Origin of the sequence: Lysinibacillus sp. NPDC093692 (assembly GCF_050280125.1) — a bacterium.
Classification (GTDB): domain Bacteria; phylum Bacillota; class Bacilli; order Bacillales_A; family Planococcaceae; genus Lysinibacillus.
In genome coordinates this window covers 56,663-114,333 of the sequence record NZ_JBNNUW010000010.1, presented here as the reverse complement: position 1 = coordinate 114,333, position 57,671 = coordinate 56,663, and the positions used below count along the sequence as shown (strand labels likewise).

Annotated in this window: 57 protein-coding genes (2 of these 57 running past the window's edge); 42 read left to right on the top strand and 15 right to left on the bottom strand. The window is 37.3% G+C overall.

What is annotated here, in order from left to right:
* Together ACQKN4_RS12990 and ACQKN4_RS12985 are read left to right on the top strand one after the other, a co-directional pair.
* Nucleotides 1–735, top strand: the 3' end of a protein-coding gene (locus tag ACQKN4_RS12990; protein ID WP_427483861.1) for an ATP-binding protein. 2,007 nt of this gene lie to the left of the window's left edge; the window shows 735 of its 2,742 coding nt (coding positions 2,008–2,742); its start codon lies off the left edge, out of view; its stop codon occupies nt 733–735.
* 4 nt (nt 736–739) lie between these two features.
* Nucleotides 740–1,579 carry a CheR family methyltransferase gene (locus ACQKN4_RS12985; protein ID WP_079562440.1) on the top strand — a complete coding sequence of 280 codons (840 nt, stop codon included), beginning with the start codon at nt 740–742 and terminating at the stop codon, nt 1,577–1,579.
* Between the two features lie 70 nt (nt 1,580–1,649).
* Here the strand turns inward: ACQKN4_RS12985 and ACQKN4_RS12980 are convergent, their stop codons facing one another.
* Nucleotides 1,650–2,786, bottom strand: coding sequence for a SpoIIE family protein phosphatase (locus ACQKN4_RS12980; RefSeq protein WP_427483860.1), 1,137 nt, complete (start codon nt 2,784–2,786; stop codon nt 1,650–1,652).
* A gap of 163 nt (nt 2,787–2,949) precedes the next feature.
* Nucleotides 2,950–3,960 (bottom strand): HAAS signaling domain-containing protein, encoded by a 1,011-nt coding sequence (locus ACQKN4_RS12975; RefSeq protein WP_427483859.1) that lies wholly within the window; start codon nt 3,958–3,960, stop codon nt 2,950–2,952.
* Nucleotides 3,961–4,317: 357 nt separating this feature from the next.
* Between ACQKN4_RS12975 and ACQKN4_RS12970 the strand changes: the two genes are divergently transcribed.
* On the top strand, nt 4,318–4,458 hold the full coding sequence (locus ACQKN4_RS12970; protein ID WP_427483858.1) for a hypothetical protein: 141 nt from the start codon (nt 4,318–4,320) through the stop codon (nt 4,456–4,458).
* 95 nt (nt 4,459–4,553) lie between these two features.
* On the opposite strand, the gene psiE is transcribed toward ACQKN4_RS12970, so the two are convergent.
* Entirely contained in the window at nt 4,554–5,009 is a 456-nt protein-coding gene (gene psiE / locus ACQKN4_RS12965) for a phosphate-starvation-inducible protein PsiE (RefSeq protein WP_079562438.1), read from the bottom strand.
* A gap of 237 nt (nt 5,010–5,246) precedes the next feature.
* Between psiE and ACQKN4_RS12960 the strand changes: the two genes are divergently transcribed.
* The gene (locus tag ACQKN4_RS12960; RefSeq protein ID WP_068985751.1) at nt 5,247–5,468 is read left to right on the top strand and encodes a phosphate-starvation-inducible protein PsiE; all 222 of its coding nucleotides are present in this window, start codon (nt 5,247–5,249) and stop codon (nt 5,466–5,468) included.
* Nucleotides 5,469–5,705: 237 nt separating this feature from the next.
* On the opposite strand, the gene guaC is transcribed toward ACQKN4_RS12960, so the two are convergent.
* Entirely contained in the window at nt 5,706–6,689 is a 984-nt protein-coding gene (gene guaC / locus ACQKN4_RS12955; protein WP_079562437.1) for a GMP reductase, read from the bottom strand.
* A gap of 377 nt (nt 6,690–7,066) precedes the next feature.
* On the opposite strand from guaC, the gene ACQKN4_RS12950 reads away from it, so the two are divergent.
* A complete protein-coding gene (locus ACQKN4_RS12950; RefSeq protein WP_079562436.1) occupies nt 7,067–7,486 on the top strand; it encodes a VOC family protein in 420 nt (139 codons plus the stop codon).
* A 61-nt stretch (nt 7,487–7,547) separates the two neighbouring features.
* Here the strand turns inward: ACQKN4_RS12950 and ACQKN4_RS12945 are convergent, their stop codons facing one another.
* Nucleotides 7,548–9,497, bottom strand: coding sequence for a methyl-accepting chemotaxis protein (locus ACQKN4_RS12945; protein ID WP_427483857.1), 1,950 nt, complete (start codon nt 9,495–9,497; stop codon nt 7,548–7,550).
* 302 nt (nt 9,498–9,799) lie between these two features.
* Between ACQKN4_RS12945 and ACQKN4_RS12940 the strand changes: the two genes are divergently transcribed.
* On the top strand, nt 9,800–10,174 hold the full coding sequence (locus tag ACQKN4_RS12940; RefSeq protein WP_079562434.1) for a VOC family protein: 375 nt from the start codon (nt 9,800–9,802) through the stop codon (nt 10,172–10,174).
* A 95-nt stretch (nt 10,175–10,269) separates the two neighbouring features.
* Here the strand turns inward: ACQKN4_RS12940 and ACQKN4_RS12935 are convergent, their stop codons facing one another.
* Nucleotides 10,270–11,016 (bottom strand): hypothetical protein, encoded by a 747-nt coding sequence (locus ACQKN4_RS12935; protein ID WP_079562433.1) that lies wholly within the window; start codon nt 11,014–11,016, stop codon nt 10,270–10,272.
* Between the two features lie 269 nt (nt 11,017–11,285).
* On the opposite strand from ACQKN4_RS12935, the gene ACQKN4_RS12930 reads away from it, so the two are divergent.
* The 6 genes from ACQKN4_RS12930 (at nt 11,286) to ACQKN4_RS12905 (ending at nt 16,000) form a co-directional block, all read left to right on the top strand.
* Nucleotides 11,286–12,473, top strand: coding sequence for an acyl-CoA dehydrogenase family protein (locus ACQKN4_RS12930; protein WP_427483856.1), 1,188 nt, complete (start codon nt 11,286–11,288; stop codon nt 12,471–12,473).
* A 13-nt stretch (nt 12,474–12,486) separates the two neighbouring features.
* Nucleotides 12,487–13,356: a transporter substrate-binding domain-containing protein gene (locus ACQKN4_RS12925; protein WP_427483855.1), complete on the top strand. Its 870-nt coding sequence runs from the start codon at nt 12,487–12,489 to the stop codon at nt 13,354–13,356.
* A gap of 104 nt (nt 13,357–13,460) precedes the next feature.
* Nucleotides 13,461–14,168 (top strand): amino acid ABC transporter permease, encoded by a 708-nt coding sequence (locus ACQKN4_RS12920; protein ID WP_079562430.1) that lies wholly within the window; start codon nt 13,461–13,463, stop codon nt 14,166–14,168.
* A 12-nt stretch (nt 14,169–14,180) separates the two neighbouring features.
* Entirely contained in the window at nt 14,181–14,882 is a 702-nt protein-coding gene (locus tag ACQKN4_RS12915; RefSeq protein ID WP_079562429.1) for an amino acid ABC transporter permease, read from the top strand.
* Nucleotides 14,883–14,895: 13 nt separating this feature from the next.
* Nucleotides 14,896–15,651: an amino acid ABC transporter ATP-binding protein gene (locus ACQKN4_RS12910; protein ID WP_079562428.1), complete on the top strand. Its 756-nt coding sequence runs from the start codon at nt 14,896–14,898 to the stop codon at nt 15,649–15,651.
* A gap of 97 nt (nt 15,652–15,748) precedes the next feature.
* The gene (locus tag ACQKN4_RS12905; protein ID WP_427483854.1) at nt 15,749–16,000 is read left to right on the top strand and encodes a hypothetical protein; all 252 of its coding nucleotides are present in this window, start codon (nt 15,749–15,751) and stop codon (nt 15,998–16,000) included.
* 47 nt (nt 16,001–16,047) lie between these two features.
* Here the strand turns inward: ACQKN4_RS12905 and helD are convergent, their stop codons facing one another.
* Together helD and ACQKN4_RS12895 are read right to left on the bottom strand one after the other, a co-directional pair.
* Complete coding sequence (helD, locus tag ACQKN4_RS12900) at nt 16,048–18,354, bottom strand: RNA polymerase recycling motor HelD (protein WP_427483853.1); 2,307 nt, start codon at nt 18,352–18,354, stop codon at nt 16,048–16,050.
* 1,375 nt (nt 18,355–19,729) lie between these two features.
* On the bottom strand, nt 19,730–20,920 hold the full coding sequence (locus tag ACQKN4_RS12895) for a coenzyme F420-0:L-glutamate ligase (RefSeq protein ID WP_079562426.1): 1,191 nt from the start codon (nt 20,918–20,920) through the stop codon (nt 19,730–19,732).
* A 224-nt stretch (nt 20,921–21,144) separates the two neighbouring features.
* Between ACQKN4_RS12895 and ACQKN4_RS12890 the strand changes: the two genes are divergently transcribed.
* On the top strand, nt 21,145–22,065 hold the full coding sequence (locus ACQKN4_RS12890; protein WP_079562425.1) for a LysR family transcriptional regulator: 921 nt from the start codon (nt 21,145–21,147) through the stop codon (nt 22,063–22,065).
* Nucleotides 22,066–22,138: 73 nt separating this feature from the next.
* Here the strand turns inward: ACQKN4_RS12890 and ACQKN4_RS12885 are convergent, their stop codons facing one another.
* Nucleotides 22,139–23,020, bottom strand: coding sequence for a LysR family transcriptional regulator (locus ACQKN4_RS12885; RefSeq protein ID WP_079562424.1), 882 nt, complete (start codon nt 23,018–23,020; stop codon nt 22,139–22,141).
* Between the two features lie 113 nt (nt 23,021–23,133).
* Between ACQKN4_RS12885 and ACQKN4_RS12880 the strand changes: the two genes are divergently transcribed.
* Nucleotides 23,134–24,153 carry a YeiH family protein gene (locus tag ACQKN4_RS12880; RefSeq protein WP_079562423.1) on the top strand — a complete coding sequence of 340 codons (1,020 nt, stop codon included), beginning with the start codon at nt 23,134–23,136 and terminating at the stop codon, nt 24,151–24,153.
* A 118-nt stretch (nt 24,154–24,271) separates the two neighbouring features.
* Here the strand turns inward: ACQKN4_RS12880 and ACQKN4_RS12875 are convergent, their stop codons facing one another.
* Nucleotides 24,272–24,607 carry a heme oxygenase gene (locus ACQKN4_RS12875; protein WP_079562422.1) on the bottom strand — a complete coding sequence of 112 codons (336 nt, stop codon included), beginning with the start codon at nt 24,605–24,607 and terminating at the stop codon, nt 24,272–24,274.
* A 268-nt stretch (nt 24,608–24,875) separates the two neighbouring features.
* Between ACQKN4_RS12875 and ACQKN4_RS12870 the strand changes: the two genes are divergently transcribed.
* From ACQKN4_RS12870 to ACQKN4_RS12810, 13 genes are all read left to right on the top strand, one after another.
* Nucleotides 24,876–25,562: a response regulator transcription factor gene (locus tag ACQKN4_RS12870; protein WP_079562421.1), complete on the top strand. Its 687-nt coding sequence runs from the start codon at nt 24,876–24,878 to the stop codon at nt 25,560–25,562.
* A complete protein-coding gene (locus tag ACQKN4_RS12865; RefSeq protein ID WP_079562420.1) occupies nt 25,546–26,973 on the top strand; it encodes a sensor histidine kinase in 1,428 nt (475 codons plus the stop codon). The genes ACQKN4_RS12870 and ACQKN4_RS12865 overlap by 17 nt, the downstream gene beginning before the upstream one ends.
* A 128-nt stretch (nt 26,974–27,101) precedes the next feature.
* Nucleotides 27,102–27,965 (top strand): foldase protein PrsA, encoded by an 864-nt coding sequence (locus ACQKN4_RS12860; protein WP_427483852.1) that lies wholly within the window; start codon nt 27,102–27,104, stop codon nt 27,963–27,965.
* A gap of 12 nt (nt 27,966–27,977) precedes the next feature.
* Complete coding sequence (locus ACQKN4_RS12855; protein ID WP_079562418.1) at nt 27,978–28,679, top strand: polyphosphate polymerase domain-containing protein; 702 nt, start codon at nt 27,978–27,980, stop codon at nt 28,677–28,679.
* A gap of 17 nt (nt 28,680–28,696) precedes the next feature.
* Complete coding sequence (locus ACQKN4_RS12850) at nt 28,697–29,380, top strand: DUF4956 domain-containing protein (RefSeq protein ID WP_079562417.1); 684 nt, start codon at nt 28,697–28,699, stop codon at nt 29,378–29,380.
* A 32-nt stretch (nt 29,381–29,412) separates the two neighbouring features.
* Nucleotides 29,413–31,206, top strand: coding sequence for a CotH kinase family protein (locus ACQKN4_RS12845; RefSeq protein WP_427483851.1), 1,794 nt, complete (start codon nt 29,413–29,415; stop codon nt 31,204–31,206).
* Between the two features lie 86 nt (nt 31,207–31,292).
* Nucleotides 31,293–31,895 (top strand): class I SAM-dependent methyltransferase, encoded by a 603-nt coding sequence (locus tag ACQKN4_RS12840; protein WP_427483850.1) that lies wholly within the window; start codon nt 31,293–31,295, stop codon nt 31,893–31,895.
* Nucleotides 31,896–32,412: 517 nt separating this feature from the next.
* A complete protein-coding gene (locus tag ACQKN4_RS12835) occupies nt 32,413–33,630 on the top strand; it encodes an ABC transporter substrate-binding protein (RefSeq protein WP_427483849.1) in 1,218 nt (405 codons plus the stop codon).
* A 261-nt stretch (nt 33,631–33,891) separates the two neighbouring features.
* Nucleotides 33,892–34,767 carry a branched-chain amino acid ABC transporter permease gene (locus tag ACQKN4_RS12830; RefSeq protein WP_079562413.1) on the top strand — a complete coding sequence of 292 codons (876 nt, stop codon included), beginning with the start codon at nt 33,892–33,894 and terminating at the stop codon, nt 34,765–34,767.
* 13 nt (nt 34,768–34,780) lie between these two features.
* Nucleotides 34,781–35,716, top strand: a complete 936-nt coding sequence (locus ACQKN4_RS12825; protein ID WP_079562454.1) for a branched-chain amino acid ABC transporter permease — start codon at nt 34,781–34,783, stop codon at nt 35,714–35,716.
* Nucleotides 35,716–36,495 carry an ABC transporter ATP-binding protein gene (locus tag ACQKN4_RS12820; protein ID WP_079562412.1) on the top strand — a complete coding sequence of 260 codons (780 nt, stop codon included), beginning with the start codon at nt 35,716–35,718 and terminating at the stop codon, nt 36,493–36,495. The genes ACQKN4_RS12825 and ACQKN4_RS12820 overlap by 1 nt, the downstream gene beginning before the upstream one ends.
* Nucleotides 36,495–37,202 carry an ABC transporter ATP-binding protein gene (locus ACQKN4_RS12815; protein ID WP_079562411.1) on the top strand — a complete coding sequence of 236 codons (708 nt, stop codon included), beginning with the start codon at nt 36,495–36,497 and terminating at the stop codon, nt 37,200–37,202. Before ACQKN4_RS12820 ends, ACQKN4_RS12815 begins: the two co-directional genes overlap by 1 nt.
* 311 nt (nt 37,203–37,513) lie before the next feature.
* Nucleotides 37,514–38,008: a cupin domain-containing protein gene (locus ACQKN4_RS12810; RefSeq protein WP_427483848.1), complete on the top strand. Its 495-nt coding sequence runs from the start codon at nt 37,514–37,516 to the stop codon at nt 38,006–38,008.
* 45 nt (nt 38,009–38,053) lie between these two features.
* Here the strand turns inward: ACQKN4_RS12810 and ACQKN4_RS12805 are convergent, their stop codons facing one another.
* Both ACQKN4_RS12805 and rluF read right to left on the bottom strand, forming a co-directional pair.
* Complete coding sequence (locus ACQKN4_RS12805) at nt 38,054–38,773, bottom strand: DUF6904 family protein (RefSeq protein WP_427483847.1); 720 nt, start codon at nt 38,771–38,773, stop codon at nt 38,054–38,056.
* Nucleotides 38,774–38,796: 23 nt separating this feature from the next.
* Nucleotides 38,797–39,498 (bottom strand): 23S rRNA pseudouridine(2604) synthase RluF, encoded by a 702-nt coding sequence (gene rluF / locus ACQKN4_RS12800; RefSeq protein WP_427483846.1) that lies wholly within the window; start codon nt 39,496–39,498, stop codon nt 38,797–38,799.
* A 323-nt stretch (nt 39,499–39,821) separates the two neighbouring features.
* Here rluF and adh point away from each other — a divergent pair, with 323 nt between their 5' ends.
* The 5 genes from adh (at nt 39,822) to ACQKN4_RS12775 (ending at nt 44,879) form a co-directional block, all read left to right on the top strand.
* Nucleotides 39,822–41,342, top strand: coding sequence for an aldehyde dehydrogenase (adh, locus tag ACQKN4_RS12795; protein WP_079562406.1), 1,521 nt, complete (start codon nt 39,822–39,824; stop codon nt 41,340–41,342).
* Nucleotides 41,343–41,363: 21 nt separating this feature from the next.
* Nucleotides 41,364–41,723, top strand: a complete 360-nt coding sequence (locus tag ACQKN4_RS12790; protein ID WP_079562405.1) for a DUF779 domain-containing protein — start codon at nt 41,364–41,366, stop codon at nt 41,721–41,723.
* A gap of 176 nt (nt 41,724–41,899) precedes the next feature.
* Entirely contained in the window at nt 41,900–42,862 is a 963-nt protein-coding gene (locus tag ACQKN4_RS12785) for a DUF4003 family protein (RefSeq protein ID WP_079562404.1), read from the top strand.
* Between the two features lie 42 nt (nt 42,863–42,904).
* Nucleotides 42,905–44,332: an aldehyde dehydrogenase family protein gene (locus ACQKN4_RS12780; protein WP_427483845.1), complete on the top strand. Its 1,428-nt coding sequence runs from the start codon at nt 42,905–42,907 to the stop codon at nt 44,330–44,332.
* Between the two features lie 67 nt (nt 44,333–44,399).
* Nucleotides 44,400–44,879, top strand: coding sequence for an acyl-CoA thioesterase (locus tag ACQKN4_RS12775; protein WP_079562402.1), 480 nt, complete (start codon nt 44,400–44,402; stop codon nt 44,877–44,879).
* Nucleotides 44,880–44,927: 48 nt separating this feature from the next.
* Here the strand turns inward: ACQKN4_RS12775 and ACQKN4_RS12770 are convergent, their stop codons facing one another.
* On the bottom strand, nt 44,928–46,238 hold the full coding sequence (locus tag ACQKN4_RS12770) for a globin-coupled sensor protein (RefSeq protein ID WP_079562401.1): 1,311 nt from the start codon (nt 46,236–46,238) through the stop codon (nt 44,928–44,930).
* 306 nt (nt 46,239–46,544) lie between these two features.
* Between ACQKN4_RS12770 and ACQKN4_RS12765 the strand changes: the two genes are divergently transcribed.
* Nucleotides 46,545–46,754 (top strand): hypothetical protein, encoded by a 210-nt coding sequence (locus ACQKN4_RS12765; RefSeq protein WP_079562400.1) that lies wholly within the window; start codon nt 46,545–46,547, stop codon nt 46,752–46,754.
* Nucleotides 46,755–46,826: 72 nt separating this feature from the next.
* Here ACQKN4_RS12765 and corA read toward each other — a convergent pair whose 3' ends face one another.
* The gene (gene corA / locus ACQKN4_RS12760; protein ID WP_079562399.1) at nt 46,827–47,786 is read right to left on the bottom strand and encodes a magnesium/cobalt transporter CorA; all 960 of its coding nucleotides are present in this window, start codon (nt 47,784–47,786) and stop codon (nt 46,827–46,829) included.
* Nucleotides 47,787–47,850: 64 nt separating this feature from the next.
* Nucleotides 47,851–48,534: a class I SAM-dependent methyltransferase gene (locus tag ACQKN4_RS12755; RefSeq protein WP_427483844.1), complete on the bottom strand. Its 684-nt coding sequence runs from the start codon at nt 48,532–48,534 to the stop codon at nt 47,851–47,853.
* Between the two features lie 121 nt (nt 48,535–48,655).
* Between ACQKN4_RS12755 and ACQKN4_RS12750 the strand changes: the two genes are divergently transcribed.
* The 9 genes from ACQKN4_RS12750 to ispF form a co-directional block, all read left to right on the top strand.
* The gene (locus tag ACQKN4_RS12750; protein ID WP_079562397.1) at nt 48,656–48,961 is read left to right on the top strand and encodes a DUF4870 domain-containing protein; all 306 of its coding nucleotides are present in this window, start codon (nt 48,656–48,658) and stop codon (nt 48,959–48,961) included.
* Nucleotides 48,962–49,163: 202 nt separating this feature from the next.
* Complete coding sequence (locus ACQKN4_RS12745) at nt 49,164–49,634, top strand: CtsR family transcriptional regulator (protein WP_079562396.1); 471 nt, start codon at nt 49,164–49,166, stop codon at nt 49,632–49,634.
* Between the two features lie 14 nt (nt 49,635–49,648).
* Nucleotides 49,649–50,197 carry a UvrB/UvrC motif-containing protein gene (locus tag ACQKN4_RS12740; RefSeq protein WP_079562395.1) on the top strand — a complete coding sequence of 183 codons (549 nt, stop codon included), beginning with the start codon at nt 49,649–49,651 and terminating at the stop codon, nt 50,195–50,197.
* Nucleotides 50,194–51,303 (top strand): protein arginine kinase, encoded by a 1,110-nt coding sequence (locus tag ACQKN4_RS12735; RefSeq protein WP_079562394.1) that lies wholly within the window; start codon nt 50,194–50,196, stop codon nt 51,301–51,303. The genes ACQKN4_RS12740 and ACQKN4_RS12735 overlap by 4 nt, the downstream gene beginning before the upstream one ends.
* Nucleotides 51,293–53,737: an ATP-dependent Clp protease ATP-binding subunit gene (locus ACQKN4_RS12730; RefSeq protein WP_079562393.1), complete on the top strand. Its 2,445-nt coding sequence runs from the start codon at nt 51,293–51,295 to the stop codon at nt 53,735–53,737. Before ACQKN4_RS12735 ends, ACQKN4_RS12730 begins: the two co-directional genes overlap by 11 nt.
* A gap of 96 nt (nt 53,738–53,833) precedes the next feature.
* Nucleotides 53,834–55,210, top strand: a complete 1,377-nt coding sequence (gene radA / locus ACQKN4_RS12725; protein ID WP_427483843.1) for a DNA repair protein RadA — start codon at nt 53,834–53,836, stop codon at nt 55,208–55,210.
* Between the two features lie 342 nt (nt 55,211–55,552).
* Nucleotides 55,553–56,638 (top strand): PIN/TRAM domain-containing protein, encoded by a 1,086-nt coding sequence (locus ACQKN4_RS12720; RefSeq protein WP_079562391.1) that lies wholly within the window; start codon nt 55,553–55,555, stop codon nt 56,636–56,638.
* Nucleotides 56,639–56,650: 12 nt separating this feature from the next.
* Nucleotides 56,651–57,343, top strand: coding sequence for a 2-C-methyl-D-erythritol 4-phosphate cytidylyltransferase (gene ispD, locus ACQKN4_RS12715; RefSeq protein ID WP_079562453.1), 693 nt, complete (start codon nt 56,651–56,653; stop codon nt 57,341–57,343).
* A gap of 273 nt (nt 57,344–57,616) precedes the next feature.
* Nucleotides 57,617–57,671, top strand: the 5' end (the start) of a protein-coding gene (gene ispF / locus ACQKN4_RS12710) for a 2-C-methyl-D-erythritol 2,4-cyclodiphosphate synthase (protein ID WP_053482833.1). 422 nt of this gene lie beyond the right edge of the window; the window shows 55 of its 477 coding nt (coding positions 1–55); it begins with the start codon at nt 57,617–57,619; its stop codon lies beyond the right edge, outside the window.

Genomic DNA, 57,671 nt, shown 5'->3' with positions numbered 1-57,671 from the left:
ATCAGAGTTTCCGATACAGGTATAGGGATTCCGAAGGACAAGCATCAGCTTATTTTTGAATCATTCCAACAGGCTGATGGTGCTACGATACGTAAATACGGTGGAACAGGTCTTGGCTTATCCATTTGTAAAGAACTTGCGAGATTACTTGGCGGCTGGATTTCATTACAAAGTAATGAAGGGCAAGGTAGTACATTCACACTAACCATCCCAAGCTTGCCAAATGGCATTGAGGAGCAAGAATATCTTGAACTTGCTATTCATGAGGTAGGGGCTACCAAGGAATTAGAAGAGCTAATGGAAGAACAGCTATTGGAAGCTCACGATTTCTCTCAACAAGAGGTAGAAGTTTTTCAAGGGAAAAATATTTTAATTGTAGACGATGATTACCGTAATATTTATGCATTAAAAAATGCACTCGAAAAGCGAGGTATGAATATCTTAGTTGCTAAAGATGGGATCGAGTGTTTAGATATTATGCAAGTTAATGATGAAATTGACCTTATTTTGATGGATATTATGATGCCGAATTTGGATGGCTATGAAACGATGTCGATTATACGTAAACAAATGAAGATTATGGATTTACCGATTATTGCTTTAACAGCGAAGGCTATGAAAAATGATCGAGATAAAACATTAGAGGCGGGTGCTTCAGATTATATAAGTAAGCCGTTAAATTTAGATCAATTAGTATCTGTTTTAAGAGTATGGCTAGTTTCTAAAGGGAGTTAATAAAATGGAACGATTTCCTTTGCTGCAAAAAATGCATACAGAATTAGAAATTGATTTATTACTAGAGGCTATATATCGTTTGTCGGGCTTTGATTTCCGACAATACAATCGTTCTTCTATATCACGAAGGATTTATAGTAGGATGAGGATGAGTAATATCCCAACGATTTCTCGTGTACTTGAAAAAGTAATACATGAAGGTGGGTTTTTAGAGCAATTATTGAATGATTTTTCGATAAATGTTACTGAGATGTTCCGTAACCCTAGTTTTTTTAAGGCTTTTCGCGAAGAGGTTGTACCTTTTTTAAGAGATTACCCTGAAATTCGGATATGGCATGCAGGATGTTCTACAGGTGAGGAAGTATACTCCATGGCTATTTTGCTACAGGAAGAAGGGTTAATGGATAAAGCGGTTATTTATGCTACGGATATGAATGAACAAGTATTGGAAAAGGCAAAAAAAGGAGTATTCCCGATTAATAAAATGCAGGCATATACGAAAAATTATATACTTGCTGGAGGCACCCATGCTTTTTCTGAATACTATAAAACAGATTATCAATATGCTTATTTCCATCCGGCACTGTTAAAAAACATTATATTTGCACAGCATAATTTAGTAACAGATCAATCGTTTAATGAATTTCATGTCATTATGTGCCGAAATGTTTTGATTTATTTTTCACCTGAGTTACAAAATCAGGTTCATCATTTGTTTTCCGAAAGTCTAAGTGAAAATGGATTTTTATGCTTAGGGGATAAAGAGACACTACGATTTGAAGATATTATTTCAAAATATAAAGAAATCGTAGGAAATGAAAAAATATATCAGAAGATAAAGTAATATAAAAAATAGGCTGTTGTCCAAGTTTCTCCATAGTAGAGACTTAGGCAACAGCCACTTTTTATGTAGTTTAATGTACTTGTATCATTAATACACACATATCATCTGGTTGATTCCCTTGTTTCTCCTTAGGCAGTATATGGTCGATCAGACGTCGAGAATGATCCCATTTCGTAGATATTAGCGTTTGTAAATGCTTCTCGGATTCCATTTCACATGGTCCCATTGCCTCCAACACTCCGTCCGTATATAAAATAATTTGCACATCCTCATTGTATTGGATGAATTGCTTTTGCACGTCAATCTCATCAAAAAAGCCGACTGCGCAGCTTCCTCGATTTAAATGTACGAGCGTTTTATCATCAACTAGAGCATAGCCTGAAGGATGACCGGCATTTACATATTCAATGGTTTTTTGTTCAGTATCAATCACTAAATAAATAGCTGTGAAATAAAAAAGATTGTCCTCTTTTCCATTTCGTAAAATTGTCATATAACGGTTTAACTCTTTTATAACTAATTCGGGATCTTCTAATTGTTTCACAGCTTCTCTTAGGACAGAGGAGATAAACATACAAACAAGTGCTGCAGAGATACCATGTCCCATCATATCAAGCAAAATGCAGGCGTATCGGTGATCATTTATTTTATGCCAATAATACATATCACCTGCTAAATTAGAAGAAGGACGATAAGAGACCTCTATTTGAATATTCTTCTCGTTTAAAGGGGCGCTCAAAAGGCTTCTTTGTACATGTGTAGCTAAATCTAATTCGTATTGTATTTTTTTTTCTTGCTGAGTATGCCAATCTAATTCTGCTTTCAATCGTAAAGCAACCCGAATTCTAGCAAGTAGCTCGGTTTTATTTATTGGCTTTGTAATATAATCTACTCCACCGATATCAAGTGCTTCCGCAAGCGCGTTTTTATCTTCTAGAGCGGTGACAAAGATAATTTGAATATCCTTTAATCGTTCATTTTGCTTAATGCGTTTGCAAGCTTCGATACCATCTACTTCAGGCATCATAATATCTAATAAAATTAAATCCACTGAATTTCCTGTTGGATTTGGTGCATCTAACTGTAAATAATCAAAAAGCTCATAGGCAGATGTTAGAGAAACACAGTTATCATAACCTGCATTTTTTAATATTTTTTCAATTACAAATAGATTGACTTGATTGTCATCTACAAGAAGAATGGTCATAATTATTTCCCCTTATTCTGTCTGAATTAGTGCGAATTATTTAATAACTCTCAACTTTATTATACAAAACATTAGAGAATAACGGTATTTTGATCGATTGGGTGAGCTTTTAAATAAGTGTAGGGCCAACAAGAAAGAGTCAGCCCCAAAACGTATTTTCATTTCAAATTTTAGCCTTTTTAAAGCCACTATAAATATCAAATGCATTTGCGACGATGGTGATAGCTATGCTGACGAACAATATTCGATCTATAGCTACCAAAATCTTAGCTGAGGTCGTTTCCGTAATCGCAGCGATATAAGGTACAGCGGGACTGTGTATGAAATCAGGGTGAATAGCCATGAGGATAAAAACAATGATTCCTGTACATTGAAGAAGAGCATTAACTACGGCAATTAACATTGTCCATTGGCCTTCCTTCAATTTCCATAATGTTAAAGCTGCACTTAATACGATACAACTTAAAATAATCGGTGCAAAGGAGAGTAAGACTTCCTGATTGAATATAGGCATAATAAATTTAAAGCCACCTTTATTGTGAGAAGTATAGATTCCTATAAGGTGATGAGCATTGAAATAGACAAAGGAGAAGATAGCAATACCTAAGAAACTAAAAATATTATCATTAAGCGAAATTGTTTTTTCTTTAGGAATTATTTTAACTTTAGTTAAATCATCAGGTGTCCAATCTGGATGGTCCTTTATAAGGGGTATTCGAATGTTACTTTCTCCAGATCGTTCTATGACAATGAAAGTAACTGTAATCCAGAAGAGTACGTAAATGATTACTGAGATAATATGAGCGATAGTTAAAGAAATAGTTTGAATAATAGCAGACAGAAGAGCGCCACCTTCTTCATTATAAAGCACAATACTGTCTATCATCTGTACAATAACTGTAATAATTATTGCCCAAGGAATAACTAATTTTATTGTCCTAATATAAGTATCAAACACTTTTGGACCGATTAATAATCGAGGTGTGTTTTGATAGCTGGATGCAACTTCTACAGGACTTCCTAGCTTCTTAAGCACTTCCTTAATATCTGATTCTGAATAATCTTCAGGTAACATATTTTCAATAGTAGATCTTAACTCTAGACTGGTTTCATCGCGCTTTTCTTTGCGGATTCTTCTAGTTACTTCATGAATATATACATCAATCAGATTCATTCTTTCCGTCTCCCTCCAATAATTCATGCTGTCCTAAATTCATAGCTGTACATTCCTTTTCGAGCTGAGCTATATGTGCTCAACCCATCCTATTTCTGAGTTATTTATAAGCACTTCCTAATGCTCTAATCGACGAAGTAACGAGTATAGTGTAATCAGTTCATAGTTACTTCTGAATGGCTTGAATAGGGGGCTAGCCGTTAAACGATTTATGTAGTTGATCTAAAAAAGCACTAATAGTCCACCTCGGGTTTTTTGGGTGGTAATATATGTTATTATTAAAAACTAAAATTAATGTGAAAAAAAATGTTGAAAAGAGCGTGTTTAAAATAAATTCAGTGTAGGGTGGGGATGTATATGAGAATCGTTGGAAAATTATTAAAGGGAGAAGGCTGTATACATCGGGAAGGTTTACTGAACAAAAGAGACCTTTTATACACAATCAAAACAATGAGCATTATTTTCAGTATTATAGGTTATGCAACTCCATCATTTTGAAATGAACCTTAATTCCAATGAGGGAAAAGAAAAGGTCGCCAACGAATACAAAGCTCATTGTCTAAGCTTCAAGGGTTTTGATTACTGTAATAAAGCTATTGTTCTTTTTTCATAAAGAGTGACGAGCGTACAGGTCGTTCCAGTGGTGTAATATTAATAATAAAATAGCTAATAATTAATATTAAAATAATAAGTGAATAAATTAATGTATTAATGGGATGGTCATGCTCTACGATAATTAATCGAATCATGGCTGTAATCCCTATATATATAAAGTACCTTAGTGGAAAATGATAACTCTCTTTAAAATATTTAATAATCATCGTGATAAATTCAAAATACAAAAAGAAAATAAGAATGTTAGCGAGAAAAAGCTTATAGTCTCCGCCATCATTGTTGAATAATAAAATTTTAAGGAATTGAATGAGTTCTTTGCAAAGTAGGAAAGATAAAATGAGCGCTAAAAGTACAAGGCAAACATTTAGAAACAATTGTAAAGATTTCGGTACAGCCTTTATTAATTGTAAGTAAGTCGAGTTCTTTTGGTTCACAGAATTCCTCCAATCTTGTAAATCGTCCTAAGTGAAAATGAAAGATTAAATAGAGAACACATAATCATATGGTTGAGCGTCATCATTTTATGATTTGAATATAACAAATTATCGTAAATGTATAGGTGTTTATTTGTAAAGTTTTGGTATATGTTAATGAAAGAAAGTTTTCAAAATAAATTAGCTGTATGCTAAAATAGATGTGCATGAATATAAAATTTAAAAGGGGTTTTTAAAATGGCTAAAGCAGCAAAAACAGGAAAAATCACACCAGAGCGTTTAGAGGAAGCATTAAACGTACGTGATCGTCTTATTATCGAGTTACTAGTACAAGTACTTGATGAAAAGCTTGTAATTGAACGTCCAGTATTACGTGAGCGTGTAGCAAACCTTGTAGACCTTTCTGATCATGATGAAGAATTAAAAGAAACGATCCACGCTGTTATTAACAAACTATAATTTTAAGGAAAATGCTACACGTAATCGGTAGCATTTTTTCTTTTGTTGAAAAGGTTCGTTTTCAATAAAAGAATCGGTCAGTCAAGAGTCGAGAATGCTCAAGTAGCCTGAAAAACTAATCGAGTAACAGGCTAACCAAGAACCACAATTGCTCATTATTTGACCATAGGAGAAACGGAATCCAACAAAAAACCCAAACAAGAATGGAATAAATTCTTGTTTGGGTTCTTCTAGTTTTTAGTATACTTTATCTCCATTAAAAATAGAGTTTTTCACAATTACGTAATCTACATTTCGAATGGCATCTAGTTTATTGCCACCTGCATAAGAAATAGACGATTGAAGATCTTGCTGCATTTCAATTAAAGTATCTTTGATGCTGCCTTTATGTTCAACAAACATCTTTTTACCTTCAACATTTTTACGTTCGCCTTTTTGGAATTCTGAAGCAGATCCGAAGTATTCCTTCACAGTTTTACCGTCGATTTCGATTGTTTCACCAGGTGACTCCTCGTGACCTGCAAATAATGAGCCAACCATCACCATTGAAGCACCAAAGCGGACCGATTTTGCAATATCACCATGTGTACGAATACCACCATCAGCGATAATTGGCTTTGTAGCAGCTTTTGCACACCAGCGTAGTGCAGCTAGCTGCCAACCACCTGTACCAAAACCAGTTTTGATTTTAGTAATACATACTTTACCAGGTCCAATACCCACTTTTGTTGCATCTGCACCAGCATTTTCAAGTTCACGAACTGCCTCAGGTGTGCCCACATTACCAGCAATCACAAAGCTAGTTGGTAGATGTTTTTTAATATGCTGAATCATACGAATAACAGCATTTGAATGACCATGTGCAATATCGATTGTCATAAAATCAGGCACTACATTAGCAGCTGCTAATTCTTCAATAAATGTGTATTCTTCATCTTTTACACCAACACTAATTGATGCGATTAAGCCACGAGCTTGCATACCTTTGATGAAATCAATACGAGTTTCTGGATTAAAACGGTGCATGATATAAAAGTAACCGTTTTCAGCAAGCTTCACAGCAAGGCTTTCGTCGATAATTGTTTGCATGTTTGCTGGTACAACAGGAAGCTTGAATGTATGACCGCCTAAAGTAACAGAAGTATCACATTCTGAGCGACTTTCTACAATACATTTTGCGGGAATTAGCTGAATATCCTCATAGTCAAATACGTTATCCATTATAAACACTCCTAAAATACGAATATTTTTTAAGTTTTGATTTAAATCGTTCGTCATTTGGTAATTTACATTATTTTCGAGTAAATGTCAAAGCTTTTATCTAAATTAATAAAAAATTAGCAGGAAAGAACAGGAATTAAGCGAAATATATAGTTACATCTCTTTTTGTTAGAGTGAGGAGGCGGTGTAAATTTATTTTATTCAAAGGTTAAAAGTAGTTAGAGGAAATCCTGAGCTTTTGTAGGGAAGTAAGCTGTTAGTATCGTTTGTCAAAAGAAGGAAAGTAATTTTTTGACTGCTTCGTCTAAGATTTGAACTATTAGTTATTAACCGTGTAAAATAAAATTGTTTCGAAAATGACAAAGGGAGTGTTGGAAATGGCAGTAGAGGTTTACTTAAATTTTAATGGGAATTGTCGAGAGGCTGTAACTTTTTATGAGACAGTTTTTAATACAAACAAGCCTGAAATTATGACGTTTGGAGATTCACCACAGAATCCAAGTTATCCATTACCAGAGGAGGCAAAAGATCTTGTCATGCATACGCGACTTTCGATTTTTGGTAGCACTGTAATGTTCTCAGATACATTTCCAGGACACCCATTCACGATTGGAAACAATGTAACATTAGCCGTTGTCTCAGGCGATGAGGCCCAGATGAGAAAAGCTTTTGATGGCCTTAAAGAAGGTGGCAAAGTTACGATGGAGCTACAAGAAACGTTTTGGAGTAAATGTTATGGCTCCCTTACTGATAAATTTGGTGTTGAATGGCAATTTAGTCATGAGGATAATAGATAAAATTACTTTTAAAAAGCACAATGTTTTTGGAAAATTCACCATTAACATCGTGCTTTTCTTTTTAGTATTTAAAACGATTCACATAACTTTGTAATTCATCAGCCATATCGAGAAGTGCTTTTGAGGCTACAGCCATTTCCTGTATCGAAGACAATGTTTGTTCAGTAGAAGCGGCAACTTCCTCTGACGCTGCAGCATTTATTTTAGCATGATCTGTTAGCTCTATAGCTGTTGCAGAAACTTCTTCAACTACTGCTGACATCTCCTGAGCAGATGCAGATATATCCTCCATTTTCGGAGCAATTTCGTGGAGACGCTTAATGATACTTGCAAACTTTTTACTTGTATCTTCTGTTAGCTGTAAACCATCCTGGACATCGGCTGAAGTCTTCATCATTGTTTGAACAGACTTAGCCGTATCTTGCTGAATGCCAGTAATTAGTGCAGAAATCTGCTCTGCCGATTGATGAGATTGCTCTGCTAACTTCCGCACTTCATCGGCGACTACTGCAAAGCCTTTCCCGTGTTCTCCAGCTCGCGCTGCTTCAATAGCAGCATTAAGGGCAAGCAGATTTGTTTGCTCTGAAATAGCGCTAATAATTTCTAAAATAGAACCAATTTCTTTTGTTCGATCATAGAGAGATTTAATCATCGTATCCGATTGTGTCACAGATTCATGAATCGAGACCATTTGATTAACAGTTTGTTCTACTGCTTGTCCGCCTTCATCGGCCAATTGTATAGCACGGCTCGATAAATCGGAAACCTGCATTGAGCTATCAGCGATCTCGACGACTCCTTTTGCGATTTCCTCAATAGAAACAGCATTTTGGTCAATGCTAGTTGTTTGTTTCTCTGTACTGACAGCAACCTGCTGCATAGCTTCAGTAACTTGCTCAGAAGCAGCGATATTTTGTTCGGCATTCGCAGATAGGCCATGCGCCGAAGTTTGAACATGTTGAGAGCTTTGATCAACGTTACGAATAAGTTTTTTTAAGTTAACCTTCATGGCGATAAAAGCTTCTCCAAGCTGTCCAATCTCATCTTTCGAATGATTGTCAATAAACTCTGTTAAATCGCCCTCGCTAATTTTTATAGCGCTTTGTTTAAGTCGATTGATCGGATTAACGACTGATTTGATCATGAATAGCATAAAAATAATGCCAACAGTAATAGAAATGGCGATAATTATTAAATTGATATTAAATGTTGAAGCAGCAGCGTTTGCAGCCTCAGCTGTAAACATGGTACCAACGACTTTCCAGCCTGTTAGCTTATTTGTAACAAATTGAAGTTGTCGATCTTTTTCTATAACAGTACCACTATCTTGTTCATAGATTTTAGTAATATAGCTTTCTGTTGCTTCAGCACCACTTTCTTTATTTGGTTGGGCAATATAAATTTTATTACTATCTAAAAGTGAAGCAAAGCCAGTTTTTCCAATGCGTATATCATTCGTGATGGTACTTAATCTAGATATATTTACATCTAGCCCTATTACCCCTGAGCCGTCTGGTAAAGCCTGAGTAATCGTAAGAACGATATCACCTGTAGTCTGTGTAACGTATGGAGCAGTAATAGATACTTGGCCCTTGCTATCTACAGCTTGCTTATACCAAGATCTTTTACGAGGGTCAAACCCACTAGGGTATTTTTGAGCAGGTTCATCCAGTAGTCTGCCATCAGAGGTTCCGATATAAATTAGCTCCACCTCGGGATGCATGTTCATGTATTCGTGGAAAAGAGATTTAAGTTCTGTAGTTTTACCTTCTTGTAAATAAGATTGATGGAGCTTGTTTGAAAAATATTGAACGTCTTTCACTTTTGGCTCAATCGTGTTAGTAATATTCGTATTAAGCATGCGCACACTTTCGGTTGCACTTGCTTGCTGTTCTTTTGAAATTTGCCTTCCGGCACTTTGGTAAGACACAATTCCAATTAACAGTGTTGGAATGAGAAGCATTGCTAAAAACGAAAAAATGAGCTTTTTCCTTAAACTTAGTTGTTTCACTTGAATTATCCTCACTATGATCTAGTATTTTGTACTTTTTTATCACCGAATATTGAGTAAGTAATAATGCCTTAGTGGATGGTGATAAAGTCTATACATTTACTTTCTATGTAAACAATAGACAGCTAGGCTCATTTTACCAAAAATAAAATAAAAGTTAAGTATTTTATAATAACTGTTTACTATATAGTAAATATCATCAATGGATACTTTAAAATTCTCCTAAAAACGGAAACCGCTAAATGACATATAAAGCTACTTTTTGATGTATACTAATGCTCAAAAGAGGAGGGAATTGTTTCATGATTCGACAAATTGGACAAGTAATGTTGTATGTAAATGATCAAGATACTGCCGTGAAGTTTTGGACAGAAAAAGTTGGATTTGTTGTAGTTGCTGATCAGGAAGAGGGCGGAGTACGCTGGATTGAAATTGCTCCTACTAAAGAAGCTCAAACTACCTTTGTTTTACACAATAAAGAAATCATTGCAAAAATGCAGCCTGACTTAAATTTAGGGACACCATCTATAATGTTTTATGCCGACCATATAGAAGGTCTATATCAAGATTTTCAAGCAAAAGGCGTTAAAGTTGGGGATTTAGTAATGATGCCAATGGGTAGAGTTTTTAATTTTGCTGATCACGAAAATAATTATTTTGCATTAGTAGAAAAATAAGGTTTGTCCTACCTAGAAAAGGCAAGAATCTGTCCAATTTCGATTGCGGAAATCGGGCAAATTCTTGCTTTTTCCTTATATTAGGACATAGTAACTTATTTTAAATCTTCGCCAAAAATGGCTACAGTTTGACGGTCAACGCTAAATTCATTGCCATCCCATTTCAAAATATTTTCTACATAACCTAATCCATCGGCATGAAATCTGCCTGCTATAGCCTGATACGCTAAAATCTCATATATGCCATCTCGTTCATAGTCGACCGGATACAATCCGCTGATTGGATCAACCCATCCTTGAATTGGTTGCTTTAGTGTACCGTCTTGATTATAAATATCTGCTAAATAATCTGGATCTTTGTATTGTAAATCGATGATATATTGTTTTTTTGGATTCATGCTACGCACGGCCACTTTATATTGATTTTGATAATTAACAGTGTATTTAAGCGTATTACTAAACGTTTCTGCATCAAAAATTGAGCGTATTTTCCCGTTTATTGAGGCAAACATTTCGCCGTTGATAATACCGCCACTACCCCCCGTGTCGGAAATAACTAAAATATCATCTAGATGATTCCCGGTAAAGTCACCTAAAAATATAGTTGGGTTGTACCCGACGCTTTGTTTCAGCATTATTTTTTCGAATTGGTGCGTCTGTCCGTAAAATATCGCAAGCGTTAGGTTTTTCCACAAAGGGCTATCTGGTGTTTTATTCCCCATCAAAAGAACAGTTTCAAGTAAGCCATCTCCATTAATATCTCCAAATTTCGTCTGAATAACCTGAGGGGTCATAGGCGAAATAGGCATATTATTTAAGGCCGGATTCATATTATTAGTCATACATGCACCTCTTTCTATAGTGTTAGCATATGCTGTAAATATGGCTTGGTGAAAAAAGAAGATGTGTTAGTAATGACTATAAAACTTATAAAAAAACTTATAATTAACCCATTGACATATTTAAATGTGAAAAGTATCATAAATGTCAACGAATCAGAAAATTCAGTACCACGCATTCTCTTGCTACAAAATGTAGTTGGAGATTTTTTACAACATTAATTCTTAGTAAGTATATATGTTTTATATATTTTGGGAAGAAGGAGATTTTCTTGAAAAATTTATTTGTTAAAACGAAGCAACAACAGTATTGGCTCGATCAGCTAGCATCTATTTCTGAGTCAATAAAGGCTGAAGCTAAAGAAGTAGATGAACAATCTCGTTTTCCATTCGAAGCACATAAACTACTTCTGCAAATTGGTTATCCAAAGCTAACTTTACCGAGAGAATATGGCGGTGAAGGATTATCGGTCTACGATATGGTACTCGTTCAAGAAACGTTAGCGAGCTACGACGAGAATGCTTCACTCTCGCTAGGATGGACATTAGGTGTTGTAGGTGAACTATATGAGAAAAAGCTATGGACAGACAATTTACTAAGTTCGTTTGCTCAGGAAATAAAGAACGGTGCAATTATAAATAGGGCTGCGAGTGAAGCGGCAACAGGTAGTCCAACACGTGGAGGGCGACCAGGAACGAATGCTGTTTCAAAAGAGGCAGGTTGGCTCATAAATGGGCGTAAAATCTTTACGACAGCCTCCCCGGTACTAGATTATTTCTTAACATCAGCGTGGATTGAGGAGAAAAATCAAATTGGTTACTTCCTTATCCATAAAGATGCACAAGGGCTTTCAATTGAAGAAAACTGGGAAATGTCTGCAATGCGAGGCACAAGCAGTCATGACCTAGTGTTAAAAGATGTAGTCGTTCCTACGAATCATTTAGTAGAGTTACCGAGTCACCCAAGTGGTGGAAAAATAAATGGTTGGATTCTACATATACCAGCAACATACTTAGGGATTGCGCAGGCAGCACGCGATTATGCACTGCATTTTGCAAATCATTATCAACCTAATAGTTTAAATGCTCCGATTAGTACATTACCAAATGTGCAGCAACTTCTAGGTGATATTGAATTGAAGCTATATCAAGCGCGCTTTGTACTGTATGGGGTTGCCGACGCTTATGATGACCCAGCTAGACGTGAGCTTTTGGCAAATGAAATGGCAGTTGCTAAGCATACGGTGACAAATTTGGCGATTGAAATCGTCGATAAGGCAATGCGTGTAGTAGGAGCCAAAAGCCTACAATTAACGAATCCATTACAGCGTTATTATCGAAATGTGCGTGCGGGACTTCATAATCCACCGATGGATGATATGACAATTATAAAATTAGCGAGTACAGCAATTGAACAGCAAAAATCGACTGAACATCAATTACAAAACAATGGAGAATAAGGGGAAATGACATATGTTTAAACAAAAGAAAAAGATTTTCCAATTGGCCGCAATCGGGTTGGCTTCACTGGCTATTTTAGCAGGCTGTAATTCAGGTGAAGCTTCAGATAAAGATTCAGAGGATGGCGGGAAAGTACGTACAGTGAAGGTTGCATTTGACCAAGCGTCTAAGCCAATTAGTTATCTAGATGATAACGGAAATCCGACTGGCTACGATGTGGAAGTCATGAAGCTAGTGGATGAACAGTTACCTGACTATAAGTTTGAATTTGTAGGCACGACTAGTGATGATTTATTAATTGGTGTTGAGCAAGGGAAATATCAAGTTGGAATAAAAAATGCCTTCTTTACGCAAGAGCGTACGGAAAAGTTTATTTTCCCTAAAGAATTTTTAGGCTTAAGTAGTGCGGGTTTAGTATTACGTAAAGAGGATGAAGGTGTAAAAACATTAGCCGACTTTGCAAAAAAAGATTATTCATTAGCACCAATTGCTGCGAATAATGCTCAATATACAATTATTGATGAATATAATAAAGCCAATCCAGACAATAAAGTAAAATTACAGGCTGGAGATGCGTTCACTGTCGATGTTGTGCAATGGGTAAATGAAAAACGTGTCGATGGCGGTGTCATGATTGAAGGTCCATTTAAACAACAAGTTTTAGCAGAAGATGGCCCCTATCATAATTTAAAGGATGACGTAGTTTACAACGAATTTTCCGTTATTAAAACATGGCCGTTATTCAATAAAAAGGAACAAGAATTTGCAGATGCTTACGATAAAGCTATAGCAAAAATTAAAGAGCAAAAGAAAACAAATGAATTAAGCACTAAGTTTTACGGTCGAGATTTATTTGAAGTGTTAGAAACCGTGAAGCGCTAATAGGCGGTAGCGGCTACTACCAAATAAAAGGCTGTTGAGTCAGTATACTCAGCAGTCTTTATTCATAGAAATAGAATCTTATAAATATAGAAGTTGGTGAGGAAATGGAGAAGTATTTTGATGCATCATACATTTGGAACTCAATTCCTGTATTATTGCCGTTTTTAAAAGTGACCTTCCTAGTCGCAGGATCTTCCATTGTACTAGGCACAATATTTGGCTTACTATTAGCGGCTGCCAAGTTAAGTTCAATAAAATTGCTGCGAAAATTAGCAAACTTATATACAACGATTATGCGTTGTACACCATCTATCGTCTTATTATTCCTGGTCTATTATGGTGTTCCAGCGTTAGCGGAAAACTTCGGCATAAATCTCCATTCAATTGAAACAGCCATTTTCGTAGTCGTAACGTTCACTTTACAGTTTGCAGCGATTATGTCAGAGGTTATTCGTTCTGCTTATTTAGCGATTGATAAAGGGCAATTTGAAGCGGCTGTTAGTGTGGGATTAACGCCATTCCAAGCTTATCGCCGTATTATTTTCCCGCAGGCACTCGTTATTGCTTTACCGAACTTTGGGAATGGAATGATTGCGTTATTACAAGAAGGAGCGCTCGCTTATACAATCGGCTTAATTGATATTGTCGGTAAGGCAAATTTAATTATCGCAAGTAATATTAATGCACATGCATTAGAAATATATATCGCTTTAGCCATTGTTTATTGGGTGTTGTCGATTATTATCGAAAAATTCTTCTCTATGCTAGAAAAGTTTTTTGGTAAGGGGAAAAAGACATTAGAAACAACGTAAGGAGGCGTAACTGTGAATTATCAATTTTTAGTTGAAACATTTTTTGTTGCATTATCAGGTGTACCTATCGCACTCCTTGTGACAATTGTTGCTATGCTCGTTGCTTTACCACTAGGCTTCCTACTAGCACTAACACGGATCAATAAAATCCCAGTGATCCATCATTTAGCAAAGATATATGTCTCCTTTGTCCGAGGTACACCGATAATCATTCAAATCTTTATTATTTATAGTAGTATTCCATTACTACTTAAAATTATTTTTGAAAAATATAATATTGCCTATGATATTTATAAAGTCAATCCGATCTGGTATGCATTTATTGTCTTCGCATTTAGTACGACGGCAATTTTAATAGAAGTATTTCGTTCTGCTTTAAGTACGATTGATAAAGGTCAGCTAGAGGCAGCTCAAGCAGTAGGCTTAACAACATTTCAAGCTTATCGCCGTATTATTATTCCGCAGGCTTTAGTAGTAGCGATGCCGAATATTTGTACAGCCACAGTCAATCTCATTAAAGCGACGTCTTTAGGCTATGCAATGTCCTTACCTGAAATTACATTAAAAGCTAAAGTAGCTGCCAATGTTGGCTACAATTACGTGGAAGCATATATTGATATTTTCATTGTGTACTTAATTTTATGTAGTACGGTCGAATACATTTTTAAACGATATGAAAAACATTTAAGTAAATTCAAAGTGGCAAAAGCCTAAGGGGTGAACGAGTATGTTAGAAATTAAAAATATCCATAAATCATTTGGTAGCAATGAAATTTTAAAAGGTGTCGATTTAGCCATTGATAAAGGAGATGTTGTCGTTATTTTAGGTCCCAGCGGCTCGGGAAAAACAACATTATTACGTTGCATTAACTTTTTAGAGACAGCCGACCAAGGACATGCGACATTTGGCGATATCCAAGTAGATTTTCAAAATATGAAGAAGAAGGATGTACATTCTATTCGACAACGTGTAGCCTTTGTATTCCAAAACTATAATCTTTTTACGAATAAAACAGCGCTAGAAAATGTGACAGAAGGGCTTATTATAGGACGTAAAATTCCCAAGGCCGAAGCCATTGATATTGGTAGAAAAGCGCTTGATAAAGTAGGTTTATCAGAAAAATATGATGCCTATCCAAGTCAATTGTCTGGAGGCCAGCAACAACGAGTTGGTATTGCCCGGGCCGTAGCGTTGAACCCTGATATTATTTTATTTGATGAACCGACTTCTGCACTTGACCCAGAGCTAGTAGGAGAAGTCCTTCAGGTTATGAAAAACATTGCAGCGGAAGGGACGACGATGCTTGTTGTCACACATGAAATGGGCTTTGCAAAAGACGTAGCCAACCGAGTAATTTTTATGGACGGTGGTGTCGTTGTAGAAGAAGGAAGCCCTCATGATATATTTGTTAATCCGAAAGAGGAGCGCACGAAGAAATTCTTAAAACGTGTTATTCCTGAGGATTATAATTACTATATTTAAAAAAGAGAATCTGCTAGCCTTCAATTGAAGCGTGCAGATTCTCTTCTTTATAGAAAATCAATTATGCTTTGGCATAATAGCGTCCGGAGTCGGCTTTGTGCTTAGGCCTGCAGATGTTTTTTGTGCGAAAGCGAAGCGACAGCAACATGTTTTTGTCTGTGCGAAAGCGAAGCGACAGCAACATGTTTTTGTCTGTGCGAAAGCGAAGCGACAGCAACAACAACAACAACAACAACAACAACAACACGAGGGACGACACGATGTCGGTCATTTCGGTAATGCCATAGGACGTGGTGTCCTTAGACTGAGTTCCTCTATTTCAGCTGATGTTTGGACACCCGAAAAGTAGCTTAAATCCGCATTTATCTCACCACCTGGGAACTTCGCTGAAATAAGTTAAAGCTTTAAAAAATGTGTTAACTCATTAATGGAATAGATATGCAATTCGTGCATAGCTCGTGTACAAGCTGTGTAGAAATAATTACGTTCTGTTTCTCTAGAATAAGTAGCTGCGGAAGCATTGTATATTAAGACAGCGTCGAATTCAATTCCTTTTGCCATATAAGCAGGCAACAGTAAAATACCTTTTTTAAATTGATTTGTATGATGGGTAATGAGCTGAATATCTACTTGGTCTTTCATTTGATCAAAAACCTTCGTACACTCTTGCTCTGTTTTACAGATGACTGCAATTGTTTCAAAATTTAGGGACAAGCTGTTAATCTTTTCGACAAGCTGTTCGATTAAATCTATTTCATTCGAAACAATCGTGATAGTCGGTTCGGGACCAGTTCGATTAAAGGCCTCTACTTTTACGTCCTCATGTAAAATCTTTGAAGTAAGGTGAATAATTTGTTTTGTTGAGCGATAACTTTTCGTTAATATTATTTTTTCTGCTTGTTCACCATACAATTGTGGCGTCAGCAGTGAAGGGTTTTTAAAGGTATGAGGATGGATAGTTTGATGTCCATCTCCTAATATAGTCATACGTGCACGTGGGAATAATTGTTGTAATACAAATAGCTGAAATGGAGAATAGTCTTGTGCTTCATCAACTAAAACATGACGAATCATCGTATTTGTTCGTTGACCTTCTATTTTGTCCTGCAAATATAAAAATGGAGCGGCATCTTCATATGAAATAATGCGCTTTGTTAAATTAGGGAGCGTTTGTTGACAGATTTCTTCCCAATGGTCGGGTAAAAAGTTCTGTAATTGCTGATGAATAGTATTGTTCATATCAAACAGTTGACGATAAATGCCTAACAAATGAACGAACTTTAATTGTTTCACAGATTGACGAAGTGGCTTGAGCTGTTTTTTGACAATTTGGATGGCTATTTTTTTGCGCTCTTGCTCAAAATCATCAAAGGAGTTTTCTGAAAAGCGACCTTCGTGTAAAAGATCACTATAGGTTTTTGTATATTCTTCAATGTCTAACAATTCACTAGCTTCTTCTACCCAGTCTTTCGTCCGTTCTGTCTTTTCAATTTTCGATAATTGTTGTAACAACCATTCTTTCACTAACTGCAGTCGATTTGGGATGGGAATTGTCGCATTGAACGAATAAAAATACTCAGCAATTTTTTGCGCTGTAATAATTCTTTCTCCTCGAAAAACAATGTTTTTAAATAGCAAACCGTCATTGGCAAGGTACTCTATATATTTGTCCATCAATTCTCGATATTGGAGGCTAGCTTTGAAAGAAATAGTAGTAAGCTTCGTTTGGTAGAGCAAGTCATCTTTCTCTGTTAAAATTGACTCCAATTGCTCGTAAGGATATTCCAATTGGAACTGTCGACCTAAACGTTTTGTTGCATATTCGGAGAAGGTTAATTGCTGCATATTATCTTCACCTAAATCCGGTAAAACGGTATGGACATATTGATTAAAGAGCTGATTTGGTGTAATCAATAAAATTTGATCAGCAGTAATTTGGTCTCGATAATGATACAACAAATAAGCAACACGTTGGAGAGCAACAGCTGTTTTTCCACTACCCGCGACACCCTCTACGATGAGATAAGGCGTGTTAACATGTCGAATAATTTTATTTTGTTCGGCTTGAATCGTTGCTACGATGCTGCGGATATGTTCATTTGCATTTTGAGCGAGAATATCGAGTAATAAGTCATCACCAATTGTTAATCCTGTATTAAACATCGATTGCAATTGACCATTCTTAATGATAAATTGCCGCTTTAAAAGCATCTCACCTTGAATGCCGTCGGTCGCCGTTTCATAAGTGGCTGGGCCAGGGGTGTAATCATAATACATACTTGATATAGGGGCTCGCCAATCATAAATTAGTATGTTTTCATTCTCTTCATCCATTAAGGTTGCTACACCGATATAAATCTTTAAAGGTTCGTTTTGCCCATCCTGTAAAAAATCAATGCGAGCAAAATAGGGGGATTGCAGTAAACGGTCATAAGTTTTTACATCCTTGATGGCACGTTGCTGAGCATGTTGAGAATCGGATAAGAGCTCCGCCTGTTGTTTAATAGCATAATAAGTTTCGTCTATATCCTCAGGAGTATCTAAATTCACTCTGACGTCATCCCAAAAGGTTTTCTTTAATGTTAAAACATTGTTTCTAACATCCTTTTCCTTTTGTAGTAACTCCTCCTTTTTGTGACCAACTGTATTTAAACAAAGAACAAGATACTGATTTTCTTCTGTCCGTTCATATTGCTTTTCCAATGTTACTCACATTCCTTTCAATATGGATTATTTATTATTTAGAATCGGGAAATTTATCATACAGCTAGTTAGGAAAGAAGTATAGTCTAGTAATTTTGGTAAATTTATGATATAATAAAATTATAAAAGAAAATCAGATTTTTAACAAAAAGACTGCTCCGAAAAAGTTGGGGCAGTCTTTTTTGTATCCGTATTTATCTATTTGAAAAGGAGTTACTTTTATGAATATACTCCTAAATTTTGGTATGAAATTATGTATATAAGTTGAGTGAGGTTATTCGACCCCGTGGGGTTCAACGTCACAGATAAGACTATGGAGCGAGCGTTATGACTAAAGCGGCTTATAGGATGCCCTATAGAAAAGCGCTTAGTCGAAATGGGAATCAACCTTGCGTTATGGTGATTACCTAGTGTTTCTTCTATATCATTTAGATCATCGAAAATTATTCTCGGTATTTTAAAGTTAACTTGATGATTAATATTGATAAGTAAGAAGAATAGTCGTTAATCCCAGAAAAAGAGCTTTTGTAAATGATATAGACATTTGGTGGGGGCGAAAAATGAAGGTGATATTTACAGTTTGGTACCTGAATGTGGGGAGAGTACGTTTGTTAAGGGGCTAACGAAAAGCGAAAACACACATATTCTTTCAAGGGATGCTATACGTTAAGAGTTTTTTTGGAGGTGCTGCAAGATAGAAATTACGAATGGTATTCTATGTTTTGTGTGAGCGTTTGAATGTGGCTAAAGGTCAATTTGTGATTGTTGATGTGACAAATATCGAACGGGGATGAGGGGTATTTAATATAGGTAAAATGTATGTTTTTTAGTAAAATTGATGTTGTGATTTTGATGAAAGAAATATGATGTTATTATCAAAAAAACAATAAATAGAGAGAGGGGATTCGATAGTAATAATGGGGGAAATGAGCAGGAATATAGAGTTTCCAATACTGGGGGAGGGGATGGAAAGGTTCATATTGCGCACGAAGGGAGCTTGTATGAATTCTCAAAAGAGTAATATCCAAAGTCGACGCACCAAAGAGGAGCTTTATATATATATGAATGAAAACAGTCCAATATGCTGATTTTTGATAGAACTTAGAAAAGTTTGTGAGAAAGGATCAAGTTCGAACAAGTGAACGTTGGCTAAACGAAAAAGAGACTCCAAATCATTTGAAATAAGTATGATGTGAAAAGGGAAGTAAAACAAACGGAAAATATATAATATATATGAGGAAGTAAACGGTGGCAGTGTGTCTCTTTAGAGAATAGGGATCCATAGGTTCGATTTCTGTTATCCGCATAAAATAAAATGGCATACTATATAAAAAATGAACGCCCAAACGATAATGGGAGTTCATTTTTGTAGCTGTTATTTTGTATAGTTATCGAAATAACCTTGGATATAAATCATCGGTGTTCCTTTGTCGCCTGAACCTGAAGTTAAATCTGAAAGAGAGCCGATTAAGTCTGTTAAACGACGAGGCGTTGTACCTTGAGCGGCCATTTGCCCAGTTAAATCTTCATCTTTGTTTTGGATATACTCAGAAATTGCTGCTTTTAATTCTTCGCCGCGAAGCTCTGAAAAATCGTTATCTGCTAAGTATTTTAGTTTTACTTCGTTTGGTGTGCCATCTAATCCGGCTGTGAAAGCTGGAGAAACAACAGGGTCAGCTAACTCCCAAATCTTGCCCACAGGATCTTTAAAAGCACCATCACCGTAAACCATTACTTCAACTGTTTTACCAGTAGCTTCTTTGATCTTTGCTTGGATGCCATCAACGATTGGTTGGCAAGTATGTGGGAATAATTTTACGCTATCTTCAGTAGCTTTATTTGAACCAAGTAGACCATATTCGGCATTAAAGCCAGAGTCGTTATTAGGCTCAGATAAAATATTATCAAGACTGTATACTTTTTCAGCACCATTTGCCGTTAAAATACGTTTTGTACGTAAACGTGTATGAATATCACATGTTAAAACGCTCTTCGTAAAATCTAAAATTGTTTTTGGGTTGTTTGAAAAGATAACTTCACAAGACGCGCCTTCAGCTTCGATTAGTTCTTTATAATATTCAATATAATCTACGCCTGTAAATGTATGTTTTTTATAGCCGAAATGCTCACGGAATTCAGCCTCAGTTAAAGTATCTGTCCAAGGATTAATCCCTTTTACATCTAGCTCATCGATATCAACTAGGTGGTTCCCAACTTCATCAGATGGATAGCTAAGCATAAGAACAACTTTTTTTACACCTTTTGCAATACCGCGTAAGCAGTTAGCGAAGCGATTGCGGCTTAGGATTGGAAAAATAACACCAACAGTATCATCACCAAATTTAGCAGCTACGTCCGCTGCGATGTCATCGATGGATGCATAGTTACCTTGTGCACGCGCTACGACAGATTCTGTTACTGTGACGATGTCGCGATCTTCAATTGAATAGCCTTCAGTCTTTGCTGCGTTTAATACTGTATCAACAACAATTTGCTCAATATTATCGCCTTCGTTAATAATTGGACCACGAAGACCTCTTACTACTGTACCAACTACACGTTCCAAAATAATCTCTCCTTATTAATAGATAAATGTATGATTAATAGTATGCCTCGGCATAATTACGTCTGGAACCGGCTGTGTTTCATAAAAAACTCCTTGCCGATTCTTTTTCGCCTACTGAAAAAAGTTAAATATTGTGAAATTAAATCAATATGGTTTTACTATACGCCTCTTTAATGATATAAGTAAAATTAATAGTTTGTATAATAGCTATAAGAGGTGCTTATATGATAGGGAAATTAGATTTATATCGAGTTTTTAGTATTGTTGCTAAAAACAATAGCTTTTCAAGTGCTGCTAAAGATTTATATATGACTCAACCAGCTGTTAGCCAAGCTATGATGCAATTAGAAAAGGAGCTCGGCACACGCCTTTTTAACCGCACACCTAAAGGGGTGACGTTAACAACTGAGGGCAGCCTTCTGTATGAATATACAAATTCAGCATTAGGCCTTTTAGATGCTGGCGAGGAGAAGCTGCTGGAATTTAAAAATTTAACAACAGGTCAGTTGAAAATTGGGGTAGGGGATACAATTTCTCGTTTCTTTTTAATGCCTTATCTAGAGGCGTTTCATACGATGTACCCAAATATAAAATTACAAATGTTAAATGGAACGACTTCGGAAATTTGTAATTTTATTAAATCTGGTGAGGTTGATATAGGACTTTGTAATTTTCCGATAGAAGATCCGACATTACAGTTAACCACTTGCACGGAGGTTCAAGATATTTTTGTATGTGGTGAGAAGTACAAAACGTTGGCTTCAAAAAGTATAAGCTTTGAGGATTTGCTAAAATTTCCACTTATTTTTTTAGAGAAAAAATCAAATTCAAGAAAGTACGTAGAAGATTACTTATTTGCAAGAGGAATCCACATTGAACCTGAGTTTGAGCTTGGTTCACATGATCTAGTGCTTGAATTTGCACGAAGTAATTTAGGGATTGCCTGTGTAACGAAAGAATTTTCAAAGGATTATTTGCAACGAGGCCTTTTATATGAGCTAACATTAACAGAAAGTATTCCAACACGAAGCATTGGCATGTGTTATTTGAAAAGTGTGCCTTTATCTCGAGCAGCGTTGAAATTCGTAGAAATTATTGAGCAAAAGCAGGAGCGTAAACGTATAAACCCAAGAACTTTAAAGTGAGACCTCACATAGTATATTTCCTTCGACACATAATAGCTTTTCAACAACAAGAAGCTTAGCGAATTACTAGTCGCTAAGCTTTCTTTAATAATGCCTCTATAAGAGTGTCAACATTGCGTTTGTTTTTCATTGTAGGTGAGTACAAATAAGAAAATGTTCGTGTAAAATGTTGATTTTCGAGAGGTAAGATTTTTATATCATTATTTTTTAATTCACGCTCAATGACACTAGCGGACAGTAATGAAAGTCCAAGCCCTTGAATCACGCTTTCTTTCACACCTTGATTACTACTAATAGTAAGAAGTGAACGTACTTGGAGCCCGTTTGCTCTAAATAAATGATCTAAGTAATAACGTGTGCCAGAGCCATCTTCACGTGCAACCCAATTTTGCTGCTGTAAGTCCGCAACCGTAATAGTTGGTACCTTTGCAAGAGGGTGATTACTCGCACTGACAATAAATAATTCATCTTGCATAAACGGATGAATAATAAGTTCATGGTCATGTGCCTGTCCTTCAATAAGACCGATATCGACTTGTAACAATTTTGTATATTGAATGATTTCTTTCGTATTGCCAATAATAACTTGAAGCTCTAACTGAGGGAATTGCTGTTGTAAGCTAGCTATAATAGGAGGCAAAATATATTCGCCAATTGTAAAACTAGCCCCAATCACAAGCGTCCCTTGAATTTCATGATGATAGGTTAAAATATCTTCCTTTGCTGCTTCCGCAATGGCCAGCATCTGTTTAGCTCGTTTATATAAAATTTCTCCAGTTGGGGTAATTTGTACAGATTTTGGTGAACGGATAAACAAGGTCGTTTGAAATTCTCGTTCTAAGTTTTTAATGTGTAAACTGACACTCGGCTGTGAAATATGAAGTATTTCGGAGGCTTTCGTAAAATTATTGATCTCCACCAGTGTGATAAACGTTTTTAAAGCATCGTACTGCATATCATCACTCCTATCATTAGAAATATTAATAATTGCCATTATATATATGTATTTTACTGATGATTAACTTTCTAATAAAGTAATAATCATCAAGGATGAAAGAAGTGAACAACATGGATAATGGCCAACGTAGGTTAAAAAGTTTCCTGGCCCCAGCGTTTATGAAGGGGATATTGTTGACACTCATTATTGCCTTAGTGGCGAAGTATATTTCGACATTTCCGTTCTTCTCAATATTAGGGCAGCTTGTCATTGCCATTATATTAGGTATGGCTTGGAGAGCAACCTTTAAGGTGCAGGATTCATGGCAAACAGGCATCACATTTTCAAGTAAAAAATTATTACGCCTCGGCATTATTTTATTAGGTATGCGTTTGAATTTAATGGATATTTACAATGCTGGAACGAGTGTCTTCCTTATTGCGTTTATTAATCTAGTATTTGCTTTGCTGGTTGTATATGGCTTAACGAAGGTATTTCATGTCGATAAGAAGCTCGGCATATTAACAGCTTGTGGCACAGCTATTTGTGGAGCTGCTGCCGTCGTTGCTATTGCTCCTCAAATTAAAGCAAATGAAAAAGAGACAGCAGTGGGCGCAGCGATTGTTGCATTATTAGGGACTGTATTCACATTAGTCTATACGGTGTTATACTCAGTATTTAACTTAACTCCTACTGAATATGGTATTTTTGCGGGAGGCACTTTACATGAAATTGCTCATGTTATTGCGGCAGCCTCTGCTGGTGGGAATGAAGCAATTGATATGGCGGTTATTGTGAAGCTAACACGTGTCGCATTGCTTGTACCAGTAGCCATTGTCATCGGTATTTTATATCGGAGAATTGACAAGAGGCAGGAAAAGGAAGGATTTTCATTGTCGATCATTCCATGGTTTATTCTCGGATTTTTAGCGATGAGTGCTATTAATTCGTTAGGGATTGTACCAGCTAATGTAGCGCAAACATTTGTAAATACCGCTTATATTTTAATAGGGATGGCGATGGCCGGACTAGGTTTAAATGTAGACATAAAAACATTTAAACAATTAGGTGTAAAGGCGTTTATTGCCGGACTAATCGGTTCGGTTTGTTTATCAATACTTGGATATGTTTTAGTTATTTTCATGCGATAAAGTATTAAAAAACCTGCATTTTTAAAAATGCAGGTTTTTTTTAGATAGAATCAGAAGATATGTTAGTTATTATCCCGCTTCCTCGGTAATAGTGAGGATAGGAGATACAAATTAAAAGTTAGCGTAATGCTTCAATTGAAGAAGCTAATTCAGCTATAACTATTTTGCTACCGATCATTGGACTGTTTTCAGGTTTTCCACCCTCAGAGCTTTGTCCAGGACGGTGATGTGCCGCAGCGAATGCATCGCTATTACGCCAAGCTTGGAAATGCTCCTTCGTCTCCCAGTACATATTGACGCTCATTTCGTCATAAGTCGGATCATCAGTTGAAATTAGTACCTCTACTTTATGGAAGCCTTCAAACTGTTGTAGAGGACCTGGTTTTGTAAAGTTCGGTGCCATTTTTGCAGCAAATCCCGGTTTGACTTGAATACGATTTGTAACAATAATCATGCTTTTCCCCCCTAATCATTTTTAGTTAATAAAATCTACTATATGAATGAATTATCAATGATTATCATTCGCAATCAATGATAATTGTCTTAGGAAGACATTGTCAATAGATTTAAATTGTAAATAGCTCGATATTTGAAGTGTTGGATCCATACATGGAAATATACTTCGCTATAAGAATGAACAGACGCACTAGTTCCTGACATTTAACTGACATAAACCGATGATATAATGAAAATACGAATGAGCTGGTAACGAGGTGAAGGACATGGCAAAAATATTAGTAGTAGAAGACGAATATGCAATAAGCCAAGTTTTGAAGGCATATTTGAAAAAAGTAGGCTTTGATGTTATGCAATGTTTTAATGGTGGACAGGCATTGGATATGTTTCAAAAGGTTCAGCCTGATTTAGTATTACTCGATATTATGTTACCAGAAAAAAACGGTTGGTTTATTCTAAAGGAAATTAGAGAATGTAGCTCTAGTCCAGTTATCATGCTAACGGCATTAGGTGATGTAAATTATCGATTAGAGGGTTTTGATCAAGGGGCAGATGATTATATTGCAAAGCCATTTATAGCTGATGAGGTAGTGGCAAGAGTAAAGGCAGTTTTAAGACGAGCTGAAGGACGTCATAAATCTGCAGAAATAAAACGCTTTGGTGAGCTAGAGATTGATATGAAAGCCCACCGAGTGCTACTTAAGGGAGAAGAAATCGTCTTAACGCCTAGAGATTTATCTGTGCTTTTATTTTTAGCAGAACACCCAAATCAAACATTTACACGGGATCAACTGATCGATCAAGTTTGGGGCTGGGAATATGAAGGTAGCGATAGAGCGGTTGATTTAGCTGTGAAGCGACTCAGAAAAGTACTTAAGGAGTGGGATGAGGAAGAGGGCGAAATAAAGACACTACGTGGATTGGGGTATCAGCTAAGTGTTCAAAAAAAATAAGCGAATATCTTTACTCAACTACTGGACAAGTCGCTATTTATTAACGCTATTTGTAGGTTTAGCAATTATCTCTTTGATTTCTGCGGCGTGGATTCGTCATACAGCGTTTCAAAATCGACTAGAGTTGATGGAATTTTTAGCAGACGAGACTGTATATCGCCTAACTGATCTTTCAAGTCAAAACAATGGACATATGGGCGGTATTCCAGGTTTTATTGGCAATCGTGAACGGTTTACTATGAGAGAAATTGACCCCATTTTGTATGTCGTAGATAAGGAAGGGAATATAGTAAATAGCAATCGACCGGTGCCACCGGGGAATGCCAAAAACGTTGCCAGCTTGCTAGATAGTGAAGAGGGGACAAAGAAAATAACTGCAGCGAATGATGGACAAGAGTTGGTCCAATATGTCGTAAAACGAAAACTTGAAAAGGACAATAAAGTAGTTGGCTGGGTGCTTGTTTTAGAGAAGAAAGACAATTTAACGAAGGTTAATCAAGCATATGGACAACTGGCACTACTAATTGGAGCACTTGCCGTATTAGGTTGGGGGGCTATTTATTTTTTATCAAAACGTTTAGCGCATCCAATAAAACAAGTTGCCGAAGCTGCAAAGCAAGTTCAAGAAGGAAACTATACATTTGATTTGCCTCAAAATAATAAGGAAGAAGAAATTTATGAGCTCGTTACGTCTTTTAAGGAAATGGCGAATAAGCTAGAGCAATTAGAAAAGACTCGAACAGAGTTATTAGCAGGGGTCACCCATGAGCTGAAAACACCAGTCACATCAATTAGTGGGTTATTGCAGGCAGTGAAAGATGGTGTCGTTACAGGCCAAGACGCTAGTGAATTTATTCAAATGGCACTAGTAGAAACGATGAAAATGAAAACAATGGTTGGCGATTTACTAGCTTTTAATCATTTTGCGGTAGATGCAATTCCCGTGAAGCTTGAAACAGTAAGTGTTAATCAATTATTACGTGATGCCGTAGCACAGTGGGAAGTAATGCAAGATGACGAAAATGTAAAAATACAACTGGATTACCTTGCAGAATCCGTTGATGTACAGGCTGATGTAGTAAGAATACAGCAAATAATTACGAATTTATTGACGAATGCAAAGCAGGCTATGCAGGAAGGGATCGTTACCGTAGCGCTTATGGAAAAAGAGGATGCTGTATTAATTACTGTAAGGGACACTGGATACGGTATTCCTCAAGAAGATCAAGCATTTATCTTTGAGCGTTTTTATAGAGGCGAAAATAAAAAATATGCGGTCCGTGGATTAGGTTTAGGATTATCGCTTAGTAAAATGATGGCGCAATCTATAGGTGGTGATTTACGCTTAATTGGCAGTAATTCATCTGGAACATGCTTTGAAATAACATTGAAAAAGGCTACTACGCTCTAAAAGGCGTGGTAGCTTTTTCTTTGTAAGAAACTTTGAAGGGCATGTTAAAGCCGACATCTGACTGACACATTAGACCTTTATAGTAGGCATTGTAAACGAGAAAACCAAAAGAAAGGACGGGATCAAGGATGGCCGCAAACAAAAGGTTTTTCCGAATAATCGCCTTACCTGCTACGTTATTAATGCTACTAGCTGGATGTGGTGAGAGTAACGATTATGTGGCGAAGGTTGACGGTGAAAAGATTTTACAAACTGAATTAGATGACGCATTGCGTGAACAATACGGTACAGAAGTACTAGATACACTCATTACCAATAAAATAGTTGAGTTAGAGGCGAAGAAAGAGGGCGTTTCTGTATCTGAGGACATTATTCAAGGAGAGTATGAGGAGTTAGCGGAGTCGTATGGCGGAGAGGAATCTTTACAAGCAGCACTAGAGGAAAATGGGCTGACAGAGCAAAGTGTGAAGGATAATATTCACATGTATCAACTTACGAAAAATGTTATTGCTACAACCGTTGACATATCAGATGAGGAAGTAGCTCAATATTTTGAAGACAATAAAGATAGCTATGGACAAAAAGAAGAGGTCGTAGCCAGTCAAATTTTATTGGAGGATGAAACAACAGCAAAAGACGTGCTAGCAAAAATAAAAGCAGGTGAGGATTTTGCAGATTTAGCAAAAACATATTCAATTGATACAACAACGAATGAGGCTGGCGGGGAAATAGGCTATATTAGCCGAGGACAAATGGAGGAGCAGTTTGAGGAAGTAGCATTTGGCCTTGAAAAGGGTAGCATCAGCGACATCGTACAAACATCAGAAGGCTATCACATTATTAAAGTAACCGATAAAGTACCGGCAGAAGAGGCAGTATTAGAGGATATAAAAGATGAAGTTTATGCAACGGTACTTGAGGAGCGCATAAATGAAGAGTATGCGTCTTGGTTAGCTGAAAAGCAAGAGCAATACAAAATTGAAAAAATGTAAGGAGTGAACTATATGCCTACTCTTACTTCGTTTAATCCTAACGGTCGAAAGGAGATTAAACAGGCAATCTCCTATCCGGACTATGCATTATTAAAAACTAAACTTCGGCATGTGATGCAGTTAGACAAGCATGCTGGGATGAATGGTAAGTATTTAATTCGCAGCACATACTTTGATAATTTTGCAAACAAGGTTCTAAATGAGAAAAAAGAGGGTTTTATCAATCGAGATAAATATCGAGTACGAATGTATGGTAAGTCCACAGCGATTATAAATTTGGAGCGGAAAAGTAAACGTAATAATGTAACGTATAAAACGAAATGTGCCATATCTCAAAAGGAATTTGAAAAAATGCGCGTTGGGGATATCGCTTGGATGGAGGAAGACAAACGAGCGTTAATTCAAGATTTATATCAGGAAATGAAGTATCACCAATTGAAACCGATGACAGTTGTCGATTACGAGCGTGAGGCTTACATCTATCCCTTTGGAAATGTGCGTGTCACTTTCGATAGTAAGGTACAGTCAAGTCTCCGCAATACAGATATGTTTCATCCAAAACTGCCGATGGTGGATGTACTTGAGCCAAACTTAGTTATTTTAGAAGTGAAATATGATGAGTACTTGCCGGATCTTATTAAATACTTACTTCAATCAGTAGATACACGTGCTGAGGCATATTCAAAATATCAGCTTAGTCGTATGTACGGCTAATAAAGGAGAATTGAACAATGGATACAATAAAATTTAATGATATTTTTAAATCTAACTTTTTAGAGAAAACAACATCATTTTCATTAATAGATTCAATGATTGGATTAGTTGTAGCTTTTTTTGTCGGGCTTTTTATTTATGCAGTTTACAAGAAAACCTTTAATGGAGTAATTTACTCTCATTCCTTCAATATTTCGTTGCTCATTATGACAATGGCAACAGCTCTAGTAATTATGGGGATAAGTTCAAACGTCCTGTTATCACTAGGTATGGTTGGTGCGCTATCGATCGTGCGTTTCCGTACACCTATTAAAGACCCGATGGATTTAGTCTATATTTTCTGGGCAATAGTTTCTGGGATTCTTTGTGGAGCAGGATTTATTCCGCTTGTTATTATTGGCGCAGTTTTAATCGGTCTTGTACTACTAGTGTTTGTAAACAAAATTACTGTGGAAAATCCGTATTTATTAATTGTGAAATTTGAAGAAGACTTTGCTTGTGAAGAAGTGGAGCGCATTATTGCGGCACAATCTAAAAAATTCGCTTTAAAATCAAAATCCATTATGTCGGATGAGGAGATTGAAACAACCTATGAAATTCGTGTTAAACAAAATGATGCAAAATTGATGGACAATCTTACAAAAGTACCTGGAGTAAAATCTGCAGTAATGCTTAGTTATGATGGTAATTTCACTGCTTAGTAACCACTCTAGAGTGAAGAGAGGTGCAATAAATGATTAAAACAAGGGTTGTCTATTTTTGTATGGCGATTCTTCTACTTCTCTTTGTCATGATGTATGCTGTGCTTCCAAACGTAGGCATTGAAACGAAAAATACCGAGTTTTCCTATGAGACCATTGTGTTTAATAAGAATAAGGTAACGACGGTAGATATTGAAATAGCCGAAGAAGATTGGGCGGACATGCTAGAAAATGCGGCAGCAGAGGAGCTAAAGAAGGCGAATATTACGGTAAATGGTAAGAAAATAGAAAATGTAGCAATTCGCACAAAAGGAAACTTATCATTGCGTTCAGTAGTTGCGAGCGACTCAGATCGCTATAGTTTAAAAATTGATTTCGATTATTACGATGATACACAAAGCTTATATGGCTTAAAAAAGATTAATTTAAACAATAATTACAGTGACTCAACATTAATGCGAGAATATATTTCTTATGAGCTCATGGAACAGATGGGGCTACCAACACCAGCCCATTCATATATGAACGTAACTGTAAATGGGGAAGAGCGTGGGCTATTTTTAGGGGTAGAAGCTGTAGATGAAACCTTCCTAGCTAATAATTACGGTTCTAATGATGGATTTTTATTTAAGCCAGATGGAACAGGTAGTGATTTAAAATATATTAGTGATAATATAGCTGATTATACGGGAATAGGCTTAAAAACGAACGAAGGCAATATTGATCAATCCAAATTTATTGAGATGATTGAAGCGATTAATAATGGCGATAATATAGAAAAATATATTGATGTCGATGAAATGCTACGTTATTTTGCTGTGAATACAGCACTTGTAAATCTGGATAGTTACCAAGGAAATATGAAACACAACTACTATTTGTATGAGAACGGTGGTGTGTTTTCGATTATCCCTTGGGATTATAATATGTCCTTTGGTGGCTTTGGTGTTGGAGGCGGTCGAATGGGTGACAATAATAAAATCCGGCCCAATGCTGATATAAAAACGCTAGATAATACACAGACGAATGAGAAATCAGATAGATCAAATAATGTTAAGCAACAACAGCAAGGAAGACAGCCAAATGGTGACCAGAATCAGGGTGGACTCAATATGGGGTTTGAAATGTCTAGCAATTTGATGGCAGATAGTGCTATTAACTTTAGTGTGACTACACCTATATCTGGCACAACATTAGAGGAGCGGCCGCTATTAAACGCCTTACTCTCAAATGAAGAGTATCGTGCTAAATACGAAGCTTATTTAGAAGAGCTAGCGACTAATTACTTAACAGAAGACAACGTAAAGAACATTACGAAACAATTAGCATTGCTATTAACAACTTATGTGGAAGCAGATCCTACAAAATTCTCTACAACAGAACAGTTTATAGAAGCAGTAGAAGGAGAAAATAGTCTCTCTGAATTTGCAAAACAACGCTCTGACTCTATTTTAAAACAGCTGTCAGGGGAACTTGTTGTGGAAGCAACTACAGCATCACAAGAAAATATGGGAATGCCTAATTTAAACGAAAATGGTGACATGGACATCCCGACACAAAGACCAGAGAACTTCGATCCGGATCAAATGCCAGAAGATTTTGATCCTTTACAAGCCCCTCCATTTAATCAAAATGGCGATAATCAGGGAGAACCTGTGCAACGACCTGACCAAAATGGAGGACCCATGTGGCCTAACCAAGGCGATGAGCAATTAAAGCAAGAAACTGTTATTGATAAAAATACAATTCTTACAATGATTGTTTGTTTTGCCTTATTAATAGTAGCGCTTTTCTTTGTTTTAAAATTTAAGCGAAGAGGTCGTTAAAAAATAACCATATCCGAAACTTTTGGGTATGGTTTTTGCTTTTTATCGTGCTACAATTAATCATTCTTTTTTTTAGGAGTTTTATTATGAATGAACATCAATTTGATAAATGTTTACATATTAACACAGTAGGTGAACAATACGGCTTCCCGAAGCTAGCTCACTACCATCGCTATGAGCCAACGCCGTATGCTGGCTTAGAACAATTATTTTCGGAATATGAAATGCCTGATCATCCAGTATTTATTGATATGGGATGTGGAAAAGGGAGAGTCCCTATTTATGTACATCACAAATTTCATATTCCTACAATTGGGGTAGAAATGGATGCAGGTTTTTATACAGAGGCAGAGAATAATAAAAAGAACTATCTTCAAAAGAAGAGTGCTCAAGCTCCGATTTCCTTTATTCATTCAATAGCGGAAGACTATGCTATACAACCATGCGACACAGTTTTCTTTTTCTTTAATCCGTTTTCAATCAATATTTTCCGTACAGTTATTCATAATATTTGGAAGTCTTATGAATTGCATATGCGCGAAATTCATATTATTTTATACTACCCACCATATGATTATTTGCAGTTTTTACATCATGGTACACCTTTTGAATTAATCTATGAGGTCCATCTTGAAAATGAAACAAATATTAACGAGCGCCTCTGTGTGTTTGCATTGAAAAAAGCTTAGAGCTGAGCAATAGTCCAGCTTTAAGCTTTTTTAATTTTTTTCCGATTCCGGGCACAATAATGCCAAGGCATAATTGATGAAGGTTTAGCGACTAAAAGCAAAAGACCGATGATTACCCCTATACTTCTATTTATTTCCTAGGTAATAAATAGTTATTAGTAATTTCATATAAACACAACCATTTTAGTACCTGATATTCTAGATCATGCAATTTCTGATTTCTTTTTACGAGACTTTATCGAAAAAAATAATCGGAAATGATAGGTTTGTATGAATATTCACAATAAATTAATGGATAATTCACAAATTACTAATTATACAGAAAAATCACTCTAGACTAAATATAAAGAATGTTTTACAATGTAAAAGTCCTAAATGAATAATAGTTTGATTCACTTAAAGATAGATAGTTATAAATTATAATTTTGGTTATTTTTGTTATTGAGCAAATGCTATTAATTGTTTATAATTATCTGAAATATCTAATATTTGAGAAAATTCTAGGGGGAATAAAATTATGAGAGAGAACAAAAAGCTTAAAAAGTTTGGCTCACTTCTAGTTGCATCTTCACTACTTGCAGGAGTTCTTGCTGGCTGTGGTGGCGGAGATAGTTCAAGTTCAGGAGGAGGGTCATCATCAGGTGGTGGTTCTGACGGTGATACTATTAAAATCGGTGCAAACTTAGAACTTTCGGGGAACGTAGCTTCTTATGGTTCTTCGATTGGTGTAGGTGCAGACCTAGCAGTTAAAGAAATTAATGATAAAGGCGGAATCGACGGTAAAAAAATTGAGCTTGTTAAAGTAGATAACAAATCTGAAAACTCAGAGTCTACTGCAGCAGCTCTTAAACTAGCAACACAAGATAAAGTAGTAGCAATGCTAGCTCCAGCGACTTCTGGTAATACAGTTGCTACTGTTCAAATTGCGAACAGCAATAAAATCCCGATTGTTACAGGTTCAGGTACTGCTCCTAACATTACAGTCAATGATGATGATAGCGTTAACGAATATGCATTCCGTACTTGTTTCATTGACCCATTTCAAGGGATTGTAGCGGCGAACTTCGCTTCAGGTGAATTGAAAGCTAAAAATGTAGCTATTTTTGCGGACAACGCATCTGACTATGCAAAAGGTTTAGCAAAATCATTTAAAGATACAATCACTAAAAATGGTGGGAAAGTTGTAAAAGAAGAGGCATATGTCGCTAAGGATACTGACTTCCGTACACAATTAACAAATATTAAAGCAGCTAAACCAGACTTTATCTTTATCCCAGGATACTATGAAGAGGTTGGTTTAATTGTTAAACAAGCACGTGAAATGGGCATCGATGTTCCATTGATGGGGGCTGACGGTTGGGATTCACCAACTTTAGTTGAACTAGCTGGTGCGAAAGCGCTGAATAACACGTATATCACAAACCATTATTCTGCAGAAGATCCAGATCAAAAAATTCAAGATTTTGTAAAGGCGTTTAAAGCAGCGAACAGTGATAAAGCACCAGATGCATTCAATGCACTTGGCTATGACACAATTTACTACATTGCGGATGCTATTAAGCGAGCTGGCTCTACGGATGGGGAAGCTATTAAAACTGCTTTAGCTGACACAAAAGATCTTTCTTTAGTAACAGGTACTTTCTCGGTTGACGAAAATCATAACCCAATTAAAACAGCAACAGTTCTTGAATTTAAAGACGGTAAACAAGTGTTCAACTCTAAAGTTAATCCTTAATGTTTTCTTGGCAAGGGGAGGCGGGTAAACACGCCTTCCTTTTTATGTTACCTTCATTCAGTGAGGCTCTCGCCATTGAAGGTGATGAGATGAATGCGGATATAGTTTCATTACCGTGTTCAAAATATCTAAAGCGAGATTGCTAGATAGACCAAGAAAAAAATTTTAAAGACGACACAATTTACTCTATTTTCAATAATAACATGTAGTAGTAAATTCTATTTTTGCATTTTTCAGAAAAATAAAGGGGAGTGAACGCTTATGGAATGGATACAGCAGCTTGTGAACGGTATTTCACTAGGTAGTATCTACGCATTAATAGCGCTAGGGTATACGATGGTATACGGGATTATTAAGCTGATCAACTTTGCCCACGGTGATGTTTTCATGATTGGGTCATTTATTGGCTTTTACGCAATTGCTAAATGGGAGCTGGGCTTCTTCCCAGCGCTATTATTGGCGATGGTGGTCTGTGCAATCTTTGGTGTTTTAATCGAACGTATTGCTTATAAGCGTTTACGAAATGCTACACGTATTGCAGCTTTAATTACGGCAATAGGTGTATCGCTACTAATTGAATATACAACGATCTACTTCAGAGGTGCGCAACCGGCTGCATATCCTGAAGTCATTACAAATAAATCATTTGATGTTTTTGGTGTTCAAATCAGTAGTACATCAATATTAATTTTATCTGTAGCAATTGTACTGATGATTCTTTTACAATTCATCGTACATAAAACTAAAATCGGGAAAGCGATGCGTGCGGTTTCTCATGATGCAGATGCAGCACGTTTAATGGGTATTAACGTAGATAATACAATTTCAGCAACATTCGCGATTGGTTCTGCTCTAGCTGGAGCAGCAGGCGTTATCTTTGGTGTTTACTATACGAAAATAGATCCATTAATGGGCGTTATTCCAGGGGTTAAAGCCTTTATCGCCGCGGTACTTGGTGGTATTGGGATTATTCCAGGTGCTATGGTTGGCGGTATGTTGTTAGGTGTAGTGGAATCATTAGTAAGTGCACTTGGTTTCTCTTTATGGCGCGATGCAGCGGCATTCGTTATTTTAATTTTAATTTTAATCTTCAGACCATCGGGTATCTTTGGTAAAAATGCCCGTGAGAAAGTGTAGGTGAGCGGTAATGATGAAAAAGTCTAAAGTTTTCTGGGGCTATGCCGTATTAGCGCTAGTCATCTATGCAGTTGTTCAAATCCTTATTTCTACAAACATTCTCGATATTTACTATCAAAATATGTTGATCACAATGTGTATTAACATCATGCTTGCGGTCAGCTTGCATATCGTTATTGGGATTACTGGTCAATTCTCGATTGGGCATGCCGGTTTCTTAGCAGTTGGAGCATATGTTTCTGCAATTATTACCACTAAGCTATTGCTTCCATTCCCATTAGCTATTTTCTTAGGGGCATTAGCAGCAGCTGTAGCAGGTTTAATCGTAGGTATTCCGACATTACGTTTAAAGGGTGACTATTTAGCAATTGCCACGCTTGGTTTTGCGGAAATTATACGTATTATCTTTTTAAATACGGACTATGTTGGTGGCGCGGCAGGGATGCAGGTTCTATATTTATCAAACTGGTCTTATGCATTCATAGGTGTTGTTCTAACAATTTTAGTCATCTCGAACTTTACGAATTCACGTCATGGACGCGCATGTATATCGATTCGTGAGGACGAAATTGCGGCAGATGCAATGGGTATTAATACAACCTACTATAAAGTTGTAGCTTTTGCGATAGGTTCCTTCTTCGCCGGTCTTGCAGGGGCCATTTTTGCACATAACTTTTACATTATTCAACCGACAACTTTCGGGTTCTTAAAATCATTTGATATTTTAATCTTTGTAGTACTTGGTGGCTTAGGAAGTCTTTCAGGATCTGTCATCGCAGCTATTTTCTTAACAGTAGTCTCAGCATATCTAGCAAACTTCCCAGAAACACGTATGATTATTTACAGTTTAGTATTAATAGTCGTAATGCTATATCGCCCAACAGGGTTAATGGGAACAAAAGAAGTTACGGACTTATTTAAGTTTGGTAAAAAAGGAGGTACAAAATAATGGCTGGAAACCTTCTTATCAATGTAGAAAACATGGGCATTCAATTCGGTGGTTTAAAGGCGGTACAGGGCGTTAATATGTACCTGAATCAAGGGGAGCTAGTAGGTCTTATAGGGCCCAACGGTGCTGGTAAAACAACTAGCTTTAACATGCTTACTGGAGTGTATATGCCAACGGAGGGCACGATTACATTTGACGGTTTAAAGTTGAACGGGCTTGCACCATATCAAGTAACACAAAAAGGTATTAGCCGTACGTTCCAAAATATTCGTTTATTTAAGGAGCTATCTGTTTTAGATAATGTTAAGGTAGCGAACCATTCGCTTGCCAAGCACTCTATGTGGTCTTCCATTTTCCGCTTGCCGAATCATTTTAAAGGTGAGGCAGAAATGGAGCATCAATCTATTGAATTTCTAAAAATCTTTGGTTTAGATGTTTATAAGGATGAGCTTGCAAAAAATTTACCTTATGGGATGCAGCGCCGATTAGAAATTGCTCGTGCCCTAGCTGCAAAACCTAAGATACTTTTATTGGATGAGCCTGCAGCAGGGATGAACCCGCAGGAAACGCATGATTTAATGGAATTAATAGCGTTTATTCGTAAAGAATTTGGCTTAACAATTCTTCTAATTGAACACGATATGAGCTTAGTTATGGGGATTTGTGAACGTATATACGTGCTCGATCACGGACAATTAATCGCAGATGGGACACCAGAAGAGATTCGCAACAATCCAAAGGTAATTGAAGCTTACCTTGGTGAGGAGGTTATCAGCTAATGCTAAAAGTACAAAATATAGATGTATTTTACGGTAATATTCAAGCATTAAAGGACCTCTCTTTAGAAGTAAATGAGGGTGAAATCGTAACGTTAATCGGTGCAAACGGTGCTGGTAAAAGTACATTATTAAAAACATTGTCGGGCCTATTAAAACCAAAGGGTGGCATCATTGAATATGAAGGCTTCTCTATCGCAGGGAAGGCTGCACAGACAATAGTAAAATCAGGCATTTCACATGTTCCAGAGGGGCGCCGTGTTTTTGCCAATATGTCCGTTGAGGAAAATTTAGAGCTAGGCGCATATCTTCGCAACGATAAGGCTGGCATAAAAAAAGATATGGATCATGTGTTTGAACTATTCCCACGTCTTTTCGAACGTCGGAAACAGCAATCAGGTACATTATCGGGCGGTGAGCAGCAGATGCTAGCGATGGGGCGAGCATTAATGGCAAAACCGAAATTGTTATTAATGGATGAACCTTCAATGGGACTTGCGCCACTCATGGTAAAAAATATTTTTAATATTATTGAGCAAGTCAACAAAGAGGGCACAACTGTATTGCTTGTTGAGCAAAATGCGAATATGGCATTATCGGTAGCGCATCGTGCGTACGTACTTGAAACGGGACGTATTGTATTATCAGGTACAGCAAAAGAGCTTCAAGAGAGTGACCAAGTAAAGGCTGCTTATTTAGGTGGTTTATAGAGGGAGAAGGCGTCTCAATTTTTGGGACGTCTTTTTTCGTATAAACGGAGGAGTGAACCGACAGATAGAAATGTTAAAGTGAAGGATAGAAGGGCTAGAGCGACGGATGGAACAATCAAAGTGACGGAAAGCAGGTCCAGAACGATGGATAGAACAATCAAAGCGACGGAAAGCAGGTCCAGAGCGACGGATAATTATCAAAGCGACGGAAAGAAAGGCCCAAACGACGGATACTACTTATCAAATTGACAAAATAGGAGTAGCTTTCATCTTTTATTATTTGGTAATGTGGAAGAAAGGAGTGATGTTGTATGAAGTATTCAGCACAATATTTTATCGAAAAATTAAATTTAGCAGAGCATCCTGAAGGAGGGTACTATATATCCTCGTTTCGGGCATCGGACGATATGGCTGTAAGAGATGTACAGAGACCTATTTATACAAGTATTTATTTCTTACTACGTTCACAGGATATATCGCATTTGCATCGTTTGAAATCAGACGAGCTTTGGTATTATCATGCTGGCAGCCCACTAACGGTCCATATGATTTTCCCGGATGGTACATATAAGGCGAAGAAGCTTGGATTAAATGTAGAGGCAGGAGAAGTACCACAAATCGCAGTACCGAAAAATACTATATTTGGCTCATCCGTAGAGGATGCAGATACATTTAGTTTAGTAGGCTGTATGGTTGCACCCGGCTTTGACTTTGAAGACTTCGAATTATTTACACAAGTTGAGCTATTAGCTAACTATCCACAGCACGAGGAAGTTATTCGAAAAATGGCTTACACGACAATATAGAAGAAAAGGAGCCGTCTCAAAATTAATTGAGACGGCTCTTTCTATTTACCACAAAATAGTTTCAGGATAATTAGTGTTAATTTCAATTTCATGTAACGCTTTTTTTGTAGTCATCGCAACTTCCATGAGCTGTGATTTTAACGCTACATATTCATCATCTTCTAACATCAAGCGCAGAGCAAATGCCGCTAAATGAGCTTTACGTGCCTCTAAATTTAAATGAATATACTCAAGATTTAAAACATCTACATACTGTGTGGCATAACGGAATGTTAATGGACTTTTAGTGTGCAGCATTCTTAAAAATACTAAGTATTCATCTTCATGGAGCTCCTGCTCTAAACAATTTGCAACAGCTGCCTGGAATTTACGAATTGTGGCAACGTCAATATTCCAATCAGAAGAATCAATTAGCTCTTGATGTAGGCGAATGAAATCGTTTAATGCGATAGCAGTAAAGATTAGCTCTGGCCAAAGAATCTCTGCTGCGAAATAAGCATTTTTGTTAGGGAAAATTAGTTCATGCTGTGTCAGAACACTTTTATTGAGCCCGTTGCTAACAAACTCAAGCTGATGCTCCCCCTTGGCAGCTTGACGGAGATTATAACAAACGCTAAGAATGCGAAAGCGCGCTCCTTGATAATCATAATACTTGTTTTCATCACCAGTTATTTTGTAAATAGCATTAATCAACTCATCTAAATCCCAAAAATCACCGCTAATACGTGCACCGGTTAACTGCTCAGTACTTTGAATTGACAGCATAGTCCTATCCCCTTAAAATGGCTTTATTTTGGTGTGTAATTAAGTAGTCTGAATAGTTCTGTTCGTTCTTTGTCTGTTAAATCGCGCCATTGTCCAACTTTTAAATTGCCAAGCTTTATATTCATAATACGAATGCGTTGTAGACGTTTAACGGAGTACCCAAGCGCTGAACACATACGACGTATTTGACGGTTTAAGCCTTGCTCTAAAATGATTTTAAAGACTTTATCAGATATTTTTTCAACATGACAAGGTAGGGTTGTAGTATCTAAAATATCTACACCAGCGCCCATTTTCTTTATAAATTGCTCCGTAATAGGTTTATCAACTTGCACGATATATTCTTTTTCGTGATGGTTTTCTGCACGTAAAATCTTATTGACGACGTCCCCATCGTTAGTCAATAATAATAGCCCTTCTGACTCTTTATCTAGTCGTCCAATATGGAAAATACGAAGAGGGTGGTTGACAAAATCAACGACATTTCCTTTTATATGACGTTCAGTTGTGCTTGTAATTCCTACTGGTTTGTTTAAGGCAATATAAACGAGCTGTTCTTCTTTTTTTACTTCTTTTCCATCAACGCAAACCATATCACCAGCCTCAACCTGACTGCCGACTGTAGCAAGCTCACCATTAATCGTTACTTTACCTTCTGCTATCCATTTATCTGCGCCTCGACGAGATATAATGCCTGTCTCACTTAAATATTTATTAATCCGCATACTGTTCTCCTATACATTTATATTATTTTTAAGTATACATTATAGTTGGTCAAACCGTGAATCCTAGAAGCTTTTCTAGAAAATATAAGCCACTTTGCAAGCCTAATCACAAAGCCGATTCCAGAGGCTATTATGCCGAGGAATAATCGATTCAAGAATAGATTCTAGTATTAATTTAAAAAAATTTCAAAAAGTTGAAATTATTCTTTGTTTCTGACAATATATTGAGTAAGAGGGTATCTATGAAAATATCGTTATTTCGATGAAAATGGTGATTTTTGTAGATTATTTTCTCATTATTTTGTGTAAAGGGGAGAAGTAAAATGGTTTATGCATTTCCAAACACTGAAGGGTCGGTAGTTCAATTCAAAGAAAAATATGAAAATTACATTGGTGGGGAATGGACACCTCCAGTGAAAGGACAATACTTTGATAATGTTACACCTGTTACTGGACAAGTTTTTACACAATTAGCTCGTTCTACTGCTGAGGATATTGAACTTGCAGTTGATGCAGCACATGCCGCAAAAGAAGAATGGGGCAAAACATCTCCAACAGAGCGTGCAAACATTTTACTTAAAATTGCGGACCGCATAGAACAAAACTTAGAAAAGCTAGCCGTTGCCGAAACATGGGATAACGGAAAAGCGGTACGTGAGACATTAAATGCAGATATCCCTCTTGCGATTGATCATTTCCGTTATTTTGCGGGGGCTTTACGTGCACAAGAAGGCGCGGTAAGCCAAATCGATAATGATACAGTCGCTTATCATTTCCATGAACCAATTGGGGTAGTAGGTCAAATTATCCCTTGGAATTTCCCGTTATTAATGGCCGTTTGGAAGCTAGCACCTGCACTGGCAGCTGGAAACTGTGTTGTGTTAAAACCTGCAGAGCAAACGCCAGCTTCGATAATGGTGTTCATTGAATTAATAGAAGATTTATTGCCATCGGGCGTACTTAATGTTGTGAATGGCTTTGGTTTAGAAGCAGGAAAACCATTAGCATCGAATCCACGGATCGGCAAAATTGCCTTTACTGGTGAAACTACGACAGGTCGCTTAATTATGCAATATGCTTCACAAAATCTTATTCCAGTTACATTAGAATTGGGCGGTAAGTCACCAAATATATTCTTTGAAGATATTATGGATGAAGACGATGCCTTTTTAGATAAAGCAGTTGAAGGTTTTGTATTATTCGCCCTAAATCAAGGTGAAGTATGTACATGTCCTTCTCGTGCAATCATTCAAGAGTCTATTTACGATAAATTTATGGAACGCGTCCTACAGCGTGTTGAAGCGATTAAAGTTGGGAATCCACTTGATCCGAATACGATGATGGGAGCGCAGGCTTCGAGTGAGCAAATGGAAAAAATCCTTTCTTATTTAGATATTGGTAAGCAAGAAGGTGCAGAATGTCTAATTGGAGGAGAGAAAAATAATGTAGGATCAGGTTTTGAAAATGGTTACTACATTAAGCCGACTGTCTTCAAAGGACATAATAAAATGCGTATTTTCCAAGAAGAAATCTTTGGGCCAGTTGTTGCCGTAACAACATTTAAAACAAAAGAGGAAGCATTAGAAATTGCAAATGACACACTATACGGTTTAGGCGCAGGTGTATGGACACGTGATATGAATACGGCATATCGCTTCGGTCGTGGTATTCAAGCTGGGCGTGTTTGGACAAACTGCTACCATGCTTATCCTGCACATGCAGCGTTCGGTGGCTATAAAATGTCAGGTGTTGGTCGTGAAAACCATAAGATGATGTTAGCGCATTATCAGCAAACGAAAAACTTATTAGTTAGCTACAGCGAAAACAAACTTGGCTTCTTCTAATTAGTAGGGAGGTGCATGAGCGTGGTCATGCGTGTTTTGGCAACAGAAGAAGCGCTAGCACTAATCGAATTATTGAAAGAAAAGCACGGGCCCATTATGTTTCATCAATCAGGTGGATGCTGTGACGGCTCCTCGCCAATGTGTTATCCAGAGGGAGACTTACTATTAGGTGACCAGGATGTTTGTCTTGGAGAGATTGGTGGTGCTGCCTTCTACATGCATAAAAATCAATATGATTATTGGAAGCATACACAAATAATCTTGGACGTCGTCGACGGTAGAGGTGGTATGTTTTCACTGGAAGGCGTTGAAGGTAAGAGGTTTTTAACAAGATCAAGAGCCTTTTCCGCAGAGGAATTAAAAGAATTAGGATTAATTTAAGTACACCGAACAAGCAATTAAGCAAATTTTCTTTTATGGAAAGCGGCAAAAATATTGCCGCTTTTTTTTATGTTCATTCTTCTGGAAAAAGTGTATGGAAGGTTTAATTTTTAAAAAAACAGTTGAATCTTTTCGGTAATATATTACGTAAATATGGAAAAAGGAGCGTGTTAAACATGGACTTTGTTATGATTGAAAATCAGTTTACAAGTACTGTGGAGGATGTCTCAAAGGCTGTCGGTCGGACGGTTGATCGTAAAATTGTGTTGGCAATCGCTAGCAAATATGTGGCATCTGGGAAACCCTTTGATTCCGTTAAATATAAAAAAGTATTACAAGAAATGAAAAAGCAAACGTCATGGTCATCTCCGTTACGAACGACGGTAGGTTATAGTATTGCTGCAAATTTGATGGAGCAAGAGGATACAGAACGAGCGGTGAGAAATTTACTGACGAACGTTAGCATAATGAAAGAGGTAAAGTTCAGAAGCGGGAATTTTAGTTTTATAGGTGCACAGTTTTTAACGGAAGAGGAAAATGAGAAACGTGCACATGCACAGGTAGCACGCGCATTATTTGATGCAATCCGCAAGCACCACCGATTTTTAACATCGTACGATGATATTCCCTATGCCGTATTGTTAAGTAGCCAATCTGACGACGTTGAGCTACGTGCAGAAACAATGAATCGTTATTATAAAGAACTACGTACGTATAATTTTAATGCAGGCAATGAGCTTCAATGGCTATCACAAGTACTGACTTTCTTATCACCTCAATATGATAATAAGTTAGTGCCTAATGTTGTAACGATTCGTGACACACTAAAAAATCAAGATGTAAAGGTCAAGGCGATGCATTATCCATTACTGGGCTTTTTAGCAATCCTTGAAGTGAATCAAGCACAGCTTCAACAGATTGTTGATTTATATCATGAGTTAAAGGGTATGAAACTTTTAAAATGGCATCGTGAATTTGTGTTATTTATGGCCACACAAATTGCTATTTATGATATGGCGAATGTACAACAATCCTTATCAATGTCAATCATGTCATCCATTGAATTGCTAATTCAAGCACAGCAGGCAGCAATGTTCGCAGCAGTAAGTGCAGCAGCTGTAGCAGCAAGTTCTTCGTGATAAAATAAAGAAGAACTTGATTTTTGGAGGTGCATTTGAAGGATGAAGGAAACAAAACTTTGGATGAATGGCGAGTGGCAGAACGCAAAGGAAACATATGAACTGAAATCACCCTATAGTGGTGAGGTTATTGCAAAGGTAGCTAAGGCGTCAATTTCTGACGTTGAACGAGCAATCGAAGGTGCTCAGGAGGCATTCCAAACGTTTAAAAAGACAACAGCCTACGAACGTGCCGAAATATTGTATAAAGTGGTCGACATAATGCGCCAGCGTAAAGAGGAATTAGCTGAAATTTTAGCTTTAGAGGCAGGTAAACCAATATCAGCAGGTTTAACTGAAATAGAACGCACAATAGCAACATACCAATTTGCTGCAGAGGGGGCTAAGCAAGCAAAGGGTGAAACGGTACCGATGGATGCTGCACCTGGGGCAGGAGATCGTATTGGCTGGACAAAGCTAGAGCCTCTAGGTGTAATTTCAGCCATTACACCCTTTAATTTCCCCTTTAATTTAGTGGCACATAAATTAGGTCCTGCCTTTGCAGTTGGAAATACGGTTGTATTAAAGCCAGCGACGCAAACGCCATTAAGTTCTATCGTAATGGCGGAAATTTTCCATCAAGCAGGTCTACCTAATGGTGCGCTTCAAATTATTACAGGTAGCGGTGGGGAGCTAAGTGATACACTTGTGACTCACCCGTTTGTGAAAAAGGTAACATTCACGGGAAGCGGTAAAGTTGGATTGAGCATTAAAGAAAAAGTAGGTTTGCGTAAAGTTACTTTAGAACTTGGTTCCAATGCGGCAGTAATTGTCGAGCCGTCGACACCAATTGATAAAATTATTTCGCGTTGTGTCAGTGGTGCCTTTAATTTTGCTGGACAAGTTTGTATCTCCTTACAACGTATTTATGTACACACATCTATTATGGATGAATTTACAAAGGCGTTTGTTGCCGAGACAGAGAAATTAGTGGTAGGTGACCCACTAGATACAAATACTGATGTTAGTGCAATGATTAACCAAAAAGAAGTTGAGCGTATTCGTCAATGGATTGAGGAAGCAAAGTCGCAAGGGGCGGTAGTTGCTACAGGAGGAACATTTACGGAACGTACTTTAACGCCGACTGTAATGACGAATGTGACGGCAAATATGAAAGTTGTTTGTCAGGAAACATTCGCACCAATCGTCTCAATTGTTTCATATGAAACATTAGATGACGCTATTCGACTAGTGAATGAGTCGGACCTTGGCTTAAATGCTGGAATTTATACGAATGTTTTGCAAGATGCATTATATGCAGCGGATGAATTACAGGCAGGTGCTGTTATGATTAATGATATTCCGACTTTCAGGGTTGATAATATGCCATATGGTGGCGTAAAAATGAGTGGCTACGGTCGTGAAGGCATTAAGTGGGCAATCGAAGAAATGACAGATATGAAATTAATTACGATGAAAAAATCGTTCTAGTTTGCAACAACTCTTGTTCTGCGATACGATGACGAAAGAACATTCATGAAGGGAAGTCGCAAGAATTATGTCAAACAACGCAATACCGATGAGCCAGTCACGTACTGTTCAAACTCGTCTCGTATTACCGCCAGATACAAATAATCACAACTCCATTTTTGGTGGAAGAGTGTTAGCGTATATTGATGAAATTGCTGCTATTACAGCAATGAAACATGCAAAAGGTCATGTAGTCACAGCTTCTATCGATTCGGTTGACTTTTTATCGCCAGCACATGTAGGGGCTATTTTAGAAATTGAAAGCATCGTTTCGTCAACTGGACGGTCTTCAATGGAAGTTTATGTTCGAGTTATTTCACGAAACATTGAAACTGGTGAGGAGAAATTAACGACGGAATCCTTTGTAACGATGGTTGCAGTGGATGATGAAGGTAAACCTAAGCCAGTTCCGGCGATTTATCCTGAAACAGATGCGGAAAAACGTCTGTTTGAAACGGGACCAGCAAGACGCGAACATCGTAAACAAAAACGCGAGTTACCGCATTAAAAATAAAAAGGGAAATTGACGTATGCTGTCAGTTTCCCTTTTTCGTGCTTACATTTGTAATTCATTTACCACGTTAATAAGTGAATCGGAAGAAGAAGAAACAAGTGTAGCGCCTTGTGACAGTTCAGTAATCAAATTAGAGATGGCTGAAATATCTCTGGATGTATTTACATACTGCTGCTGAATGCCAGAAACTGCATTGGCGATATCATTAAATGATTTAGATAAACTGTTTTGCGTATCTACACTATGTTGAATCTTTTGATCAACGTTAGTAACCGAAGTCGACATTGTTGTAATATTACTTTCTGTTTCTTTAATGAGATGAGAAACATTTTGTACCGCATTTTTTGTTTCTTCAGCAAGCTTACGAACTTCCTCTGCAACAACAGCGAAGCCTTTACCATGCTCACCTGCACGGGCTGCCTCGATAGAAGCATTTAGTGCTAATAAGTTCGTTTGATCGGCAATTCCTGTGACCAGTCCTACAATTTCCGATATTTTTTGAGAAGATGTGCGTAGCTGGTTCATCGTAACTTCGAGACTGTTTACACTTTGTAAAATTACTTGTATTAAATCATTTTGATCTTGCAGCTGCTGCTGTCCACGTCTGGATTTTTCTTGTGTATCAGCAACGAAGGTTAAACCTTGCTTCGTAGCTACTGCGATATCATCTGTTTGAGAGGAAATGACTAATAAAGAAGCTGCTGTTTCTTCACTAATCTCATTGAGTTCCTCTGCCGTTTTTTGAATGGTAGTAACAAGTGCATGCTTTGTTTCACCTTCTACTGTACGAATGCGTTCCTCTTCTTTTTCATAGGCTTCGATTACAAGCTGCTGCTCGAAGTTAATGATTTTGCAGAAGGCATTGATAGCACGAATTGCATCATGTTTTGATACATCTAACTCATTTGTAAAGCGTGTAAAGGTCGTTGTTAATGATTGGAATGAGGCGATATACCACTTCGATTGTAGACCAATTCGAACATGAGTTTCAGCAATTGCCTTTCGTTCATTAATGTAAGAGTCATTAATATGACTTTCAAAAATATCACTTAAATGTTTATGTAAAGTAACTTTTAAACGCTCGATTTGTGATGTTCTGTTTATAATATTTAACAAATCTTGGCTCAAACTAATGGCTGCATAAAATTGATCCACCATTTCAGGAACTAAATCCTTAGCTAAAGGCTGTAGTTGTTTAATGATGGCTAAATCCTCAATTGTTAAATCTAAAAGCTGTAACTGTTTTTGAAGTTTTGGATGGTTTGATACATCCAATTGTACATCGCTCCTATAATTTTCAGGTGCTAATGTAATTGAGTAGCTAGAATCGTTCTTTTTTGTAAACCAACTCATCGTTGTTTGCTCCATTCCTTAGGTCCGTATTATGTATAGAATAGTAAACTAAATACCTATTAAATTACTTGGGTTGTTAATTTGCTGAATATATAGTATTTAATATATTCTACTATTTTTTGTGCTATTTTTGGTTGAAATTTTAGTTTATTTCTATATTTTTTTTATTAGTTACAGATGATTGTCGATTAAAAGTCATGAAATAGACTACTAAAAAGGTAATAGGTAAATTGAATTTGAAATAGGAAACCTGTAAAATACGAACTGTTTAGCTTGAACGTAACAATAGTGTTGAGGAGGTATTATATGGAGAAGAAACGTTTCAAATTTGTCATTCCGGTTATGGTAATTGTAGCAATTGGGTCGGTTTACATGTTAAGAAACTACTATGCTGAAGTACCAGACTTAGATCAACTATTAATTACTATCTGTGCAACATTAGTATCTGGTGTACTCGCATACTTTTTATTTCCACAGCAAGGTGAAGATAAAGTTGATGATCGCGGTCCTTATTAACAGTGAAAGGCACCTTGGAAAAAATCTCTAAGGTGCCTTTAGCTTGTCGACAAATGAATAAATGGTTTACTTTTAAGTTTTAAATAAATTGAACCAGCCTTTAAGTTTAAAGATTGCCAGCATGAATAATGCGATAAAAATCATAATTCCGAGTACGATAAAGTAGCTAAACTTCCCATGTAGCTCGGGCATATGGTCAAAATTCATTCCATAAACACCTGCAATAAATGTTAGGGGAATAAAGATAGTTGAAACAATTGTTAAGGTCATCATAATGCCATTCATGCGAGTAGAGCTCATCGCCATATAACTATCACGCATATCAGCAGTGAGCTCGCGGTTAGATTCGATCATTTCGGTGAGTTTTAGCAGATGGTCGTAAATATCTCCAAAATAAGCTCGTTCTGATTTTTTAAGTGAAAATCGGTATGAGTTAAGGATACGATATAATAAATCACGCATTGGTAAAATGGTGCGTCTTAAATCGAGCAAATCACTACGGAATTCAAATACAATTTTCATGGCATTGGGGTTACTTTGATAGGTAAGCTCATCTTCAAGTGTATTTAAATGATCCTCAATTTTATAGACAAGTGGAAAATAGTTATCAACAATTTTATCGATTACCTGGTACGTTAAATAAACTGTGCCACGTTCCCAATTCTTTGGCTGCTTTTCTAACATCATTTGTACTCGATCTATTTCCGGTGCTACATTTTTGTGGAACGTAACAATAAATTTATTAGAAACAAAAATATTTACTTCCTCAGCTGTTAATTCTTCGTTCATCCTTTGAATAACAAAGAAATGGAAATCATCATAAAAATCGAGCTTTGGCCGCTGTAAACGCATTAAACAATCTTCTATAGCGAGTGGATGGAAGTGGAAAAACGAATCCAACAGTAGTTCTTCCTCATCAGTTGGACAATTAAAATCGACCCAGTACCATTCAAATTCGTTTTTGTGTATATCTTCAAGTGGAAATTCCTTTATAAGTTTTTGATCTTTTGTAATTCCAATAGTGCGTATCACAGCATTCACCTCAATTCTTTTAATTCTATCCTAACAGGTGTATTGATCTTCACAAGAAATAATTTTATACGCTTTCTCTATAACATATCCAACCACCAAATAAAGTAGTGGCAAAGAATCTAGATGGTTTTGTAAAGCCTGCCTGCTGTAATAGTGCTAATATGTCCTCTTCACACATAAATGAAAGAGAACGGATGGATTTCTCCATTTCCGCTACGTCTGATGGTGATAGCTTTGTATGCTGTAGCCAATAAGCGCGCCATAAATCAAATTGTAGCTCGGTTTCTAAAGTACCCGGCTGCCCGTATTTTGAGACGAGCACAAATGGAGCACCAGGCTTTAAATTATTTGCTATTTTTTTTAATGTTGCAAGCTTCTCTTGATCATCTTGTATAAAGTGAAGCACTAGTACACAGCTTGCCGCATCAAATTTTACTGAAGGTAGCTGAGTATCCAGTATAGTTCCTTGATATAAAGAAATATTATTAGGTAGAGACTTTAAACGTTCGCCAGCAATTTGTAGCATCGCTTCTGATGGATCGATACCAACAAATGACCAATGAGGTCTTTGCTCGGCGAGCTGTAAAATTTCATTACCGCTTCCGGAGCCAACTATTAAAAATTCAGCGTCCTTAGGTAATGCAGATTGATAAAAGGTTTGTGTTAAACGTAGCATTGCATCGTAGCTAGGTAGCGTGCGACGAATACCTTTTTCATATTCATTTGCAAGTGTGTTATTAAATTCCATCGAGTATCACATGCCTTTCAAAAAAATTTATAAATCCAATTTAAAATTGAAACTATTTAAGGTGTATTTCCGTAAAAAATAGTACATAAAATAAAAAAATTATATGGAAGGGTTGATATAAATGGAAACAAAATGGTCTAAGGTAATCATACACGCAAGTGCATTTTTTGCGCCATGGTTAGTACCTATTATATTTTTCTTAATTAGTTCGGAGGAAGAGGTAAAGAGCATTTCTATGCAAGCCTTGTTGTTCCAAGTAGTGATGATAGTTTTACTTACAATTTCGGGTATTTTTAGCTTCCTACTCATTGGTTTACCGTTCTTAATTGTTTTTGGGATTATGTATTTTATTGCGCCAATTATCGGTATTGTGAAGGCTTTATCTGATGAGTCTTGGCGTTATCCAATTGTTGGTCGCTGGGTATAATTTCTATAAACGCAAGTATATGCTAGTTGCATATGCTTGCGTTTTTTCTTTTGCCAATAAGGGTATCTTATAGCTAAAGCATTCGTTGGATTTTTTTCTGTGTGCGAAATAATTGCAATTATTTTCAAGCGTTTTGTATAATATACTCAAAGAAAGTCAAAGATAGTCAAAGTCAGTGTAGTAAGCGAGGTGTATTCCTAAAATGCGTAATATATCAGACATCATAGAAGGCTACTTAAAGCAAGTACTTGAATTAGGTGGAGAAGGGCATATTGAAATAAAACGTAGTGAAATCGCAGATAAATTTCAGTGCGTGCCCTCACAAATAAATTATGTAATTAATACAAGATTTACTGCCGAACGAGGTTACCTTGTTGAAAGCAAACGTGGTGGTGGTGGATACATTCGAATTTTACGTGTCCGCGCGAATTCACAAATTGATCTAATCGATGATGTCCTCAGGCAAATTGAAGGTGGGGCATCGCAAATAATGGCAGAAGATTTAGTTTATCGACTAATTGATGAGCAGGTAATTTCAAGGCGAGAAGCGAAAATAATATTAGCGGCAGTTGATCGCTCAACTATCGATTTGCAACTCCCGTTACGGGATCATATTCGAGCAAAAATTTTACGAGCGATGCTAACAACGATTAAATATGAACAGCAAAAATAAAAGAGGTGATGGAAATGATTTGCGAACATTGTAAGCAGCGTAATGCGACGGTTACTGTAACACAAGTTCAAAGTGGTCAAAAGGTGGAGCACCATTATTGTGACGTCTGCGCCTCGCAGTTCCATCCATTTCATGCTGAATTTAAGCAAGAGCCAGTATCTATTCAACAGCTATTATCTAATTGGTTTGGCTCACCTACATGGCAGCAACAAAAAGTGGGTGAAAAGCAGCAAGCACCACCACAACCGCAAACATGTCCACAATGTGGATTTACGTATAAACGGTTTTTAAAAGAAGGTAAATTTGGATGCCCTAGCTGCTATGACACCTTTAGTGAGCACTTACCGAAGCTCTTTAATCGTATACAGGCTGGACCTCAACATATAGGGAAAATGCCCGGCGCCAGGAGCAATGTTTATGTCATCAAAAAGCAAATTGAGGATATTCGTAAACGTATGAAGATTGCTGTAGATAAAGAACATTTTGAAGAGGCAGCTGAGCTCCGTGATGAAGTGAAGGAACTTGAGAAACAGGTACAATTTGAAGGTGGTGATGTGTCGTGATGATTGAATCGTTTTTAGAGCGTGCTACACCAACATGGATGAGTGTGGAGGACGATTATTCAGATATTGTCATTAGTACACGCATCCGCCTTGCTCGAAATTTAAATGGTTATCGTTTTCCATTAGCCTTTACAGAGGATGAAGCATTACATGTAGAACAGGCAGTTACACATGCAATAAAGGACAGTACAGAACTTCAAGGAAATTATTCATATTTTGCTATTAAGGATTTAACGCCTTTACAACGTCAAATACTTGTAGAAAAACATTTAATTAGTCCTCAGCTTGCAAAAAAAGAGCAAGTTGGCTCCATGCTCTTATCGGATGACGAATCAATTAGCATTATGGTGAACGAAGAAGACCATTTACGCATTCAATGTATGACAGCGAGTTTTCAACTTCAAAAGGCATACGAGCAGGCCAATAAAATTGATCGTACCTTAGAGAAAGCTCTGCCTTATGCGTTCCGAGATACATTTGGTTATTTAACAAGTTGTCCAACAAATATTGGTACGGGTTTACGAGCATCTGTCATGATGCACCTGCCAGCCCTTACACTTACGGGTCAGATGAATCAAATCATTAATGCAATGACACGATTAGGAATGACGGTAAGAGGAATATATGGGGAAGGTAGCGAAAATATAGGTAATGTTTACCAAGTGTCAAATCAGATTACACTAGGAAAAACAGAAGATGACATTTTAGCGGACATCCAAAGTGTCGCTGAGAAAATAATTCAAAAAGAACGACATGCAAGAGGCAAGTTAATGGAAAAAGCAGAGCTTGCCCTAGAAGACCGTGTGTACCGTGCTTTAGGTACGTTAACATATGCTCGAGTTTTAACGAGTGAGGAAGCTGCTACCTGTTTATCCAATGTTCGTTTAGGAGTAGATTTACAGTTAATTGAAGGTATTAAAGCGACCAAATTAAACGAATGTGTAGTCAGTATGCAACCTGGGTTTTTACAGAATTATGCAGGGGACGTTTTGCCGCCTGCTGAGCGAGATCGCGTACGAGCTGAAATGCTTCGTGAGGCACTATCTCAAGAAAATATGAGTAAGCCTATTATTCGGGGAAAAGGAGAGGATTCATTTGATGTTTAATCGTTTTACACAACGCGCGCAAAAAGTATTACAGCTTGCACAAGAAGAGGCGATTCGTTGGAAGCACGAATCAATTGGAACGGAGCATATTCTATTAGGGCTTATCCGCGAAGGTGGCGGTATTGCTGCAAAAGCATTAGAAGCCATTGATATTAGCCCACAAATGATTGAAGCGGGTATTGAAGAGCTTGTAGGGAAGGGTAAAGAGGATGTTGGCCCAATTGTCCACTACACACCTAGAGCTAAAAAAGTAATAGAGCTATCAGTTGATGAATCACGTAAATTAGGCCATTCCTATATTGGAACAGAGCATTTACTATTGGCGCTTATTCGTGAAGGTGAAGGGATAGCGGCTCGTGTATTAAATAATGCTGGTGTCGGATTGAATAAGGCTCGTCAGCAAGTGCTATTGTTATTAGGCAATAATGACAATGCTCAATCGGGTCAACAAGCTGCACAGGCTGCCAATACACCTACCTTAGATAGCCTTGCGCGTGATTTAACACAAATTGCTCGTGAAGGTACTCTAGATCCGGTTATTGGTCGAAGCAAGGAGATTACACGTGTTATCGAGGTACTGTCGCGCCGTACAAAAAATAACCCTGTATTGATCGGTGAGCCAGGTGTTGGTAAAACAGCTATCGCTGAAGGCTTAGCACAGCAAATTATTAATAATGAAGTGCCAGAAATTCTTCGTGATAAACGTGTCATGACACTTGATATGGGGACGGTTGTTGCTGGAACAAAATATCGCGGTGAATTTGAAGATCGCTTGAAAAAAGTAATGGATGAAATTCGCCAAGCTGGTAATGTCATTTTATTTATCGATGAATTGCACACATTAATCGGTGCTGGCGGTGCAGAAGGTGCCATCGATGCATCAAATATTTTAAAACCATCTTTAGCTCGTGGTGAGCTTCAATGTATTGGTGCAACAACACTAGATGAGTATCGCAAATATATTGAGAAAGATGCGGCATTAGAGCGCCGTTTCCAACCAATTCAAGTTGATGAGCCAACTGTAGAAGAGGCGATTCAAATTATTCAAGGCTTACGTGATCGTTATGAAGCACATCACCGTGTGAAAATCACAGATGAAGCTATTGAAGCGGCAGCAAAAATGAGTGACCGATATATTTCTGATCGTTTCTTACCAGATAAGGCGATTGATTTGATTGATGAAGCGGGCTCTAAAGTACGCTTACGTTCATTCGCGGTGCCACCAAACTTAAAAGCGCTTGAAGATAAGCTGGAAAATGTACGCTCTGAAAAGAATGCAGCTGTCTCAGGTCAAGAGTTTGAAAAGGCAGCATCATTAAGAGATACAGAGCAAAAGCTAAAAGATGAAATTGAAACTACGAGAAAAAATTGGAAGGAAGAGCAAGGTAAAGCCGAATCAAAAGTTACAGTGGATGATGTAGCAGCGGTAGTATCTATGTGGACTGGAATTCCGGTATCTAAAATTGCTTCCGAGGAATCTTCTAAGTTATTACAACTTGAAGAAGAGTTACACAAACGTGTTGTAGGTCAAGGAGAAGCGGTAGAGGCGATTTCTCGCGCAATTCGTCGTGCAAGAGCTGGCTTGAAAGATCCGAAACGACCAATTGGTTCATTTATTTTCTTAGGCCCTACAGGGGTTGGTAAAACAGAGCTGGCTAGAGCATTGGCTGAAGTTATGTTTGGTGATGAGGACGCAATGATTCGCGTTGATATGTCTGAGTATATGGAAAAACATTCGACTTCACGTTTAGTTGGTTCACCTCCAGGCTATGTAGGTTTTGATGATGGCGGTCAACTAACAGAGAAGGTTCGTCGTAAACCATATTCTGTAGTATTATTAGATGAAATTGAGAAGGCTCATCCAGATGTTTTCAATATTTTACTTCAAGTACTTGAAGATGGTCGTTTAACAGACTCTAAAGGTCGAGTGGTGGATTTCCGCAACACAGTTGTTATTATGACATCAAACGTTGGTGCGGATGCTTTAAAATATCAGAAAAACCTTGGCTTCAATGTCGGTGGTACGGATACGAAGTATAAAGATATGAAGGGTACGATGCTGGAGGAACTGAAAAAAGCATTCCGCCCAGAATTCTTAAACCGTATCGACGAAATGATCGTCTTCCACTCACTAGAAAAAGAACATTTAAAAGAAATCGTAGCGATGATGGCGAATTCTTTAACAAAACGTCTAAAAGAGCAAGACATTTCGTTAGAGTTAACGGATTCAGCTCTTGAAAAAATTGCAGAGGAAGGCTACGATCCTCAATATGGTGCCCGTCCACTACGTCGTTCATTACAAAAACAAGTAGAAGACCGTTTATCGGAAGAACTACTGAAAGGCAATGTAGAGAAGGGTAACCAAGTAATCATTGATTATGTAAATGATGAGTTTGTTGTGAAGAAAAAAGAGGAAGTTTCTACTTCTAAATAATCGCGATTTAAAAAGACAGCGAGGCTTTAAGTGCCAAGCTGTCTTTTTTTATGTACAATAATAAATATAAGAACAAATATTCGAGGTGGATGCAATTTGGCAAAGAAAAAAACAAAATTTGTATGCTCAGGCTGTGGTTATGAATCTGCAAAATGGATGGGAAGATGTCCAGGTTGTGGGGAATGGAATAAGATGGTTGAAGAGGTGGAGGTCGTTGCAAAAGGGCCACGAGGTGCATTCCAACACTCTGCTACGGTTACCCAAAAGGCTCTCCCTATTATGCAAATTGAAGCTGCTGAGGAATCACGCGTTGCAACAGAAATGGGTGAGCTTAACCGAGTATTAGGTGGAGGCATCGTACCAGGTTCTCTTGTGTTGATTGGGGGAGATCCTGGGATTGGGAAGTCGACATTATTATTACAAGTATCTGCGTTGCTTTCAAATAAGGGACATCGTGTGCTCTATATTTCTGGTGAGGAATCCATCCGTCAAACAAAGCTGCGTGCAGAACGTTTAGGGGTAATCTCACAGGAGCTTTATATATATTCTGAAACAAATTTAGAGCTTTTAAATCAGACCATTGATGATGTGAAGCCAAAGTTTGTTATTGTCGATTCTATTCAAACTGTTTTTCATCCAGAGGTAACGAGTGCACCTGGTAGTGTATCACAAGTGCGTGAATGTACAGCAGAACTTATGCGAATAGCAAAAACAAAAGGAATTGCCATATTTTTAGTCGGGCATGTAACAAAAGAGGGGCAAATTGCAGGACCACGTATTTTGGAGCATATGGTTGATACGGTATTGTATTTTGAAGGAGAGCGACATCATAACCACCGTATTTTACGCAGCCAAAAAAACCGCTTTGGTTCTACGAATGAAATTGCTATCTTTGAAATGCTTCAGGGGGGCTTAAAGGAAGTGTTAAACCCGTCTGAGTTGTTCTTACAGGAGCGTTCGCAGGGAGCGGCTGGGTCAACAATCGTAGCCTCAATGGAAGGTACACGGCCAATTCTAGTTGAAATTCAGTCGCTCGTAACACCAACAAGCTTTAATTATCCGAAACGAATGGCAACAGGTGTCGATCAAAATCGTGTGCAACTACTTATGGCCGTCCTTGAAAAGAGAATGGGCCTCATGCTGCAGGCACAGGATGCATATATTAAAGTTGCTGGCGGCGTGAAGCTTGATGAGCCGGCTATTGATTTGGCTGTGTTGACAAGTATTGTTTCGAGTTTTAAGGATCAAGCTGTTAGGGCAACGGATTGCTTTATTGGAGAAGTAGGTTTGACTGGCGAGGTGCGTCGTGTATCTCGTATTGAACAACGTGTGATGGAGGCAGCAAAGCTCGGATTTAAACGCGCCATCATACCAGCTTCAAATATCGGTGGTTGGGATTTTCCTCAAGGTATTGAGATAGTCGGTGTAGAAACGATAAAGGACGCATTGAATGCTTGCTTTAGAGAGCTATAAAGTAGTTTGTGCATGTTGGACAACGTTCTGACATGCACTTTTAACATCTTTCAGCAATTAAACACCAGGGCGTTGGTCTTTTAAATTTTATAGATAGAAGATAGGAAACTCAAAGAGGAGAATTGGCGTCTATGATAATGTCTGTGAAAATGTTTGTTTAATGCAGAGCAAATGTCAAAGAGCATTTCTGATTTTAGTGTGAAAAATTTTTAGTCATTGATTTTCAGTATACTCGGGATGATCTGGAAATGGATGAAATTACCGATGCTTTGATGGGGTCATAAAAGATTTTCTGCAGTAAACTATGTATAATTATATATTAAGAATGGGGGGTGACAGTTTATGAAAAAATTTGTTCAAATTGCTTTTTTACTGATTGGAGGAGCATTAGGCCTTGTTTTCTTACCGCCATTATACGAATTGCTTCATTTATCATCTAATCCTTGGCTTGATAACCCTTACGTATCAGTAGCTTTAGGAGCGCTCTTACTATTTACATTATCATTTGCCTTTTCGGATTATTTTGTACGGCTTATTAGTTGGATGGAAGAGGTGCTATTTAAAGTACCGGTTGGTGACTTATTCTTTGGTACACTTGGACTTATTATCGGACTAATCGTTGCTTATTTCTTAGGTTTCGCAATCGATAGTATTGATTTACCGATTATTACAAAGGTTTTACCAATTATACTGTCATTTATGCTTGGATATTTAGGGTTCCGTGTAGGCTTTAAAAAGCGAGATGAATTAATCCAGCTATTTACTTTGCGTGGTAACACTACAAAGAAAAAACTAGCGGAAGGTGTAGAGCCTCAAGAAGTACGAGGGAGCTATAAACTGTTAGATACTAGTGTTATTATTGATGGTCGTATTGCAGATATTTCAGAAACAGGCTTTATAGAAGGTACACTAGTTGTGCCACAGTTTGTCCTTACGGAGCTCCAGCATATTGCTGATTCTTCGGATACGTTAAAGCGTACAAGAGGTCGTCGCGGCTTAGATATTTTAAAAAAATTACAAGATGAACGTATGACGAATGTTGAGATTACTGAAGAGGACTTTGAGGATGTTCAAGAGGTTGACTTAAAGCTCGTGCGCCTTGCAAAGAAAAGGGGCTACGATACACAAATTGTGACGAACGACTTTAACCTTAACAAAGTTTGCGAGCTACACCACGTTAAAGTACTGAACATCAATGATTTAGCTAATGCAGTCAAACCTGTCGTAATTCCAGGTGAGGATATGCAAGTGATGGTCATTAAAGATGGGAAAGAGCATAATCAAGGGGTTGCTTATTTAGATGATGGCACAATGATCGTTGTTGAAGGTGGACGTAGCTATATAGGACAGGCAATTACAGTAACCGTAACAAGTGTTCTTCAAACATCAGCTGGTCGAATGATTTTTGCTAAACCAAAGGATGACTAGGAAGTGGGAAATGTGCAATATGAAGTAGTATTGCCTGCTGCGGGAAGCGGAAAGCGAATGGGCGCAGGGCAGAATAAGTTATTTTTAAATCTTTTAGAAAAACCGATCCTCGTACACACGCTGGAGGTATTTGAACAGGATAGTCAGTGTACAGGTATTTGGCTTGCGGTAAAGCCTGAAGAGCGTGTGTTTATTCAGGACATGCTAGAGAGGTATGGAATTACTAAAGTTAAAGGTTTACCTGATGGTGGTGCAGAGCGACAGCATTCCGTCCATTCTTGCATGAAAGAAATGAAGCAGGTTGATATTGTGCTTGTGCACGATGCTGCGCGTCCATTTATTACGCACGACATTATAGCGAATCTTGTGCGAAGTGCGCATGACTTTGGCGCTGCGATTGCGGGTGTTCGTGCGAAGGATACGATGAAAAAAGTACGTGATGGTGTTATTGAGGAGACGATTGATCGAGAAAGCTTATGGATGATTCAAACGCCTCAAGCATTTCAATTTGATTTGATTGTAGAGGCAGAGGATGTCGCTGAGAAGGTGGGCTTCCTTGGTACCGATGAAGCAATGCTTGTTGAACGTCTTGGCCATGAGGTGCATATTGTAGAAAGTAGCTACGAAAATGTAAAAATGACAACGCAAGAGGATTTAGTATTTGGTGAAGCGATCTTGCGTAAACGTGCTTTGAAAACATTATGATAGCATACAAAAATCTCATTAGCAGTAGATGCTGATGAGATTTTATTTTTTAATTGAACTTTAGTCTAGAGTAAGGTTTACTGTTAACTCAATTTCCTAGGAAATATGTTAAAATATGAGGGTATAATATAGAGTAAATATAAAAGTGAAGGAAGGTGAATGAGACTGTCTTATAAGCTGAATAGAAGCTATTTAAGTCTGCATATTTCTTGAAGTAAATGAGCTTCAGTTGGTGGATTTTTTATTTATCTTATTAGACATTCTCAAAATCATATGTTTCGAGTGGGACAAGGATTTGACGTGCATGCATTTGAAGAAGGGCGTCCAT

Coding starts and splice junctions, on each gene's coding strand:
- ACQKN4_RS12985 (WP_079562440.1), top strand. CDS start 740: ATGGAACGATTTCCTTTGCTGCAAAAAATGCATACAGAATTAGAAATT.
- ACQKN4_RS12980 (WP_427483860.1), bottom strand. CDS start 2,786: ATGACCATTCTTCTTGTAGATGACAATCAAGTCAATCTATTTGTAATT.
- ACQKN4_RS12975 (WP_427483859.1), bottom strand. CDS start 3,960: ATGAATCTGATTGATGTATATATTCATGAAGTAACTAGAAGAATCCGC.
- ACQKN4_RS12970 (WP_427483858.1), top strand. CDS start 4,318: ATGAGAATCGTTGGAAAATTATTAAAGGGAGAAGGCTGTATACATCGG.
- ACQKN4_RS12960 (WP_068985751.1), top strand. CDS start 5,247: ATGGCTAAAGCAGCAAAAACAGGAAAAATCACACCAGAGCGTTTAGAG.
- guaC (WP_079562437.1), bottom strand. CDS start 6,689: ATGGATAACGTATTTGACTATGAGGATATTCAGCTAATTCCCGCAAAA.
- ACQKN4_RS12950 (WP_079562436.1), top strand. CDS start 7,067: ATGGCAGTAGAGGTTTACTTAAATTTTAATGGGAATTGTCGAGAGGCT.
- ACQKN4_RS12940 (WP_079562434.1), top strand. CDS start 9,800: ATGATTCGACAAATTGGACAAGTAATGTTGTATGTAAATGATCAAGAT.
- ACQKN4_RS12935 (WP_079562433.1), bottom strand. CDS start 11,016: ATGACTAATAATATGAATCCGGCCTTAAATAATATGCCTATTTCGCCT.
- ACQKN4_RS12925 (WP_427483855.1), top strand. CDS start 12,487: ATGTTTAAACAAAAGAAAAAGATTTTCCAATTGGCCGCAATCGGGTTG.
- ACQKN4_RS12920 (WP_079562430.1), top strand. CDS start 13,461: ATGGAGAAGTATTTTGATGCATCATACATTTGGAACTCAATTCCTGTA.
- ACQKN4_RS12910 (WP_079562428.1), top strand. CDS start 14,896: ATGTTAGAAATTAAAAATATCCATAAATCATTTGGTAGCAATGAAATT.
- ACQKN4_RS12890 (WP_079562425.1), top strand. CDS start 21,145: ATGATAGGGAAATTAGATTTATATCGAGTTTTTAGTATTGTTGCTAAA.
- ACQKN4_RS12885 (WP_079562424.1), bottom strand. CDS start 23,020: ATGCAGTACGATGCTTTAAAAACGTTTATCACACTGGTGGAGATCAAT.
- ACQKN4_RS12880 (WP_079562423.1), top strand. CDS start 23,134: ATGGATAATGGCCAACGTAGGTTAAAAAGTTTCCTGGCCCCAGCGTTT.
- ACQKN4_RS12875 (WP_079562422.1), bottom strand. CDS start 24,607: ATGATTATTGTTACAAATCGTATTCAAGTCAAACCGGGATTTGCTGCA.
- ACQKN4_RS12870 (WP_079562421.1), top strand. CDS start 24,876: ATGGCAAAAATATTAGTAGTAGAAGACGAATATGCAATAAGCCAAGTT.
- ACQKN4_RS12860 (WP_427483852.1), top strand. CDS start 27,102: ATGGCCGCAAACAAAAGGTTTTTCCGAATAATCGCCTTACCTGCTACG.
- ACQKN4_RS12855 (WP_079562418.1), top strand. CDS start 27,978: ATGCCTACTCTTACTTCGTTTAATCCTAACGGTCGAAAGGAGATTAAA.
- ACQKN4_RS12850 (WP_079562417.1), top strand. CDS start 28,697: ATGGATACAATAAAATTTAATGATATTTTTAAATCTAACTTTTTAGAG.
- ACQKN4_RS12845 (WP_427483851.1), top strand. CDS start 29,413: ATGATTAAAACAAGGGTTGTCTATTTTTGTATGGCGATTCTTCTACTT.
- ACQKN4_RS12840 (WP_427483850.1), top strand. CDS start 31,293: ATGAATGAACATCAATTTGATAAATGTTTACATATTAACACAGTAGGT.
- ACQKN4_RS12835 (WP_427483849.1), top strand. CDS start 32,413: ATGAGAGAGAACAAAAAGCTTAAAAAGTTTGGCTCACTTCTAGTTGCA.
- ACQKN4_RS12830 (WP_079562413.1), top strand. CDS start 33,892: ATGGAATGGATACAGCAGCTTGTGAACGGTATTTCACTAGGTAGTATC.
- ACQKN4_RS12825 (WP_079562454.1), top strand. CDS start 34,781: ATGAAAAAGTCTAAAGTTTTCTGGGGCTATGCCGTATTAGCGCTAGTC.
- ACQKN4_RS12820 (WP_079562412.1), top strand. CDS start 35,716: ATGGCTGGAAACCTTCTTATCAATGTAGAAAACATGGGCATTCAATTC.
- ACQKN4_RS12815 (WP_079562411.1), top strand. CDS start 36,495: ATGCTAAAAGTACAAAATATAGATGTATTTTACGGTAATATTCAAGCA.
- ACQKN4_RS12810 (WP_427483848.1), top strand. CDS start 37,514: ATGAAGTATTCAGCACAATATTTTATCGAAAAATTAAATTTAGCAGAG.
- ACQKN4_RS12805 (WP_427483847.1), bottom strand. CDS start 38,773: ATGCTGTCAATTCAAAGTACTGAGCAGTTAACCGGTGCACGTATTAGC.
- rluF (WP_427483846.1), bottom strand. CDS start 39,498: ATGCGGATTAATAAATATTTAAGTGAGACAGGCATTATATCTCGTCGA.
- adh (WP_079562406.1), top strand. CDS start 39,822: ATGGTTTATGCATTTCCAAACACTGAAGGGTCGGTAGTTCAATTCAAA.
- ACQKN4_RS12785 (WP_079562404.1), top strand. CDS start 41,900: ATGGACTTTGTTATGATTGAAAATCAGTTTACAAGTACTGTGGAGGAT.
- ACQKN4_RS12780 (WP_427483845.1), top strand. CDS start 42,905: ATGAAGGAAACAAAACTTTGGATGAATGGCGAGTGGCAGAACGCAAAG.
- ACQKN4_RS12775 (WP_079562402.1), top strand. CDS start 44,400: ATGTCAAACAACGCAATACCGATGAGCCAGTCACGTACTGTTCAAACT.
- ACQKN4_RS12770 (WP_079562401.1), bottom strand. CDS start 46,238: ATGAGTTGGTTTACAAAAAAGAACGATTCTAGCTACTCAATTACATTA.
- ACQKN4_RS12765 (WP_079562400.1), top strand. CDS start 46,545: ATGGAGAAGAAACGTTTCAAATTTGTCATTCCGGTTATGGTAATTGTA.
- ACQKN4_RS12755 (WP_427483844.1), bottom strand. CDS start 48,534: ATGGAATTTAATAACACACTTGCAAATGAATATGAAAAAGGTATTCGT.
- ACQKN4_RS12750 (WP_079562397.1), top strand. CDS start 48,656: ATGGAAACAAAATGGTCTAAGGTAATCATACACGCAAGTGCATTTTTT.
- ACQKN4_RS12745 (WP_079562396.1), top strand. CDS start 49,164: ATGCGTAATATATCAGACATCATAGAAGGCTACTTAAAGCAAGTACTT.
- ACQKN4_RS12740 (WP_079562395.1), top strand. CDS start 49,649: ATGATTTGCGAACATTGTAAGCAGCGTAATGCGACGGTTACTGTAACA.
- ACQKN4_RS12720 (WP_079562391.1), top strand. CDS start 55,553: ATGAAAAAATTTGTTCAAATTGCTTTTTTACTGATTGGAGGAGCATTA.